55 protein-coding genes and 2 tRNA genes (2 of these 57 running past the window's edge) are annotated in these 57671 nt (G+C 39.4%); 43 read left to right on the forward strand and 14 right to left on the reverse strand.

Going from position 1 to position 57671, the window contains the following annotated elements; genetic code table 11:
• Positions 1–37, reverse strand: the 5' portion of a protein-coding gene (locus tag ACF8D3_RS00795) for a PLP-dependent aminotransferase family protein (RefSeq protein ID WP_392469566.1). The gene continues 1463 nt to the left of window position 1, outside the view; only the first 37 of its 1500 coding nucleotides appear in the window; its start codon is at positions 35–37; its stop codon lies off the left edge, out of view.
• Between the two features lie 154 nt (positions 38–191).
• On the opposite strand from ACF8D3_RS00795, the gene gabT reads away from it, so the two are divergent.
• Positions 192–1484 (forward strand): 4-aminobutyrate--2-oxoglutarate transaminase, encoded by a 1293-nt coding sequence (gene gabT, locus ACF8D3_RS00800; RefSeq protein ID WP_007482757.1) that lies wholly within the window; start codon positions 192–194, stop codon positions 1482–1484.
• Positions 1481–2929: an NAD-dependent succinate-semialdehyde dehydrogenase gene (locus tag ACF8D3_RS00805; protein WP_392469569.1), complete on the forward strand. Its 1449-nt coding sequence runs from the start codon at positions 1481–1483 to the stop codon at positions 2927–2929. Before gabT ends, ACF8D3_RS00805 begins: the two co-directional genes overlap by 4 nt.
• A gap of 73 nt (positions 2930–3002) precedes the next feature.
• Here ACF8D3_RS00805 and ACF8D3_RS00810 read toward each other — a convergent pair whose 3' ends face one another.
• Both ACF8D3_RS00810 and ycaC read right to left on the reverse strand, forming a co-directional pair.
• Positions 3003–3932, reverse strand: a complete 930-nt coding sequence (locus ACF8D3_RS00810; RefSeq protein WP_392469571.1) for a LysR substrate-binding domain-containing protein — start codon at positions 3930–3932, stop codon at positions 3003–3005.
• Between the two features lie 72 nt (positions 3933–4004).
• Complete coding sequence (gene ycaC, locus ACF8D3_RS00815) at positions 4005–4631, reverse strand: isochorismate family cysteine hydrolase YcaC (RefSeq protein ID WP_007482753.1); 627 nt, start codon at positions 4629–4631, stop codon at positions 4005–4007.
• Between the two features lie 285 nt (positions 4632–4916).
• On the opposite strand from ycaC, the gene ACF8D3_RS00820 reads away from it, so the two are divergent.
• The 4 genes from ACF8D3_RS00820 to ACF8D3_RS00835 all read left to right on the forward strand — a co-directional run bounded on the left by ACF8D3_RS00820 (position 4917) and on the right by ACF8D3_RS00835 (position 8771).
• On the forward strand, positions 4917–5780 hold the full coding sequence (locus ACF8D3_RS00820) for a pirin family protein (protein ID WP_392469573.1): 864 nt from the start codon (positions 4917–4919) through the stop codon (positions 5778–5780).
• Positions 5781–6219: 439 nt separating this feature from the next.
• On the forward strand, positions 6220–7518 hold the full coding sequence (locus tag ACF8D3_RS00825) for an FAD-dependent oxidoreductase (RefSeq protein WP_392469574.1): 1299 nt from the start codon (positions 6220–6222) through the stop codon (positions 7516–7518).
• Position 7519: 1 nt separating this feature from the next.
• Positions 7520–8347, forward strand: a complete 828-nt coding sequence (locus ACF8D3_RS00830) for an SAM-dependent methyltransferase (RefSeq protein ID WP_392469575.1) — start codon at positions 7520–7522, stop codon at positions 8345–8347.
• Positions 8348–8354: 7 nt separating this feature from the next.
• Positions 8355–8771: a GFA family protein gene (locus ACF8D3_RS00835; RefSeq protein WP_004877962.1), complete on the forward strand. Its 417-nt coding sequence runs from the start codon at positions 8355–8357 to the stop codon at positions 8769–8771.
• 4 nt (positions 8772–8775) lie between these two features.
• On the opposite strand, the gene ACF8D3_RS00840 is transcribed toward ACF8D3_RS00835, so the two are convergent.
• Positions 8776–8851: transfer RNA gene (locus ACF8D3_RS00840), tRNA-Thr, on the reverse strand.
• Between the two features lie 312 nt (positions 8852–9163).
• On the opposite strand from ACF8D3_RS00840, the gene ACF8D3_RS00845 reads away from it, so the two are divergent.
• The 4 genes from ACF8D3_RS00845 (at position 9164) to ACF8D3_RS00860 (ending at position 15531) form a co-directional block, all read left to right on the forward strand.
• Complete coding sequence (locus ACF8D3_RS00845) at positions 9164–9781, forward strand: DUF805 domain-containing protein (RefSeq protein WP_061519930.1); 618 nt, start codon at positions 9164–9166, stop codon at positions 9779–9781.
• 487 nt (positions 9782–10268) lie between these two features.
• Positions 10269–13115: a type VI secretion system Vgr family protein gene (locus ACF8D3_RS00850; RefSeq protein ID WP_392469577.1), complete on the forward strand. Its 2847-nt coding sequence runs from the start codon at positions 10269–10271 to the stop codon at positions 13113–13115.
• Positions 13116–13117: 2 nt separating this feature from the next.
• Positions 13118–14572 carry a hypothetical protein gene (locus tag ACF8D3_RS00855; RefSeq protein WP_392469579.1) on the forward strand — a complete coding sequence of 485 codons (1455 nt, stop codon included), beginning with the start codon at positions 13118–13120 and terminating at the stop codon, positions 14570–14572.
• A gap of 2 nt (positions 14573–14574) precedes the next feature.
• Positions 14575–15531 carry a hypothetical protein gene (locus ACF8D3_RS00860; RefSeq protein WP_392469580.1) on the forward strand — a complete coding sequence of 319 codons (957 nt, stop codon included), beginning with the start codon at positions 14575–14577 and terminating at the stop codon, positions 15529–15531.
• A 274-nt stretch (positions 15532–15805) separates the two neighbouring features.
• On the opposite strand, the gene xseB is transcribed toward ACF8D3_RS00860, so the two are convergent.
• Positions 15806–16000 carry an exodeoxyribonuclease VII small subunit gene (xseB, locus tag ACF8D3_RS00865; protein WP_392469581.1) on the reverse strand — a complete coding sequence of 65 codons (195 nt, stop codon included), beginning with the start codon at positions 15998–16000 and terminating at the stop codon, positions 15806–15808.
• Positions 15993–17252, reverse strand: coding sequence for an exodeoxyribonuclease VII large subunit (xseA, locus tag ACF8D3_RS00870; protein ID WP_392469582.1), 1260 nt, complete (start codon positions 17250–17252; stop codon positions 15993–15995). Before xseA ends, xseB begins: the two co-directional genes overlap by 8 nt.
• Positions 17253–17617: 365 nt before the next feature.
• Between xseA and ACF8D3_RS00875 the strand changes: the two genes are divergently transcribed.
• The 3 genes from ACF8D3_RS00875 (at position 17618) to ACF8D3_RS00885 (ending at position 22308) form a co-directional block, all read left to right on the forward strand.
• Positions 17618–19990 (forward strand): hypothetical protein, encoded by a 2373-nt coding sequence (locus ACF8D3_RS00875; protein ID WP_392469584.1) that lies wholly within the window; start codon positions 17618–17620, stop codon positions 19988–19990.
• A gap of 397 nt (positions 19991–20387) precedes the next feature.
• Positions 20388–21317: an inovirus-type Gp2 protein gene (locus tag ACF8D3_RS00880; protein ID WP_392469585.1), complete on the forward strand. Its 930-nt coding sequence runs from the start codon at positions 20388–20390 to the stop codon at positions 21315–21317.
• Between the two features lie 61 nt (positions 21318–21378).
• Positions 21379–22308: a hypothetical protein gene (locus ACF8D3_RS00885; protein WP_392469587.1), complete on the forward strand. Its 930-nt coding sequence runs from the start codon at positions 21379–21381 to the stop codon at positions 22306–22308.
• 72 nt (positions 22309–22380) lie between these two features.
• Here the strand turns inward: ACF8D3_RS00885 and ACF8D3_RS00890 are convergent, their stop codons facing one another.
• Positions 22381–22707 carry a pyrimidine/purine nucleoside phosphorylase gene (locus tag ACF8D3_RS00890; protein ID WP_374974367.1) on the reverse strand — a complete coding sequence of 109 codons (327 nt, stop codon included), beginning with the start codon at positions 22705–22707 and terminating at the stop codon, positions 22381–22383.
• A 620-nt stretch (positions 22708–23327) separates the two neighbouring features.
• Between ACF8D3_RS00890 and ACF8D3_RS00895 the strand changes: the two genes are divergently transcribed.
• From ACF8D3_RS00895 to ACF8D3_RS00960, 14 genes are all read left to right on the forward strand, one after another.
• Positions 23328–24440 carry a hypothetical protein gene (locus ACF8D3_RS00895; RefSeq protein WP_392469589.1) on the forward strand — a complete coding sequence of 371 codons (1113 nt, stop codon included), beginning with the start codon at positions 23328–23330 and terminating at the stop codon, positions 24438–24440.
• On the forward strand, positions 24433–24777 hold the full coding sequence (locus tag ACF8D3_RS00900) for a hypothetical protein (protein ID WP_392469590.1): 345 nt from the start codon (positions 24433–24435) through the stop codon (positions 24775–24777). The genes ACF8D3_RS00895 and ACF8D3_RS00900 overlap by 8 nt, the downstream gene beginning before the upstream one ends.
• 104 nt (positions 24778–24881) lie before the next feature.
• On the forward strand, positions 24882–25403 hold the full coding sequence (locus ACF8D3_RS00905) for a hypothetical protein (RefSeq protein ID WP_392469591.1): 522 nt from the start codon (positions 24882–24884) through the stop codon (positions 25401–25403).
• 8 nt (positions 25404–25411) lie between these two features.
• Positions 25412–25585: a hypothetical protein gene (locus ACF8D3_RS00910; RefSeq protein ID WP_392469593.1), complete on the forward strand. Its 174-nt coding sequence runs from the start codon at positions 25412–25414 to the stop codon at positions 25583–25585.
• Positions 25586–25681: 96 nt separating this feature from the next.
• Positions 25682–26329, forward strand: coding sequence for a hypothetical protein (locus ACF8D3_RS00915; RefSeq protein ID WP_392469594.1), 648 nt, complete (start codon positions 25682–25684; stop codon positions 26327–26329).
• Between the two features lie 36 nt (positions 26330–26365).
• Positions 26366–26722 (forward strand): hypothetical protein, encoded by a 357-nt coding sequence (locus ACF8D3_RS00920; protein ID WP_392469596.1) that lies wholly within the window; start codon positions 26366–26368, stop codon positions 26720–26722.
• Positions 26723–26731: 9 nt separating this feature from the next.
• On the forward strand, positions 26732–26887 hold the full coding sequence (locus tag ACF8D3_RS00925) for a hypothetical protein (protein WP_392469598.1): 156 nt from the start codon (positions 26732–26734) through the stop codon (positions 26885–26887).
• Positions 26888–27010: 123 nt separating this feature from the next.
• Positions 27011–27433 (forward strand): hypothetical protein, encoded by a 423-nt coding sequence (locus ACF8D3_RS00930; protein ID WP_392469600.1) that lies wholly within the window; start codon positions 27011–27013, stop codon positions 27431–27433.
• A gap of 44 nt (positions 27434–27477) precedes the next feature.
• A complete protein-coding gene (locus ACF8D3_RS00935; RefSeq protein WP_392469602.1) occupies positions 27478–28551 on the forward strand; it encodes a DUF932 domain-containing protein in 1074 nt (357 codons plus the stop codon).
• A gap of 222 nt (positions 28552–28773) precedes the next feature.
• On the forward strand, positions 28774–29913 hold the full coding sequence (locus ACF8D3_RS00940) for a YqaJ viral recombinase family protein (protein WP_392469604.1): 1140 nt from the start codon (positions 28774–28776) through the stop codon (positions 29911–29913).
• A gap of 152 nt (positions 29914–30065) precedes the next feature.
• Positions 30066–30962, forward strand: a complete 897-nt coding sequence (locus tag ACF8D3_RS00945; protein ID WP_392469606.1) for a hydrolase or metal-binding protein — start codon at positions 30066–30068, stop codon at positions 30960–30962.
• Between the two features lie 95 nt (positions 30963–31057).
• A complete protein-coding gene (locus tag ACF8D3_RS00950) occupies positions 31058–31294 on the forward strand; it encodes an AlpA family transcriptional regulator (protein WP_125318708.1) in 237 nt (78 codons plus the stop codon).
• A gap of 57 nt (positions 31295–31351) precedes the next feature.
• Positions 31352–31939, forward strand: a complete 588-nt coding sequence (locus ACF8D3_RS00955; protein WP_392469608.1) for a class I SAM-dependent methyltransferase — start codon at positions 31352–31354, stop codon at positions 31937–31939.
• Positions 31940–31946: 7 nt separating this feature from the next.
• Positions 31947–32960, forward strand: a complete 1014-nt coding sequence (locus tag ACF8D3_RS00960) for an HNH endonuclease (RefSeq protein ID WP_392469610.1) — start codon at positions 31947–31949, stop codon at positions 32958–32960.
• A 4-nt stretch (positions 32961–32964) separates the two neighbouring features.
• Here the strand turns inward: ACF8D3_RS00960 and ACF8D3_RS00965 are convergent, their stop codons facing one another.
• Entirely contained in the window at positions 32965–34875 is a 1911-nt protein-coding gene (locus ACF8D3_RS00965; protein ID WP_392469612.1) for a hypothetical protein, read from the reverse strand.
• A gap of 203 nt (positions 34876–35078) precedes the next feature.
• Between ACF8D3_RS00965 and ACF8D3_RS00970 the strand changes: the two genes are divergently transcribed.
• From ACF8D3_RS00970 to ACF8D3_RS01005, 8 genes are all read left to right on the forward strand, one after another.
• Positions 35079–36665, forward strand: coding sequence for an N-6 DNA methylase (locus ACF8D3_RS00970; RefSeq protein ID WP_392469614.1), 1587 nt, complete (start codon positions 35079–35081; stop codon positions 36663–36665).
• Positions 36666–36670: 5 nt separating this feature from the next.
• Positions 36671–38158, forward strand: a complete 1488-nt coding sequence (locus ACF8D3_RS00975; protein ID WP_392469616.1) for an N-6 DNA methylase — start codon at positions 36671–36673, stop codon at positions 38156–38158.
• Entirely contained in the window at positions 38155–39336 is a 1182-nt protein-coding gene (locus tag ACF8D3_RS00980) for a restriction endonuclease subunit S (RefSeq protein WP_392469617.1), read from the forward strand. Before ACF8D3_RS00975 ends, ACF8D3_RS00980 begins: the two co-directional genes overlap by 4 nt.
• A 17-nt stretch (positions 39337–39353) precedes the next feature.
• A complete protein-coding gene (locus tag ACF8D3_RS00985; protein ID WP_392469619.1) occupies positions 39354–42416 on the forward strand; it encodes a type I restriction endonuclease subunit R in 3063 nt (1020 codons plus the stop codon).
• 1 nt (position 42417) lies between these two features.
• The gene (locus tag ACF8D3_RS00990; RefSeq protein ID WP_392469621.1) at positions 42418–44025 is read left to right on the forward strand and encodes an ATP-dependent endonuclease; all 1608 of its coding nucleotides are present in this window, start codon (positions 42418–42420) and stop codon (positions 44023–44025) included.
• On the forward strand, positions 44022–44900 hold the full coding sequence (locus ACF8D3_RS00995) for an HNH endonuclease (protein WP_392469623.1): 879 nt from the start codon (positions 44022–44024) through the stop codon (positions 44898–44900). Before ACF8D3_RS00990 ends, ACF8D3_RS00995 begins: the two co-directional genes overlap by 4 nt.
• A gap of 85 nt (positions 44901–44985) precedes the next feature.
• Entirely contained in the window at positions 44986–45873 is an 888-nt protein-coding gene (locus ACF8D3_RS01000) for a DUF6731 family protein (RefSeq protein WP_392469624.1), read from the forward strand.
• Positions 45870–46331, forward strand: coding sequence for a hypothetical protein (locus ACF8D3_RS01005; RefSeq protein ID WP_392469625.1), 462 nt, complete (start codon positions 45870–45872; stop codon positions 46329–46331). Before ACF8D3_RS01000 ends, ACF8D3_RS01005 begins: the two co-directional genes overlap by 4 nt.
• A gap of 58 nt (positions 46332–46389) precedes the next feature.
• On the opposite strand, the gene ACF8D3_RS01010 is transcribed toward ACF8D3_RS01005, so the two are convergent.
• The gene (locus ACF8D3_RS01010; RefSeq protein ID WP_392469626.1) at positions 46390–47565 is read right to left on the reverse strand and encodes a tyrosine-type recombinase/integrase; all 1176 of its coding nucleotides are present in this window, start codon (positions 47563–47565) and stop codon (positions 46390–46392) included.
• A 182-nt stretch (positions 47566–47747) separates the two neighbouring features.
• Positions 47748–47838, reverse strand: a tRNA-Ser gene (locus tag ACF8D3_RS01015).
• A gap of 123 nt (positions 47839–47961) precedes the next feature.
• On the opposite strand from ACF8D3_RS01015, the gene ACF8D3_RS01020 reads away from it, so the two are divergent.
• From ACF8D3_RS01020 to ACF8D3_RS01030, 3 genes are all read left to right on the forward strand, one after another.
• Complete coding sequence (locus ACF8D3_RS01020) at positions 47962–49839, forward strand: potassium transporter Kup (protein ID WP_004877957.1); 1878 nt, start codon at positions 47962–47964, stop codon at positions 49837–49839.
• Positions 49840–49997: 158 nt separating this feature from the next.
• Entirely contained in the window at positions 49998–51071 is a 1074-nt protein-coding gene (locus tag ACF8D3_RS01025; RefSeq protein WP_017196878.1) for a DNA/RNA non-specific endonuclease, read from the forward strand.
• A gap of 70 nt (positions 51072–51141) precedes the next feature.
• Positions 51142–51384, forward strand: a complete 243-nt coding sequence (locus tag ACF8D3_RS01030; RefSeq protein WP_392469629.1) for a hypothetical protein — start codon at positions 51142–51144, stop codon at positions 51382–51384.
• Positions 51385–51427: 43 nt separating this feature from the next.
• Here ACF8D3_RS01030 and aqpZ read toward each other — a convergent pair whose 3' ends face one another.
• On the reverse strand, positions 51428–52117 hold the full coding sequence (gene aqpZ / locus ACF8D3_RS01035) for an aquaporin Z (protein ID WP_004877952.1): 690 nt from the start codon (positions 52115–52117) through the stop codon (positions 51428–51430).
• 175 nt (positions 52118–52292) lie between these two features.
• On the reverse strand, positions 52293–53300 hold the full coding sequence (locus ACF8D3_RS01040; RefSeq protein ID WP_392469631.1) for an AraC family transcriptional regulator ligand-binding domain-containing protein: 1008 nt from the start codon (positions 53298–53300) through the stop codon (positions 52293–52295).
• A gap of 115 nt (positions 53301–53415) precedes the next feature.
• On the opposite strand from ACF8D3_RS01040, the gene ACF8D3_RS01045 reads away from it, so the two are divergent.
• Positions 53416–54060: a hypothetical protein gene (locus ACF8D3_RS01045; RefSeq protein WP_392469632.1), complete on the forward strand. Its 645-nt coding sequence runs from the start codon at positions 53416–53418 to the stop codon at positions 54058–54060.
• Positions 54061–54382: 322 nt separating this feature from the next.
• On the opposite strand, the gene hisF is transcribed toward ACF8D3_RS01045, so the two are convergent.
• Complete coding sequence (gene hisF / locus ACF8D3_RS01050; protein ID WP_392469634.1) at positions 54383–55141, reverse strand: imidazole glycerol phosphate synthase subunit HisF; 759 nt, start codon at positions 55139–55141, stop codon at positions 54383–54385.
• Positions 55142–55253: 112 nt separating this feature from the next.
• Here hisF and ACF8D3_RS01055 point away from each other — a divergent pair, with 112 nt between their 5' ends.
• Genes ACF8D3_RS01055 through ACF8D3_RS01070 form a run of 4 tightly spaced genes read left to right on the forward strand, consistent with a single transcriptional unit; the run spans position 55254 to position 57595 of the window.
• Positions 55254–56204, forward strand: coding sequence for a homoserine kinase (locus ACF8D3_RS01055; RefSeq protein ID WP_392469636.1), 951 nt, complete (start codon positions 55254–55256; stop codon positions 56202–56204).
• A 9-nt stretch (positions 56205–56213) separates the two neighbouring features.
• Entirely contained in the window at positions 56214–56831 is a 618-nt protein-coding gene (locus tag ACF8D3_RS01060) for a DUF1294 domain-containing protein (RefSeq protein ID WP_136456769.1), read from the forward strand.
• Between the two features lie 30 nt (positions 56832–56861).
• On the forward strand, positions 56862–57254 hold the full coding sequence (locus ACF8D3_RS01065) for a membrane protein (RefSeq protein ID WP_004877943.1): 393 nt from the start codon (positions 56862–56864) through the stop codon (positions 57252–57254).
• A 23-nt stretch (positions 57255–57277) separates the two neighbouring features.
• Entirely contained in the window at positions 57278–57595 is a 318-nt protein-coding gene (locus tag ACF8D3_RS01070; protein ID WP_019385556.1) for an antibiotic biosynthesis monooxygenase, read from the forward strand.
• 18 nt (positions 57596–57613) lie between these two features.
• On the opposite strand, the gene ACF8D3_RS01075 is transcribed toward ACF8D3_RS01070, so the two are convergent.
• Positions 57614–57671, reverse strand: partial view of a DMT family transporter gene (locus ACF8D3_RS01075; RefSeq protein ID WP_392469639.1) — the end only. The gene runs 830 nt beyond the window's last position; only the last 58 of its 888 coding nucleotides appear in the window; its start codon lies off the right edge, out of view; its stop codon occupies positions 57614–57616.

The raw sequence follows: 57671 nt of genomic DNA on the forward strand, positions 1-57671 counted from the left end.
GTCTTTGTAACAAATGATCCCCAAGTAAACTGCGCAATTGGCTCTCTCCTACAGTTTAAAAATGGCTCTCGTCAGTTGTCATCAGACGAGCGAAATTACAGTTATAGGCAGTCATTGTATCGCATCCTAAAAATCGACCCCTAGGATGTACGACCAAAGCTGTAACTGATGATGAGATATGAGGGAATAAAATGGACACTCAACATTCTGCACTGAATACACGTAAACAGCAAGCAACTCCACGTGGCGTGGGTGTGATGTGTCAGTGGTATGCAGAGAAAGCTGAAAATGCAACGATCTGGGATAAAAACGGTAAGCAATATACGGACTTCGCTGGCGGTATCGCAGTGTTAAATACAGGGCATCGTCATCCTAAAGTGATTGCAGCGGTGACAGAACAATTAACCAAGTTTACGCATACGGCTTATCAAGTTACCCCATATGAGAGCTATGTGTCGCTTGCTGAACGTATCAATGAGCGTGCTCCAATTGCAGGTGCTGCAAAAACAGCATTTTTTACGACAGGCGCAGAAGCAGTTGAGAATGCCGTGAAAATTGCACGTTCTCATACAGGTCGTCATGGCATTATTACCTTTGGTAATGGTTTCCATGGTCGTTCATTTATGACTATGGCAATGACAGGTAAAACTGCGCCTTATAAACGTGATTTTGGTGTGATGCCAGCAGGTGTATTCCATGCGCGTTATCCAGTGCCAGAAAAAGGGATTTCAGTTGCAGCAGCGATTGAAAGTGTTGAGGATATTTTCAGTGAAGATATTGCTCCGCATGATGTGGCTGCGATTGTGCTTGAACCTGTACAAGGCGAGGGTGGTTTTAACGTTGTTCCTGCTGAGTTTTTAAAACGTTTAAGAGCTTTGTGTGACAAACACGGGATTTTATTGGTTGCTGATGAAGTGCAATCTGGTTTTGCACGCACAGGCAAATTATTTGCGATGAATCACTATGAAACCAAAGCAGATTTGATCACCATGGCGAAAAGCTTGGGTGGCGGTTTCCCAATCTCAGGTGTTGTTGGTCGTGCCGAAGTGATGGATGCACCAAACCCAGGCGGTTTAGGTGGAACATATGCAGGTAGCCCAATCGCAGTCGCTGCTGCTCATGCTGTGATTGACGCAATCGAAGAAGAAAACTTATGCGAACGTGCCAATGAGCTTGGGGCTGAACTGGTATCGGTTTTGAAAGATATTCAGCAGGCTTCAGGCGATGTTGTGACTGAGATTCGTGCGTTAGGTTCGATGGTTGCTGCCGAGTTAGAAACAGCGGAACAAGCAAAAGCTGTACAAACTTATGCAATGGACAATGGTTTATTGATTCTAACTTGTGGTAAATACGGTAACGTAATTCGTTTCCTTTACCCATTAACCATTCCTGCTGAGCAATTCCGCCAAGGTCTTGACATCTTGAAGCAAGGTTTTGCAACCTTAACAGCAGACAGTGTGAAAGCAGTGGAGCAATCTGCATGATTCAAGATAATTTGCAGTATTTATTAAAACATCCTGATATTTCATTCGATGCACCGACCTCGAATGACTATATCCAAGTCAATGATGCTGCGACAGGTGATACGTTAGCATGGGTAAAAACCTATGACCAAGCGGGTGTTGAAGCTGCGATTCAACGTTCAGCCGATGCCCAGTCTGCTTGGAAAAAGCAAACAGCTTTAGCTCGCGCAGATATTTTACTGGCATGGTACAACCTAATGCTTGAGCATAAGGAAAACTTGGCTCAGATTTTGACTGCTGAGCAAGGCAAACCTTTAGCTGAAGCGCGTGGTGAAATAGGGTATGCGGCATCATTTATCCGTTGGTTTGCAGAGCAAGCACGTCGTATTGATGGTGAGGTTTTAACTCCGACATTGCCAAATCAACGGTTACTGGTGATTAAGCAGGCGATTGGTGTCACTGCAGCGATTACACCGTGGAATTTCCCAGCGGCGATGATTACGCGTAAAGCAGCGCCAGCAATTGCTGCGGGTTGTTCAATGTTGGTGAAACCTGCGGAACAAACACCGTTAACGGCGTATGCATTGGAAGTATTGGCATTACAGGCAGGCTTACCTGCCGATGTACTTCTCAATATTAGTGGTGATGCGATTGAAGTGGGTCAAACGATTTGTGCGAGTGATTTTGTTCGTAAATTGAGTTTTACGGGTTCAACTCAAGTGGGTCGTATTCTGATGCAGCAATGCGCCCCAACCATCAAGAAACTTTCTCTTGAGTTGGGTGGTAATGCCCCCGTTCTAGTATTCGATGATGCCAATTTAGATCAAGCCGTTCAGGGCATCATGGCAAGCAAGTATCGTAATAGTGGGCAAACCTGTGTCTGTGCCAACCGTATTTATGTGCAAGATGGCATTTATGATGCATTGGCAGAACGATTAGTTGATGCCGTATCTAAATTACAGGTAGGTGATGGTCGTCATGAGGGTTCAACGCAAGGACCATTGATTGATGAAGATGCGATTGCCAAAGTACAGTCGCATATTGCTGATGCGACTGCTCAGGGCGCGACTGTACGAATTGGCGGTCAGCGTTCAGCATTGGGTGGTACATTCTTTGAGCCAACAGTTCTCACAGGTGTAACACAGGCAATGAAAGTAGCGAAAGAGGAAACTTTTGGGCCGCTTGCACCATTATTCCGTTTCAAATCAGAAGATGAAGCGGTTGCGATGGCAAATGACACCGAGTTCGGTCTCGCAGCTTATTTATTTACTCAAAGTACTGCGCGTCAATGGCGAGTGGGTGAAGCACTTGAGTATGGTATGGTCGGAATCAATACGGGAGCCATTTCAAATGAAGTTGCACCGTTTGGTGGTGTAAAGCAGTCTGGTTTAGGTCGTGAAGGCTCTAAATTTGGTATTGAGGAATATCTGGAAATGAAATACCTCTGTGTGGATTTATCTGAATAATCTGATGATCTAACCGCGATCATACCCCAGCTTTATTAAAACGGTCATGCCCATTCATGACCGTTTTTTTATTTTAAGTTGCGAGATAACCCTTATGACTTTCGGGTAAGCGTCGTAAGGTCTCAACCAAGGTTTCAATCATTTTTTCCACGACTAATCGCTGTCCTTTTCTTGAGCCATAAACCAGTTGTAAGGTTCCGATATTGGATTTCCATTCAGGTAGAATATGAATGAGTCGACCTTTTCGAATGTCAGCTTCTACCGTTAAAAAAGGTAGATCGGCAATCCCTAAACCATCGGCAACCGCATAGTAAACTCCTGCCAAATCATTACTTTTCACTCGAGGCTGATAGGGAATCTCCATGGTTTCACCAGTGCGTGTATTACACAGATGCCAAAGATAATTTTGCTTTTGATTGCCTAAGCTAATACTTGGATAATTTTGTAATTCTGATGCATCCAAAATGGTGTGCCCTTGTAGCAACTCAGGTGCGGCAACTAGACAATGATCGGTTTTAATTACATCACGAACAATTAAACTGGAATCTTCATTTGGCTCGAAATTGGTACGGATTGCCAGATCAATATCATCATGCAAAATATCCACACGGCGACTGGTTAATTCTAGTGAGATTTCGACTTTGGGATAGGTTTTAAGAAATTGATTTAAAATTTTTCGAATTTGAAAATGCATCATCAGCGGCGGACAACTGATTTTTACGATACCTTGTGGCTCGCTCTTTTGTTTTAATAAAACATTTTCGGCACATTCCACTTGAGCAATGACTTTGCAGCATTCTTCATAAAATTCTTGGCCTAATTCAGTCACCTTAAAATGCCGTGTTGTGCGTTGTATTAGGCTGACATTAAATTTATTTTCTAAATCAATAATTCGACGGCTGAGTTTTGATTTACTGATATTTTCAGCCTCACTTGCAGCACTAAATCCGCCATGTTTAACAACGAGATAAAAGTAATAGAAATCATCAAATGAATTAATCAAGGTCGATAAATCCTGTCGTGAGTAATCAGCTCAAAATAGCATTAACGATTTTGAGCTGATTGTGCAAGTAGTTTACTTTTGCGAGGTATTTTGATTGTAACTATTGATCAGGTTGCGATAATCAGGAATATGATTTGAGAATAATGCACCTAAACCTTCAATATCATTACGCCAATCACGATGTAGCTCACATGCCATACCAAACCATGTCATCAATTGAGCACCTGCTTTTGACATACGATCCCATGCCGCATCACGGGTGAGTTCATTGAATGTGCCTGAAGCGTCTGTGATGACAAATACTTCAAATTCTTCTGCAAGCGCTGATAACGCTGGGAAAGCAACACATACTTCGGTCACAACACCTGCGATGATGAGTTGCTTTTTGCCAGTCGCTTTAACGGCTTGAACGAAGTCTTGATTATCCCAAGCATTGATTTGACCAGGACGAGCAATGTACGGTGCATCAGGAAACATGTCTTTAAGTTCTGGGACAAGAGGGCCATTGGGACCATTCTCAAAGCTCGTGGTTAAAATGGTTGGTAGATTAAAATATTTCGCAGCATCAGCCAGTGCCAACACATTGTTTTTGAATTTATCAGGATCAATGTCTCGAACGAGGGACAATAGACCAGTTTGGTGATCAACCAATAACACCGCGGCATTATTTTTATCTAAACGAATATAGTCTTGGCTCATGATTTTATCCTCATGTTTTTGCATTTATTTCTAAAAAAGATGAGTCGGATGAAACACCTTGTAGATGCATGCTATTGAAAATTTTCATGAGCCAGAAGATCAATAAACGAGATTAACAATACTAAAAATAGGACGATCTTGATCAAATGTTTCAGTGAATAAAAGCAAAAAGTTGATTGTCCTATTTCTAGAATAATGTGTTGTGATCCTGTAGCTATAAGCTGAAACGTTGCAAGCGTAAAATGAATTTCAAGATCAAAGCTTCTACCTTATAGGAGTACATAGATGAAACAGATTGTTGGTATTTATCAAAACAAACATATGCATTGGGTTGGAGATGGTTTTCCTGTCTATAACCTGTTTTCATATGATCGTTTAGGCCAAAGCATCAGTCCATTTTTACTGTTGGATTATGCAGCGCCGTATCGCTTTGAGCCAACTCAAGCACAACATGGCGTAGGCTCACATCCACACCGTGGTTTTGAAACGGTGACAATCGCTTATCAAGGTGAAGTCACACATAAAGACTCGACAGGTGGTGGCGGAACGATCAAAGCAGGTGATGTGCAATGGATGACCGCAGGTGGTGGTATTTTGCATCAAGAATTTCATTCGCCAGAGTTTGCACAGCAAGGTGGTTTATTTGAAATGGTGCAGTTGTGGGTGAATTTGCCAACGCATTCCAAAATGACCCCAGCAAAATATCAAGCGATTGACTCCGAGCAGATACAGCGTATTGCTTTAGATGATCAGGGCAGTGAGTTACGTATTATTGCTGGTCAATATCAAGAGAAAGCGGGCGCTGCAACCACATTCAGTCCAGTCAATGTTTGGGATGGAACATTAAGTGCTGAGCAAACTCATACATTTTATGTGACAGAAGGGCATACCACTTTATTTGTACTACTGTCTGGCGAAGTCACTTTAAATGAGCAGGTGATCGGAGCGCCAAGTTTAGTTGTTTTAAGTCGTGAAGATATTGATTTTACTGTGACAGCGACGCAAAACAGTAAGTTTTTGATTTTAACAGGTCAGCCACTCAATGAGCCGATTGAAGGCTATGGTCCGTTTGTGATGAATAACAAAGCCGAGATCATTGATGCAATCAACGATTTCAATAACGGTAAGTTTGGTGTGATGGAAAGTTAATGTTCATTATTCCACTTAGTCATTGATAAATATAAGAAAGCCCATAACTCCTTTAGAGTTATGGGCTTTCGCTATAAGGTCCTCTATTGATTTTTTTAATATTAGGTCACTTATTATTGTACAGTTTATTATGTGACTGCTTTCTCATTGTTGTTTAATCAGAATAGCGCTAATTTTTTGCTTTGCAAACCCTTTCAAGCCGCAAAAATGGAAAAATAAAGAATGTTCTGTATATTTTTGTGATTAATAATCTAATAAAATTAATTTTTTCATGTGTTTAAGCTTAAAAAATGCAGTATTCTAAAATGTAACAATAAATGAACAACAGCATTACGACAAAAGTCTGACTTTAATACTGAATCTGGTATTTTTTAATACGGCGTTTGAGTTAAGGATCAGTCATAATCAAGAAAAATCATCAACTGATGGGACATAAATTTTGGATATTGCAATTATTGGCAGTGGAATGGCAGGACTCGCTGCCGCCAGAATCCTACATGATGCAGGACATAAAGTTACTATATTCGAAGCACTCGCTGGTCGGGGCATGGATAGTCATAGTATTGATTTTGATGGTGGCATAATTGATGCTCCATTGCGGGTGATGAATCCGAAACTTTGGAAAAATACCTTAAGTTTGGCAAGTTATTTGGGCATTGAAACTTTTCCAGTGCGTACATTTATGGCTTGCAGTTGGTTATTTGAAGATAAAACAGATACATGGTTGACGACTTCACGTAGCCGTATCGGTAATTTTCCAATTATCAATAACCGTAAAGGCATTCAGCAATATGGTTGGCGCTTAGTCAAAGGCATGTTGCAGTTAAAAACAGCGGTGAATCAGTTCTTTAAATCTGAAAATCAAGACATCACCCTTGCTGAATTCATGAATCAATATCATATTGAGGAAGTTTTTTGGCATGGTACGGTGATGCCTGTGCTATATACAATTTGCACATGTCACCCAAAAACCATTGGTGAGTGGCCAGCCAAGCCTTTGCTTGAGTTCATTCGTCAGCTCACTGAAGGTGAAGCACTATTACGGATGAAAGGTGGAACACCTGCACTGGTAAATCGTCTGATTGATGGTATTCATATTTTCAGTGGTTCGCCTGTAAAAAACGTTGAAGAACAAGGTGATAAAGTTTTAGTTGAAAATGGTCAAGGTGAGAAAAAGCTATTTGACCGTGTTGTGATTGCAACACCAACGCCTGTGATTGAAAATTTCTTGAAACAACCACAGTTCGCTGAGGATCTGGCTTTATTGAGAAAGTTTAGATTTGAAGAGGGTGATTTGGTGATTCATACCGATCCAGTGGTGATGCCACCACGCCGTAAAGATTGGGCTGTGTTGAGCTACATGATGGATCGTAAATTTATCCGTCAACAATTCACGGTATGGATTAATGCTATCGAACCAAGTTTGGTCGGTAAAAATGCTGTGTTCCAAACATGGTGTCCAGTGATTGATATTGATCCGAAAAAAGTTATTTCCAGAGTTAAACTTACACGTGCAGTTGTGGATTCTGAGACGGTAGCTTTAAACAAACAAATCCAGCAGCGCCATTTAGAACAGAACCGTAAAGTATTCTATTGTGGTTCGTGGTCATGTGATGGTTTGCCAATTTTAGAATCAGCCGTGACCTCAGCAATGCATATTTCTGAGATTTTAGGTGCGCCGTCTCCGTTTGTTGGTTTAAAACCCAAAGTGAAAGTTGCACCAGAACTCGGCTACTAAAATGGCCAACTTCAAGCAGGCATTGATCGAAAAAGTTATTGGGCATAAATATGCAATTGATGCTAAACGACTAGGTGATGATGCCGTGCTTGCTTGGAGTAATCTCGGATATTGGCATGATCAATATCATGATTATCCTCTCGCTTGTCAGCATTTAGCGGATCAAATCGCCAGTTCAATTCAGCTGAAAAAATCTGATCGCGTTTTAGATTTAGGTTGTGGACAAGGTGCCAGCCTATTGCATTGGTTGCAACATTATCAAATCGAAAATCTTACGGCCGTCGAGCTGCAATCCGACTGTGTAAAACGAATTCAAAAACAATTGCCGCAAGTTGCCATATATTGCGATTCATTTTTGAATTTAAAACAAATCAATTTTTTAAATTCATTTGATGCCGTGATTTGTATTGATGCTGCATATCACAGCAATTTGAATTCATTTCTTAGTTCCACACATTCTATTTTGAATTCAAAAGGACGTTTAGCTTTTCACTATTTAGTTTGGGCTGATCTTTGGCAAAGTTGTAGTTATGCACAGAAGCAACGTTATCAATATTTATTAAAAGCTGCCGATGTGAAATGGCAGCATATGATGAATGAGCAGCAACTTGACCATGCGTTAGTAGAACATGGCTTTACTGAAATTGAAATTCAGGATTTTTCAAAGCCTGTGTTTGATGGGTTCGCTCGATATATCGAAACAAGAGAAATGCAAAAAAAAGCTTTCGACTTTGCTCAATTAAAAATAGAGATGACTGCCAAGTTGTGTCGAAAACTCTATCAAGATGGTTTAGTGCGCTATATTCAAGTAAGTGCAGTTAAAAAGTGAATATAAAATGCCAAATCAATATAAAGGGTCTTGCCTATGTGGGGCTGTGACTTATTCTGCGGATGTAGAACCACGTTATCAATTTAATTGTCATTGTCGAGACTGTCAGAAAGCTACAGGTGGAGGCTATGCGCCGATTGCATTTTTTCAGCAATCTGAACTCAATATTCAAGGCGAATTACACTATTTTGAATCTTTAGGTTCATCTGGAAAATCCATACGCCGCGCTTTTTGCCCAAACTGCGGTTCACAGATGTTTGGCTTGCCGGAGCTTGTACCAGATATGATTTCTATACGTGCAGGAACACTCGATGATCCAAATATGTATCAACCGAAAGCAGAGATTTTTGTCAGTCATGCAAATGAATGGGATGTGTTAAATCCAAATATTTCGCACTTTGAAGAAATGATGAAGAAAAGGTAGGAAATGGTGCCGGCACACGGATTCGAACTGTGGACCTACTGATTACAAGTCAGTTGCTCTACCAACTGAGCTATGCCGGCAACGTGGCGAGAATTTTACAGAATCTAATTAAAAATACAAGCGAAAAAATGAGCAAACAGATAAATTTAATTTAAATGTTAGATTTTCGCCAATCTCAATTATTTTTTCATGAGTACATATACATAAGAGTCAATGAGTCCATCTGTATTTAAATAGGCTGTGATAGGAACGCCTTGATAATCAGCTCCCTCAAATTCATCTAATTCTTATAGTGCTAGACAGAACTGTCTGAAATTTCTTTTTATATATTATTGAGTCGATTAATATTCTGAATCCTAACTATAAATTTGAATATCAATAGGTAATATATAATGAAAGGTACAGTATTAACTTTTAATGCGCAGCTTGATGAGGGATCAATTTCAGGGGAGGATGGAAAACGTTATAGCTTCTTTGGTTCTGAATGGAAAGAGCAATTGGCACCTGCACGAGATTTACAAGTTGATTTTGTCGTGAATGAATTAGGGCAGGCAACGGCGATCTATTTAGTGAGTTTTTCGCAGCAGACCGCAAGAGAGAAGTTATCTTCTAAAGTGCAAACTAATAGCCAACTGGATGAAGAAGAAAATTATGGTTTTTTTGATTGGGCAATGAAATGTCTAAGAAATTATGTCAATTTTTCAGGTCGTGCGCGTAGAAAAGAATATTGGTACTTTTATCTGTTTCAAATATTAGTTGGTTTTATTCTAGGTGTTGTCTTCGGCATAATTGGAATAAGTGATAGCGGAATGGATGCGATCTCTGGGCTAGTCTCTTTGGCATTCTTTTTACCAGGTCTTGCTGTGGGTGTACGACGTTTACATGACGTTGATCGTTCAGGATGGTGGGTGTTAATTGCATTTACGATTATTGGTCTTATTCCTCTCCTTATTTGGATGGTCAGTGAAACAAAGCCAGAACGAAATCAATGGGGTCAGCCTGCAAAATAAATATAACTTATTTTTTTCAAATTTATTCTTTTACGTCACTTGTAAAAAGTTTGGGGGGATAAAAATGAGGGTAAATTATTTTACCCCCAGTTATACCCCCAACCATCTCAGGATTCAATAGTATTTATTGGAAAGCATAAGGCAATAAAAAAAGCTTAAACCCTTTAGATTTAAGCTTTTAGGACTCTATGAGATATTATAGAAAGTATATTTGGCGAGAGAGGGATTCATATTTTTTGATCAAGATATTGATATTTAATTTTTTTGTTTTAGGTTTGTTGAAAAAATCCCCCAATCGTCCCCCACAAAATGTTTGTTAGTTTTCATCATTGGTTATGAGAAGTAAGAATTTAAAATGTGGAATGCACTTGAGGCAAGCATAAAAAAAATATGTGACGTAAATTGTCATAAATAGACAGAACTGTATGGACAGAGTGGCTTTATACTTTGTAGAATGCACTAAATTTAAGCGTAAGCCTATAACAAGATGTTGAACAATATATTTCAAGCCTTAGACAGTTTAGGGCTTACAGCACAAAAACGTGCTTTGCATATTTTATTTTCAAATCCTGATTTAAACACACAAGTGTTTTTGCAACGTATCGATGGTCTACACCAAATCAACGAAGGTGTAAGAGCCGAATTAATTTGCCTATCGACCCATGCAGCGATTCCTTTAAAAAAATTTATAGGCTGTCAGGTTGCCGTAGATCAGGTGACAGATACGGGAACGCTTTTTAGAACAACAGGTATTATTACCGAAGCCCAACAAGGGCAATCTGATGGAAGCCTGACCTTATACAAACTGGTATTACAAGACCCTACAGCACTCTGGCATAAACGAAGAAATAGCCGTGTGTTTATGAATAAAAGTGTAATAGAGGTGTTTGAAGTCATTTTCAAAGAGTGGCAACAGCGTAGTCCATTATTTGCATCTAGTCTTACACTTGATTTAAGTGGTTTAACCCAAGACTATGATGTCCGACCATTTATCATGAGTCAAAATGAAACGGACTATGACTTTATTACACGCTTACTCAGAAGCGAAGGCATTAACTGGTTGATTGATGAAGACCAACTGATTGTGCCAAATAATCAGACTCCAATCCAAGCACAAAAGCTCCGTTTGATTGATGATAACAGCCAATATCAAGCTTTAGCTCGGAGAAACATTCGTTACCACCGTAGCAGTGCCACCGAACAATACGACAGTATGACCAGTCTGATTGGACAGAGAAGCTTACAGCCCACCGCGGTACACATCCAACGTTGGCAAGCCGATGCTTTAGAGCAAGTGGATGGGGCAGGCAGCGTCCAAAGTACGCACCAACACAGTGAAAGTTATGATAACAATAGCCTTAGCCTAGAAGACGCATGGCACTTTACCCCTGCATGGATGCAAGACCTCAATGAAGCAGATGGAGCCACTGCATCAGGTAATCCACAAATAGAAAAACTCAATCAAAACTTAAGCCATTACCATGACAGCCAAGCCAAACAGTTTATTGCCAACACCACTGTAAGAGATAGCCAAGTAGGGTATTGGTTTAAACTGATTGAACATCCAGAGATAGATCAACATACGGGTGTAGACCAAGAGTTTCTGATTACGGCTAAAAGCTATTACAATCAGAACAACCTACCTAAAGATTTACAACAACAAGTTCATACGCTGATCAGCCAAAGTCAATGGAAGCAGCCGAATCTTCAAACTGAAGAACGCCAAGCCAATCAACTGATTTTACAACGCCGCAATATCCCGATTGTTCCTGAATACAACCCTCAGCAACATCGCCCAATAACCTCACCACAACGTGCAAAAGTCGTTGGGCCAAGTGATGAGGAAATTCATGTCGATGAATGGGGCAGGATAAAAGTTAGATTCCTATTCACAAGAAATGAAGACCATGAGCATGATGGTGGTGCGGGTAGCAATGACAACGATACTGATTCAGCATGGATTGATGTTCTAACCCCGTGGGCGGGCGAAGGGCATGGCGCACGCTTCTTGCCAAGAATTGGTGAAATCGTGGTCATTAACTTCTTTGATGGCAACATAGACCGTCCATTTGTCACAGGACGGATACATGAGTCGCATCGCAGCCCAACCAAATTTGATAATGCGGGCAAATTACCTGATACCAAAAAGCTGGCAGGGATTAAATCCAAAGAAGTTCAAGGGGAAGGTTTTAACCAGCTGCGCTTTGATGATACCACTGGACAGATCAGCGCGCAGTTGCAAAGTAGCCATGCAGCAAGTCAACTCAATCTCGGCAAACTCAGCCATCCAAAAGACCAAGCTGAAAGTAAAGATCGAGGCGAAGGTTTTGAACTGCGAACAGATCAATGGGGCGCTGTACGTGCTGGACAAGGTTTATTGCTCAGTACCCATTCCCAAGAACAAGCACAGAGTGATCACCTTGATGCCCAACCTGCCAAGCAACAGCTTGAAAGCAATCAAGCTAATGCTAAAGCTTTAAGTGAAGTTGCCAAGAATCAGCAAACTGATGAAATTGAATCTTTAGATCAATTGAAAGATTTTGCAGATCAGATACAAGAGAAGATCGCAAGATTTGAAAAAGCCTTATTACTCTTGAATTCACCTGCGGGGATTGGTCTGAGCACCAATGAAGATATCCATCTCTCTGCGGATGGGCAGATCAATCAAATTGCTGGGGATAGCATTAACCTGAGTACACAAAAGAATCTGGTTGCCCATGTCCAGAACAGAATTAGCCTGTTTGCCGCACAGAATGGCATCAAACAGGTGGCTGCCAAAGGTAAATTTGAAGTGCATGCCCAGTCTGATGGAATGGACTTACTTGCCAAGCAGGGCATTCAGATCATTTCGACTGAAGATCGGATAGAGATTACAAGCCCTAAAGAAATTGTGATTACCGCAGGCGGTTCACAAATCAAGCTGAATGGTTCAGGTATTTTCCCGACCACGGGTGGTAAGTTTGAGGTGAAGGCGGGGCAGCATTTGTTTATGGGCGGGGCAAATGTGAATTTGAGTGTTCCTGCATTGCCACGATTTGAGAAAAAGAATTGGATTGCTTTAGAGTATGTAGATGTCGATCAAACGCCATTTGCGAATCTAGGTTATAAAATATTTTTTGAAAATAACCAAGTAATTGAAGGACGATTAGATGAACTGGGCAAGGCCCACCATGAGAATGTTCCAGATAAAGCACTAAGAGTTGAGTATGAGGGAAAAAAGTCAGAGCCTGATAAGCCATGGGAACCATTTAGTCAGCTGATTGAAAAATTGTCTACCACAGAGTCTCAAGAGAGCACTACTAATTTAACTACGAACTCTAAAAGTGATGTCTGATCATGGATAAGGAATTACAAAATGCTTTAGCATGGTATGCCGCTGCACCAAAACGTTTGGTTAATAGCGGGATGCAAAGTTTAGAGGCTACAGCTGAATGGATTTGGGTTGTTTTACAAGGGGACTTTGCTGAAGATCAAAGTACTGCACAAATTGCAGTTGGTACGGTTATTTCAATGATTCCAGTGGTGGATCAAATCTGCGACGTACGTGATATTTGTGCGAATTGTAAAAAAATCAAAGAAGATGATAGTAATGTATGGGCTTGGGTTGGTCTTATTATTACTTTAATTGGTTTATTTCCAGTACTTGGGTCATTGTTTAAAGGGATATTTAAAATCCTGTTTAAAATGGTACAAAAAAGAATATATAAACTCGCTGCAAAAGCTGGGGAAAAGATCGATTTTTACCAAATTATCAGCCCACAAATCGAGATCGGTATTGCTGAAGTTAAGAAACATATCGCTAATCCAAAAGTACAAAAAGTTCTAAAAAGTATGAACATTACGAATGTTTATAAAGAAATTGCTTTAAATTTGCGTACTGTGAAAGGACAGCTTAATACAAAGAATTTGTTGAAGCCTTTTGATGACCGTATCAAGGATTTACAGCAGTTACTTGATTATGTAAATCGTTGGGGTGGCGCTGAGATGGTCGCTAAAACTAATGCATTGATGAGGGATGTAAAAGAAGTACGTAGTAAAGCTGCGAAGATGGGTGATTTTATTACCCCTGTGCAGAATATGTTGGAGCGTACAGCAAGACGTTTTGATATCGAAGCAGACAATGCTTTTAGGGCGACAGTAGATCGAAATAATTTTACTCGAATGAATAAACCTGGTGAGCCTGCTGAAATAGCATCAATTAAGAGTAATAAGCCTAATTGGGTAGATAAAACCGATGACATACCACATGAAGCAGAAGAAGCCATCAATGTGGTGAGTAAAAAAGGTTTTCCAGACCTCAATCCAACAGTTAAAGAGGGCGAATGGCATCCACTTAAGGATGCTTATGCCACCTTTGCTACTAAGAAAATTAAAGCCGTAACAATTCCAGAGGGTGAAGTACTATATCGGGTAGTTGACCCGACTTCTGCAGATAATAGTATTTGTTGGATGCGTAAGGCTGAGTTTGACAAACTCAAGAGTAAATCTGACTGGCGACGTAAATTTGCAGTATGGGCAAACTGGAATAGTAATGGAGAATATGTGACCTATACTGTACCTAAAGGTGGTCTAAATGTCTGGGAAGGGCCCGCAGCCTCTCAGGAGCTTGATAAATTAAAAGGTTATGTCTTAGAAGGTGGAGGTAAGCAGATTGTGCTTGATCCTAAAGATTTAAATGCAGCTTATGTTAGCCAGCGGATGCCAACCAATTGGGGCTACGATAGTGGTCTGAATACTGGGCAAGGCGCTAATCTGGTCGGTATTCCAACACTCACAAATAATTGGAGATAACAATGAGCTATCCTACTCCTCTGATTGCACATGATATCTATGTGATGGAACAGTTTCTGAAACCTGAACGAATAAAAATGATTCGGGACATTTGGAAAGAGATGTTGGACTATCTGGAAAGCTTATTGGATCGTTTTATGAATGATCTCCCCCCAGACTATCGTAATCGTAGTTTACCAGAACAGCCTGATATTGTTTGGGGGGAGCGTGTGATTCCCAACTTTAGGAGTACGATGGAATGGCTGAATGAGAGCTATATTCAACGGCTCAATAATGACTTTAGTTGTTATATCGGTTTTTCTTTAAGGGCTAGCGTCAATGGACAACGAGAGTTTAGTGTCAACTGGATGGATGAGGTTGAACCTAAAGCCGCTGGAAAGTATCAATACCTATTATTTAAGGCTGCTCGACTTGCTGAAGCGATTGAACATACGGTTCAACAATGGGCACCTGGCAGTCTAACCCATTATTTTTCTCAGATTGGTTCACATGATAGTTCTTTTAAATATGACCCAGTGACCCCTCCGCCATTAAGCTATCCCATTTATCGTCTTAATGAGAATGTAAAGATGAAAACAGGTGAAGAAATTCCCCAAACAGGATTTTATTTACCTGATCTACCCGATAGTTTTCCTAGACTACAAATTAAGTCAAGACAAGCTGGTCAAACCCGTATACCTGAAAATGACCCTGAATATCCAGGTTCACGTATTTTGGCTCCCTGTACATGGACGCTGATTGAGAAAGTTGTCGATAGTGGGGGAGAATTGGGAGAAGCAATGAATCCGTTTGTACGACCTGCGAATGTTCGGGCGGGTCAGCCAGCGACGCATTCGGGCTATTGGTTTACGGTTGCGCAGGAAAACTCACGTCAATACTTTGAACAAGGTGAAATCTTACCTGAGATTAAAAATCAAGATTGGGGTGAAGTGTATTGGCAGTTTGATGGTGAACACTAAATTTAAGTCATATCGTAAAAAACAATGTGTTATGTCTTAATTTTGGAGGACACCACCTCCGATACCTATCTAAATAAGCCCTTTTTACAAGGGCTTATTCACTGTCCAATATTGTGCCTTCATAAAAATCATAGAATTTTGGCTGAAGTAGAGTGATTTAGATAAATAAAAATAGCGATGCAAAGTTAATTAACCAGTTTAAGTCTCCAATCAAAGACATTGATGGAGAAATTTGGGTGTATTGGCTGTGATCACATCATTCGATTGGGGAATGCTATTCCTTAAACGTTTCATTCAAAGCTTGTTGAACAGCATCGACTCGTGTTTTACAAGCTTTATAGGCAGACATTGATTCCTCAACAATCTTCATAAGGTTATCAATATCTGGCTCATCTTGATCTTCTAACAACGCTGCATTTTTCTTGAGTAACTCATAACCTTCTTTAAAACTTAACTCTTTATTAGTCATTGTTAGTCACCTTATTTACGTCGGCATGAATAAAGCCATCTTGCATTTCAATTGAAACGGTTGCTCCGACTTGTTGAACAGAACGAATTGCTTTGTTATCGCTTCTAATAATTCCATAACCTTTGGCAAGAACATTTCTAGGGTTTTGTAGCAGGGTTTCTCTCATCAATGTGTCGATTTGAGTAGAAGCAAGTTTAAGTTGTTGCTGAGCAAAATACTGCGTTGTTGACTTCATTAATTCAAGATTTTTTTGCGCTGTATTTATTTGATTCTGGGCATGGGTTTTGATGATATTCATCAACTGATCATTTTGACTTTGATAAGCTGAAATTTGATGTTGAGAGAGTAGTTTGATGGACTGAATAAAATCGATTGCCTCCTGAGATCGTTCTGAAATCAGATTACGTATTCCTGCAATCACTTTACTTGGGGTATCAAAAGATCGGTGTGCAATTTCATCTAAAATGGTTCGATCTTTCTCATGACCGATACCGACCCAAATGGGTACTTTTCGTTTGCAGAGTAAGGCAGCTAGATCATAGTCATTTAAATAAGCTAAATCATTGACTGCTCCACCACCTCGTATGATGACGATGAGGTCAGGTGGGGTTGTATAATTTTTTGCCCATTGGCGCAGACTTGAGCTTAAAGACTCCATAATGCTATTAGCGGCCGTATTACCTTGAAAGGTTGCAGTGTGATATATAAAGTGACAAATATTAGCTCTATTTAGTGCATCTGCATCTTTTTTGAAATCACCTAAACCAGCTGCATTTTCTGGTGCAATGACTAATACATTTTCAATGTCAAAAGGTGTGGGGAGTGATTTATTTAGATTGACCAAGTTTTCAGTCGTTAAACGGGCCAGTATCTGCTGATAACGTTTAGCAATATCACCCAGCGTAAAACTTGAGTCAATGTCTTCTATATTGACTGAAAAACCATATTGGGGATCAAAACGAGCTTTGATTTTAATCAGAACATTTAAGTCCTTTGACAGGTCAATGCCACTTTCACGCTCAAACTTCATCACTATTTTTACGGCGGTGAATTTCCAGATTGTTGCTTTGCAGTTTGCAATAACCTTGTCTGTATTTTCTTCTTTTTCTGCTAACTCAAGATAGTAATGCCCACTTTTAATGCTCAAGTTCCGAATCTCAGCTTTTACCCATACAGGCTCATCGAAGGTCATGCGAATGACTTCTTGCACTGCTGTTAGATACTCATTTAGAGAGAGTTGGGTGGTGGACATACTGCAAAATATTGGATGGAATATTCCTATAGTAGCAAAGATTAGAGCTTCTACAACTACGTAAATCGGTCAGTATATTGGGTGGATTAACTGAAAATTATAGATGGATTTATAAAATTACTGTGCATTAATTGTTCTGTTTTTTTGCTTATTTATACGTGAAAAGTAACGTAAATAAAAAGACCATGTAGCTACACATGGTCTTTTTTTTCACACTGGAAATGGTGCCTTGTTCAAAATATTTATTTCAAAGAAATAAAGTGATACCACTCTTAAATATTTTTCAGAGTTTTTTTGCTCAAATTTTGTTATTTTGAAAAAATATGCTAAAAAAATTGTAATAAGCGAATTTATTGGGTTTTAGTGTGGATTTTACGAATAAATCATATAAACAAAGAGAACGTGAGCTTATTTCTATTATTGATTTTAAACTTAACCGAATATGGTTGGATCATAGTCAAGACGGACAAGATGAATTAAAGATTTTAAAAAAAATGATTGTGACATTAGAACTAGTGATACTTCGAGTAACACATGGAGAGGAATTAAAAGGAATAAAATTAAAGAATTTTGAAGAAAAAATTTCTCAATTGATGGGGTATATGAGAAAGAATCCTACAGCCTTTTTAATTAGTGATGATGAACCATACTTAATGATCACAACTGAACTGGGCGAGAGATATCTAAAGCTTAGTCAGCATGTAAGTGAATTAATAGGCTGGGTTATTGAGAAAAACTATGCAAGTTTTAAAGATGGTATATCTTGGCGTTCTAAGTTAGTAGCATTCTTAACTGAGTTAAAATTTGATATAGGTGAATATGATCAGCGGACTCAGAAGTATCAAGTCCTGTTTGATCAAGTGTTTGTGAATAATAGTTCTGTGAAAGTATTGTATTTAGATTTTGGCTATAAAACAGAACAACTCGGATCGGGTATCGACTGGGAGTTAATGGAAAACCATTTTGCATATTATCAAGAAAAAGTTGCTGAGAATTTTCCAAATTTAGTGCTTCAATTGAGAAAGTTGGAGTTTGACTACAGCACAAATTTAAATAAATATTCCTATATTGCTGTATTTGATCAAGCAGAATCGTTACAGCCAAAAACTCTGGCTAAACGACTTGAAAAAAAATGGCTAGAAGCTTTCACACACTTAGAGGGACAAGGAAATGGAATTGAGCCTACAGCAGAATTCCTTAATCCTGAGCTAATCAGTAGAGGATTCACCATCGGTGTTGTTACCAAGGATTCGAGACGTTATAAAAATTTCATCAGTACAGTGTTAAATTATTATGTTAATGGGCATTATTATTTAAAAACAATTCAAGCTAATACAGATCAACACTTAGATGCGATTGGCTGCACTATTAGGGATAAAGTTGATAAAGATCAGAATAAAAAGGTAAATCAACGCAAATCCCGACCAATGTTACATCGTGATGTGATGATTAAATCTCAATATGATTGGGAACGCTCGTTGGGACTAAGTAAGCCTCTAATCAAACAAAAAAAAGACATTAAACTTTTTTATAGTTTTTTATTGGATAAGGATGATCCTGAAGAAAACGATTTACAGGAGCTTTTATATAAAATTGATTTGATGGTTCTATGTGCTTTGAAATGGAAGATCCCAGCTTTTGTTGTAAGTGATGGTTCCGCAGTGAAAAGTGGAACTGAAATAGGCAAAGTAATTGCTGATATAGATAAAGCCTATAAGCAAAAGCGAAGAGAGTTAATTCTAAATGCAGAATATTTAGGGCTTAGAGTTGGGCTGTTTGTCATAATATTTGAGTATTTGGAGATCTCAGCAGTAACACCAGGTCTTCTTTTGCCTTTGCTAAACCGGTACCATTTTTACAATGCTTTAGTTGATGAAATAAATTTAGTCTATTTAAAACCAATCAATGAATTAGTACCTTATCTACGTAAGAGAATTGATGAAATAAGGGCTAAACAGTCAGCAGTCTTTGAAATGTTTGGAAAAGCTGAACCTGAACCAGAATTTTTTAGTATTCTTCTAAAAAAACTCACAAAATTACTTGAACAGAAAATAAATAGGCCTGCTAAATCTAATTTAACATTGAAAGATTGGTATAGCACTCAAATAAGATCGAGGCAGAATTCGTACGAAAACTTAGTAAGCTATAGCCGCCAGTGCCGTAGTAATCAAACGAAAGATATTGTAGTTGATATTGAGTTTGCACTAACCAATGATTCCGAGCTTGAAATCGATTTAATTCATGAAGTTTTAACGAAAGGGATAGATTTATTGTCTAGGACGGATTTTGCTAAAGAAGCCATCCGTGGTTATTGGGGAGCATGGCAATCCGCATCATCTCAGGATCAGGAATGTAAGGCGTATGTGAGTCTTATGTTTTTTATGGATCAGCGTTATGTTGCAAGACAAGAAGAGCTACGTGATGAGTTGAATAAAGCTCTGGAAAAAGCCGTTGCAAGCCCGTATAAAAATTGGGATAAATCGAACGAGCTAAAGTTTAACTTTAAAGAGTATCTATGTTTTCAAGCTTTGGGTGAAGAATTGTTTTATAACCCCGTCAGTGATCGTAAGAAAATAGAAAAGGAAATAGAAAGAAGTTTACATATGGAGTTTTATTTGGCGTTACATCGAGATCTATACTGGTTACCATCCGAATTGATCTTAAAACAGCGTGTGATCAGAGGGCGGGAAAACTATAAGTCAAGAAGGAAGTCATCTAAGCCTAAAGCTTTAAAATGATCAATTGATCAATGTGAAGAGTTTATTTTTCCGCTTAACTCTCGTTTTTATTTTTTTGATTTATCATCGATGCTCAGCACGTATCAGAATTGTCTTTATACGGTGATGTGCAGACAGTTACGACATCGTTAAAGTCGGTAAATAGTATTATTAATGATATATCTATTCTCTTATACCTTAATTACTTAGTAGACATCATACATACAACAACTCAACCACTAGGTGAGTTGTTGTTATAGACTTCAAATCAACTTAAGCATTTAAATCGATGATGAACATGTGATCCTTAAGATCGCATGTGAATCTACACATATCCTGAATTCTTATTGGTAAGAACTACAATAAAAAAATACTTCTACTGCTTTGAGATATGACATACCTTCATTGGAACATACTCATGCGACTCTCTGACCACATTCATCAAGCTTCCGTATTATCCGATATACATCACTTCATTGAATTTAATCTTAACCACTATGTTGAACATGCTGTCTTCCTACACTTACTCCAAGAACTGATTGTACGCTTCAAGCAGTACCATCAGGAATCACTCAGCTATGCTGCAACCATTGAGATCTTTGTCATACTGATGCAGGCTGTTGAGCAGATGCTAGATGGACGTATTTACGATGAGATGAGTACATTGGATGCACAGCAAGTGAATCAGTTACAAAAGTTGATTTTGAGTCAACGCGAAAAGGTAAAGGAGCATTTGCAACGTTATAAAGAACAGCAACAGCGTAATCGCGAATCAATACAATCCTACATGCAAACCATCATCAACGATCATCACAAGCTACTATTGGTTCGTGTTGATCTAAGTTATACAAAAGAGAAGCATGGCCAGATTGGTTTACAGGACTTTTATCAGCATATTCAGAAATTAAGACAACTTCTTAAGGACCAGCAGGGGTGTTTTGCTGAATTAAAAGGATATGTGCTTAAACTGGAGCAAGGCAAGGACAAAGGATTCCATGCTCATCTGCTATTCATCTATAACGGTTCAAAGCGTCAGAACGATACTTTTCTAGGACAAGCAGTGATTGATAAATGGCGAGAGATTGTCGGTGATGGAGGGATAGGCAACAATTGTAATACCGTTAAATACAAGGAGCGTTACCGACAAACGAGCCGTCTCGCATTGGGTATGCTGCATCGTGAAGATAAGCAAATGACTGACAATGTGATGCTTTTGTTAAACTACTTTGCCAATGAGGACAAATATGATCAAAGCTTATTGGTTAGCTATGCAGGAATGCGTTGTTTGAGTAAAGGGGAATATCAACCGCATGGAAGACAGTATCAATTGAAGTCTGAATGCACGTGAGTCAGTAAAAAAATACATCGAGTGCCGTCTTATGATTGAATCACATAGGACGACTTTCGACATGAATTTCAAACAAGCTGAGCTCTTCGTTGCTCCAAAATTAGAGCAGGATGTACATGATTTCTATATTGCACTGAAGCGTGCAACACTGGTTGATGGCGATTTGAGAAAGACTTGGCGACGCTCATTCCTCGAGTATTGTCAGGATTGGCATTATTTGCTGTTTTCACATCGAGAATTTAAATTTGGGTTTTGGGTGACCCAATTCAGTAATGCGTACTATACATGTGTCGCGGAACAGGAAGAATTTCAGATTTGGCCTGAGAATGAGAAACAATGGGCTGACTTAGTTTCGAAGATACTCAATAAATTAGAAAAGTTATTTAAAAGCATTGGCTTTCAAGAAATGCTGAATAAGTGCAATACGGCTTATGAGAAAAAGATCCAGAAATTGATGGATCAATACTCAGATATAAATCGCCTGAGTGTCGATGCACCTGATCTTAAATTCTATTTAACTATGCACCCCCATCCAACTGCACAAGGGCTGAGTCATATTCAAAGTTTTAGTCGAGCATTGAAGAAGTTTGAGCGACGACTCATGGATAAACCATGGTGTCGAGCACAAGTGCTGTATCGTTTTTATCAGATTTATCGTGATCCAGAATTTCAACACTATGTGGTGCGCTACTTCTTAACCTTCCAAAAAGCATTCTATGCTGAAGAGACTGATTACTGTGCAAAATTGAGGGAGATCTGGTCGGATGTGACAGAGGGCATCGGGGTTTTACTGGAGCAAAAACAGTTTAAACCTGATGTTCAGGGCAATCGAACAGTGCCTCCATTTATGAATGATGACATGGAGTCCCCATTAGAAAACCTTGAGAGCTTAGATGTCAGAATGACTTCACTCAAAGAGCATGCAACTAACCTTTATGTGTGGGATCGAGGTATGGAGTCATTCAGTGGTCAGATCATTCAACATAAATAGTTGAAGTGAAACGCAGGGGTTAAGCCGCCATAAGGAGGCTTCCCTTATTTAAGCTAAAAAATAAAAACAAGCTTAATGTTGTTCAAAGTGACAAACATAATCTACAACGCCATCTGACTGGATCGTAAATTCAGTATTGGGTGGAATAATAAAAGATTCACTTGAGCTGTATGTTGAGACCTCAGTGGCAGCTCCAATTTGAACTTCGCATTTGCCTGAAATAATCTCAATACGCTCTTCGAGATGAGTCTTAAAGGTGAGGGGATGTTCTGAAGGCAGAATAACGCCGAGTGTCTTTTTAGTGCCGTCTTTTAAAATCAGCACATGGCTAATCGACGAACCATTAAAATGAATGTTGGCCTTTTTTTTAATTGAAACAAAGTTAAATTGTTCTGACACAGTGAGTGATCTCAAAAAAAAAATTATAGTCTTGTGTTTTGAGAATCATAATCAAACTGACGATCAACACTCAAGCTAAAAATGATCCATCGATTACTTAAGCAGACTCCACCATTAAATAGCTGAGAGAGATCATAGCGTTATCTGCTTTACGATTTCCTGAGCAACCATAATGCCCGTTGCTTGACCGAATGGTAAGCAGCGATTATCCTTGGCGTGCTGGCCTACATTGCCGGTGGGTTTTAGCAGACCCAGTTAAACAAAGACGAGATACGAAATTGATTTTTTGTGTGTCGTGGACCCGTTCGTCCCCCTTTCTTCTATGGTAGGGCGGAGGGGGGACGCGCTTGCGCGTGCTGGTTTCTTTGTTTACCAGTCTGCTAACCCTCTTTCGTCCTACCACCATCTTTTAGCAGGGATTCGGTAGGCTTACTTTAAACAAAGGAGTCCGCCATGCGTACTGACATTTATCTTTTGGCTTTGCCATTTCCAAACTTAAACCGATTGTACTTTTTATTTCGATTGCCCTTGGCAAGACGATCTCACGGCTGTGCTTTGCCTGATTCCACTCAATAACGTTTAGATCTGATCTATAACGACGAATAATACAAGGTGGTTCTATGGCACATGCCCCGATTTGGGTGGCGTGTCTGATGGTGCCTTTGTGCGTCACGGCATGCTCAAAAAAAGATAATCATGTTTATATCCCCGATGAAGCTGAGGCTTTATCTGAACGCATTCAAATTCAATCTAATCCTGTCCCCGTGCTAGTAACGGCTGAACAGTTACAACCCTTAGCACCGACTGATGAAGTCGATGACGGTACGCTTGAAGGCTTTCATCAACAACTCACCGACAAACAACAACAAGCAGACTGGCAAGCACTCCGTCAGCAACTCAAACTCAAACCTGATCAAATAGTTTGGTTGGGTAGTCAACGTAGACGCTTTAAGGAAGACTTCAATCCTGTTGATCTCAGAAAAGCCGAAGCCTATCCGCAAGCCAATCAGTTGATGATCAACTACTTTCGGCGTTTGAAATCTCCAAACTCGATTGAAGCACAAGGAGAACTGGAAACCACCGCAGATTACCAACAACGGCTTGAATCAGCACAGCAACAGCATCAACAACTGACGGGTAAACTGAAAGTTGATCTCAGTCATTTAGAACTGGCACTGAATGTATTACATGCCCCCGTTTGTTTTAATGCCGATGATCAAGATGCCTATAACGCGATTGAATACGATGCAGACCACGAAACTTTAAGTTTGCGCACGAGCATACCCTATGTCATTGAAAAAGAGGTATTGGCTCAAGCCTACAATCCGAACTTTGGTGGGCAACAGGTTGAGGTACTGAAAGTAGAATTGCATTACCCATTGGACCAAGCCAAACGCAACTTGGCGGATTTAAAACGCGGTACTTGTCTGGGTTATCTCTTACAACTCGATGCAGGGCAGCGTCTGACGGTCAAACAACTTATCCTGTCCGCTTATTCCTCAGATACGGCTATTCCACAACCTGTTGTCTATCGCTTCCAACCGCAGCAGTTGCGTTATGACCTTTATCAAGAACAACAGGAAGTGACTCGACGTGACGATGGCACACGCGATTACCATCCTAAGCCACGGCAGCTTATACACAGCACAGATATTCCCATTCCACAGCAGATTGATTACCGCTTTGGTTTAGCTCATACACCTGTTGAGACACAAGGAGCAGTTGATGAATAAGCTATTTTTAAATCAAAGCCGTCCTTTGTTCCTCAGCATCGGATTGATGATCGGACTAAGTGCTTGTGGAGAATCTCGTGAAGCATTTATTCCACCTACTGCCAATGATGCCTTACATGCCATGCGACAACAGGATGACAGCATCGTACAAGTCAAATTGCAGCAATGCATACGCAGTAATCCCTTTGAGGGGCAGCCAGGCAATGGTCCTAGTTATGACCAGTATGACTGTGAGGTTGTGGTGGAACGCTACGATGCGGTACTCGATCAAAGCATGACACAAGCGCAATCCGTTCTGCTCAATTTAGGCAGCAGTGGTTGGCAGGCTGAGTATTAACCAGCAGCTCACATTAAAAACGTAAATAAAAAATATTCAAATACACAACATCTAGATGAAGTAGGACGCTACCTACACCCTATCTAGTCTTTAGGATATTAACAATGACAGTACATCTAAACGCTCAACAACAAACGCTTCAAACCAATTCAAGCTTTACCCATCCTTTAAAACAACTACTTTGTACTGGCGCACTGTTCGCGAGTGCACTGCTGCTTGGACAAGCCACGCAAGCGGGTGGCTATCAAGAATACAGCTATCCCTTACAACTGGTCAGCGTTGAGGGCGGGGTGCCACTGCGCTGTACTTATGTCGGCTATGAACGTCAGCGTACTCGTCAGACATTTCGTATCACTGCCTTACGCAATCAAGGCGGTTGTCCACGTAATACCTATTACAAACCGAGTCGTATGCAATTGATTATTGCCGAGACAGGGCAAACGGTATTCGTGCGTTCTGAAGAAGTACGTCAAGCCACCCGTCAAGATTATAACGGTCCACGGATGAAAGCCCCTGACAAACCTGCCTCTGCCAAGATCAATCGCTGTCACATCATGGCGACTCAAGATGCCAATGGCAAAGTCACTCGTGGACCTGCCTTAACTGATCCAAGCTGTCAGAAATAGGCCCGACCATGAAAAAATTCATTGGCTTTTATCTGATCGTGACCATTGTCTATGCCGCGATATTGATGCAACGCACGGCAGAACTACAAGGCGGTTATGTCAGTGTCGATTACTTAAGTTGCCTGCTGTTCTTGCTAAAAGGACTGATGTGGCCGTTGGCAATTGTGCGCTGGCTGTTCTAGCAAACCCCTTAAATCTGATGGCAATCACTCTCCCTGAACCAAACAGGGAGGGTGAAGCTTTATTGAGATAAAGACAAAGACAAGAAGGATAAAAATATGAATAGAAATTCCACTGATTCAACTTCGACGAAAACCTTACAACCGATACATTGGGTATTGATTGTCTGCGGCATGATCGTGTTACTGACCGCAGCCGTGTTATTTAACCAACATCAGCAACGTCAAACCGATTTAAAACTGGCACAACTGGCGGCTGCACAATCCCAATCATCTCATTCCAGTTCATCTACAACAACTGAACCATCAATACCCGCCAATTTAGATATGGGGGAAGCTGGTCTTTCTATGAGCACAGACTCCACTGAAGCTGAACCTTCAACTTCAACGAGCAACGCCAATCTAGAAAATCTTAGTATGCAGATTGATGGCGAATACCACGACGATCAAACCCTGAGTTCCAATCCTTCCACTTATGGCTTAAAGCCGATGCAATCCGCTTCAGCAGATTTAAAAAGCATGCTGCCTGAGATTGATCAGATGTTGCGAACTCACCTGATGGAGGCGTGGGGACGTGCGGATCGTGATCAAGTACAGAAACGTGTAGAAGGCTGGAGCCAGCAAGGGGATGAACTGACTTATCGTGCGGCATGGGACTCGGATCGTTATCAATGTACGTGGTATGTGGTGCGTTGGAATCTAACCAGTCAGCAAGTACTGCAAGAAGGCTATCAACCCTGTTTCTAAGCTGGAACCAATATCAATAATGATAGGAATAAAATCATGAAGATGTTTCAAACCAAAATCACAACACGTTTAGTTTACTTAAGCTTTGCGGCATTCAGTCTATTGATCACGCATACTGCGATGGCAAAGACCGAACAGATTATTTTAAAACAGGACCTTGGCTTAGGTGAAGAAGCGATTATCTTCAATACCAAAAAGGGTGAAGTGATCTTGAACTATTATGCTTTACCTGAAAAAGTCGCGCAGCAGATTGAGCAGTTTAAAAAGGGCCAATGTCTCGAAATTCAGTCCAAACATGGTTTCTATAACGATACTGGTGATGGGCAATACATTCAAAGTATTCGCCCCTGTAAAACGAAATCAAGCTTAGCTCGACCGAAAGTCACCCAATAGACAAGGGCCATGAGCAAGCGCAGATTTATGCTGATCTGTTTATTGTGCTGTGTTTTTATCGCAACACTGCTTTGGCTAATCATGCGGGGTGATCAACATCCTGTATTACAAAAAGCGCTACAGGTCTATGTCATTAAACTCCTACAACTGCTTGCCAAGCTTTAAATCAGCTGAACTGAGTTAAAGCGAATCGCACCAATACCACAACACAAACCTAAAAAACCTGCCCATTGCGGCAGGTTTTTTTATGCCCGTTTATGACTGATGTTTTATCTCAGGAGACCCAATATGTCCAAAATTTGTTGTCCCATGTGTGGCAGTGATCAGGTGGAAATGATTGCACAACCGCAATTCCAACCACCACCGAACCCAACGCAATCAAGCTTTCCAAAACCACCCATGCATAGCTTGATGCATTACTTGGTCAACTATGCCGCGATGGGAGCCACGGGTGCTCGTATGTTGAAAGGGCAAAAGCCAATGGTGCTGATCATTGGTGCGGTGATTGGCGGAGCGGTGGGATGTGCGGCGTGTCTACTCAATCATTTACAGGATGCTGCACCGACTCAACCTCTTACACCTTCCATTCCCACCCAAGCCCGTGGGCAAACCTCGTATCAATGTTTGGAATGTGAATATTGCTTTGCTTTGGCTTTTCAATATGAGCCAGAGACCACTTATCCCATGCATCACACTCGTCCTTTCGAATAATTGCAGTTTCACAATTTTATTTAATCTCAATAGGAGAATGCTTTATGGCACATTTAGTCGACAGTATGGCCTTTGTCGGTCAAACCCCTTGGCATGGACTAGGCAATCAACTGACCCCGAATCAACCGATTGAAGTCTGGGCCAAACAAGCGGGTATGGACTGGCGTATTGAAAGCTCTGATGTTCGTTACATGGCACAGAACGTACGCGGACAACACATCATTCTACCCTTTGAAGAACAACGGGTACTGTATCGCTCGGATACTCATGCACCGTTATCCGTGGTCAGTCAACGTTTCCAAGAAGTGCAACCGATGGAGATCTTAAACTTCTATCGAGACTTAAGCGAACAATCGGGATTTGAACTGGAAACTGCTGGGGTACTGAAAGGCGGTAAGAAGTTCTGGGCATTGGCGAAGACTGGACAGAGTGCAGCTTTAAAAGGAAAGGATGTGAGTAATGGCTATATTCTTTTAGCGACCGCTTGTGATGGCACCTTAGCGACCACTGCACAATTCACCTCTATTCGTGTGGTGTGTAACAACACCTTAGCCATTGCACTCAAAGCCCATAACAACAGCTCTAGCAATACGGGCGTAGTCAAAGTTCCCCACAGTACCCGCTTTGATGCAGGGAAAGTCAAACACCAACTCGGCATTTCAGTGCGTGCATGGGATGAACACATGTATGAAATGAAGCAACTGAGTCAGCGTAAGGTGACACAGCAAGAAGCAGCCGCTTACTTTGATGCGGTGTTTAATAACAGCAATCTCAGTATGGCGGATCAGGAGGACAGCATTATTCAATACTACCGCAATGCGGCACTACCCAAAGCAACTATTCCCGTAACAGCGAGCATCAATAAATCCGACAACAAAACCGAACCGAATGGCCGCGCCATGTCAAAAGTCATGACCATGTTTAATGGACATGGCCGTGGGGCAGAACTGAGTTCAGCCAAAGATACAGCCTATGGTTTGCTATGCGCCATTACCGAGTTCACCGACCATGAACGTCGAGCGATGAGTACCGATCATCGACTGGATTCAGCATGGTTTGGGGCAGGGGCTGCGCTTAAACAAAGAGGCTTGGAACAGGCTTTACGCATGTTGGCTTAGCCCACCCGCTATCAAACTCACCCTTATTCACTTTAGAAACAACAGCCACCACAGTGACTCAAATTTCAGCTTCATTTAAGCTTTCACCATTAGCCTAAGCTAGTGGTTATAAGATAGCCGCAGTGCAAGACCCTTCGCCACACTCAGAGGTGGCTTTTTTATGCCTGAAATTTAGTGGTTGCTGTGGTGACGATACTTTATTCAAAAAGGAATCTCGCCATTATGAATAGTCATCATCATATTCAAAACGCATTAAACCAACCCCCATTACAAGCCTACTCACCGAATATCAATCCATCCACTCAACAAGTCGAAGTCGGCACCCGAACCAAACGTAATTCAGCTCAACATTCCCAAAATAAACAACCAAGAAAATCCAAAACACCCGCAGCCAAACGCCTTGCCAATACCAAGCAACTCAACTATCAACAATGGCTTGAAATCCGCAAACAGGGCATTGGCAGTAGTGATGCTGCAACTGCCTGCGGCCTCAATCCCTATATGTCGATGTTGGAACTCTGGATGATCAAAACAGATCGGATGCAACAAAACATCGAAGATGAAAGTGCAGGTTATGCACCACTTTACTGGGGCAAACAACTTGAACCTTTGGTGGCGGAATATTACAGCATGCACACCAACAACAAAGTGCGTCGTGTCAATGCAGTATTACAACACCCTGATGAAGACAAACATTTTATGCTCGCCAATTTGGACTATGCCATTGTCAGTAATGAAGAAGTTCAAATATTAGAGTGTAAAACTGTCGGAGAATATGGCGCAAAACTCTGGCGAGATGGTGTACCACTGTATGTGCTGTGCCAAGTCCAACATCAATTGGCGGTGACAGGCAAACAAGCCGCGCATATCTGTGCCTTGATCTGTGGGCATGAAACTAAAATCTATAAAGTCACCCGCAACGAAACGGTGATTCAGCACATCATCAATGCGGAGCGTCACTTCTGGCAATGTGTAGAATCGGGTATTCCACCGAGTGTCGATGCCTCGGATTCAGCAGCCAAAGCCTTACAACAACTTTATCCAGAACAAATCCCATTAACCGTAGAAGACCTCAGCCAAAATGAACAGGCCAACTACCTCTTTAACCAACTGTTAGAAGAGCGACACAGACTTGAACAGCATCAACAGTATTTCGATGAACTCAAACATCAAATACAGATGCTGATGAAAGATGCGGAACGTGCGGTATTTACAGGAGGCTCAGTGACGTGGAAGAAGGCACAAGATGCCACCACCTTAAACAGCAAAGCGTTACTGAAACAACACCCTGAATATCTACAGCAGTTCCCACAAACCAAAGCAGGAACACGACGCTTTCAAATTTATCCGAATGGTGGATAGGCCAAATACACATTCCAGCATTTATTTCCCCCAACAACGTATCAATCACCAAAGCCACATCAAATAACCCGATCCCATACCCCAAACAGGCATGGGATTTTTTATGCGCAAAATCTAAACATCACTTCAACACCTATATAGAGGACATCACCATGATTAAAGGTCTAGCAATTACACCACCTGTTTTAGGTCGGATCAGCATTGGCAAGATCGTGGAAAAGAACGGCAAACGAGTTCCTGAAAAGGATGATCAATTTACCATTACCAGCCAAATTCAAGGGAAAGACGGATGGATTAAGCATCCCTTGGATGAACAACTACGAGCAAAAGCACCCAATCAAAAACTTAGAAGCATTCCAGTACGAATGATCTTTAATGATCCAGAATTGAATCTACGCGCTGAGTACAGCTTATTTGATCGACAAACAGGACGCTTAATCTGTTCAGGCAATGGAGAAACTTGTCAGCGACTTGGACAAAACGGCATTGAACAACATCCATGCCCATCCCCTGATTTATGTCCATTGGCACAAGGTGGGCTATGTAAGCCTTATGGCAGACTGTACGTCAACTTAGATGAATCGGATGAGTTAGGCACCTTCATCTTTAGAACGACTGGATTTAATAGTATCCGTACCTTAGCAGCACGACTCCGTTATTACAGTTCAGCTTCAGGTGATTTACTTTCATGTTTGCCATTGCAACTCACTCTGCGAGGTAAAAGCACCACGCAAAGTTATAGAACTCCAATCTATTACGTGGATTTGACTTTAAAGGATGGAACCAATTTGCAGGAAGCGATTAGCAATGCCAAGCAAATCAGTGAACAAAGCAAAGCAGCAGGGTTCTATCAAGAGGCATTGGATCAAGTAGCGAGGATAGGTTATGGCAATGCCAGCTTTGAGGTGGGAGGTGAGGAAGGGATGGATATTGTTGAGGAGTTTTACTCGGATGAATCTGATCAGCAAATCCAAGACACATCGAATCAAGTTGACCGTGTTCAGGATATACAGAAAGGGTTGCGGCAGTCGGTCAAGGCTTTGAATTAGATGTCATTAGATGTCATTGGATCAAGTAATTTTTTATTCAGGAGACCTATCATTTGAGCAATTACCGCTCGCATCAATGATTAGGAGAAAACATCATGAATGCGTCGATCACAGGTCAAACTTTTCAGATGAACCAAATTATCAACATCAAGCATGTTGTTGAGTTTACAGCCCTAAGCCGATCAAAGATCTATGAGATGATTAATAAAGACTCGAAATATTATGATCCTACATTTCCTCAACCCGTGCGGTTAACTGAAATGCGAATTGGTTGGTCAGCTTGGGAAATTCATGAGTGGATTCAGGCTAAGTTAGAACAGCGAGAGGAATAGGGGGCTTTTGCTCCCTTATTTTTTTGGTAGAATTGAGAAAAATTAATTGTGATAAGAATGAAGCAAACTTTAGATTATTACGATACAAATGCATTGGGATTTTTTGAATCTACAATTAGGGTAGATATGGAGAGTTTATATCAACCATTTTTACGGTATCTACCAGACAAGGCTTTTGTACTTGATTTAGGTTGTGGGTCAGGTCGAGATACCTTGGCTTTTAAGAAAAAAGGTTATCAGGTTGCAGCAACAGATTATTCAAAAGAACTGGTTGATAAAGCATGTCAATTGACTGGAGTCGATGTGCGTTTTGAAAGTTTCTATGAGTTGTCCGAATTAAATCAGTATGATGGTATTTGGGCATGTGCCTCACTATTACATTGTGAAAGAAAACGCTTGCCTGAGGTGCTGGAAAAAATACTAAAAGCCTTAAAAGTGAATGGTATCTGCTATATGTCATTTAAATATGGTGCGGGAGATCGTTATAAGGATGGAAGACAATTTACCGATATGGATGAATCCCAAGCACAGAGTTTATTAAAAAAATTTGATAATATTTTATTGTTACAACAATCGATTACGATTGATAAGCGCCCTGATCATAATGAAGATTGGCTGAATATCATATTTAAAAAACAAAATTGAATAAATAATGTCAGTACCTATACCAACACCACAGCAGCAACTTAAGTTTCTTAAACAGATTCAGCAAATTTTACATTCAGGAAACTTTTCTTCGACGTATAAATTTGCTTTATTGATGAGCCTTTCTCGTTTGGCGATTGAACAGGGACGCGATACTGGAGAAGGCTTAACTTTAGACTATCTGGATATTGCAGAAAAATTTATAGATTTATACTGGAAGCAGACTCTCCCATTTCATTTTAATGAAAATGAACCGTTCCTATTACAACAGAATAATGGCAAGCAAGCAGGAATTATTAGCTTAATTCACACTGCCCAACAACGTTATAAATCTCTTGCCTTAGCCAGACGAGATCATGTGTACTGGCTGCAATTGAAAAAGAAAGTGGCAGATATTGTAAAGAAAATGCCTGTAACTTACCTACAGAATTTGAAAGGGCAAAATATTGAGTTTTTATATCGTTTAGAAGATTCTCGAAAACAACTTATACTTTTGCCAAATGTCATGTATTGCTTACGTCAGTTTAGCGAAATCATTGAAGAGTTATGTCAGAAAAAATGGGTTGATTTTGTCAGATTAAATAAATGTAATTTATTGGTTCTGGATGGTTTACCTGATCTGGCAACATTCATGTTTGAGCCAAGCCGAAATCAGCTTCGACAAGTAGGGAAGTTCCTAGTTGACCTACAAGCATGTAAGTGCTTTTACTGCCAAAAGCCAATTAAACAAAATAAATGGGCTGTGGATCATTTCATACCTTGGGTGATGTACCCAGCAGATACAGGACATAACTTTGTACTTGCAGATGAAAAGTGTAACTCAGCTAAAAGTGATTTTTTAGCGTCGGAAGAGTTTTTGTTGCAGTGGCAAGAACGAAACCAAAACTTTGATAGCATCATTACAGATGAGTTATCAAAGCTTGGTTTTCTGACAAATATTGAAAGATCACATAATGTTGCTAATTGGGCATATCGGCAGGCTAATGAGAATGGGTATTTGTTGTGGGTAAATAAGCCATAAGCATTTACATAAATTTAGAGTATCTATCTATGAGTAGTTGATGGTCATGAAATTCTAAAAAGGGTCTAACAGCTAAGTAAATTTCCTCTTTTAATTTGATATCTATCCATGAATCATCACGATAGATACATTCACACATGGCTCTGAGAATAAGTTCAATTTCATGATTATTCATTAAAAAAATCTCTTCTGCTACACGACCTCTGAGTGCATTAAGAAGCTCCTCAAAATTTGAAAATTCTTCATTATAAAAATCAAGCTTTGAAGAGATATAAGAAAAATAGCCTTTTGCATTTTCGACCAAAGAAATGAGACAAAGATATAGTTGTGAAATTTCATTCGTAGTGAAATAGGCACGGCTACTTTTTGGGGAAATATAGAAATCTTGCAAGGCCTCGATGGTCTTTAACACACCTAAACTTCGATAGTAATGATCCTTGAGTAACGCAAATTTACGAATATCCCTCATGTAACCAAAGTCCTTTAGATCTTTTAAGCTTTTAATTTTCTTTGAGTAACTAAAGTAGGAAAAAAAGTTCTTCTTTTTATTCCAATTAATAGCTTCTGGAATAAGTTTCTCTGTTATCCATTCAAAAGAATTTTGACAAGGCCACCATTGTTCTTCGGATACAGGAATTTTGCTAAGGGGAGGCTCCCATAATAAAGTGAGTTCATCTTCGTCGTTGATATCTTCAATGTTTTCTGCCCAAAACATACCATGATAAACATCTTCTACAGGTTTATATTTTTCTCCTGTATATAGTTGTATGAAATTTCGAGATGCTGAAAATATATGCCATTCAGTGTCTCCATTATCTACATCATGAACGTTCGTAAATCTAATCATTAGGTCCCAAATTTCTTTGGACAATGTACATAAAGCAACGTATGTTCGACCATTCCATAAAATAAAAGGAAAGTTATAAGCTTTCCATATGTCTTCAATTTTTTGTATTGCTCCGAGATAGGCAGTAGTAAGATTGTCTGCAACTTCTGTAATTTGTTGAATAACTTCAATTGGTAGATTAAAACGACAGTTTTGTAAGTCTATAACCTCAGATTGATTTGATGGGGTACCAATATAAAATGGTCTATAGCGAGAATGGATAGGTTGTCCTGAGTTCCCTAAGAAATTTTCTAACATCCATTTGTTTTCTAGAATAACACTTACCCCATGAGCATCATGAGTTTTGATCGTAATAATGGCAGAGCCGACATGGTTTTGTGTAGGTAATAAAGCCGAAATTTCAATCCACTTTTTTTTAATTTTCCAATTGCCATCCTCAAAAAAGGATTCGTCAAAATCTGAAAAATTTAATGAAGAGAAATCAAGAAATTCTTTAGCCGCTTCTCGATTATTTTTATCAGGATCAATTAACGCTTTATGTAATGTCTCAATAAAGTGAGTTCTAAGCATCCATTCATTGTAAAACTGACTTTCAGGAGCCATTGGAAAGAACTTGCTAACAATGTCTGGATAGGCTTGTGACATTGTGGTTAAAGTTACGGCTGTCCATAACTCGGACTCAATTCCTAAAGTATGTAGTTCTTGGTGTATCTCATGCCATTTCTTCGAAATATTTCTAGGTACTTCTTCTTGCGCAAGGATAATGACATATTTATTTATGTTAGGGAGTAAGTCGTTTCGTCTAAACTTTTTTATAGTTTTATCTAGTTCTTGAATTGATAAATTTCCCCAGCATTTGCATTCATAAACAGCTAGCATTTTAGGAAATTTTACAAAATTGGCGCAAATATCAAGCCCACCTTGATAGTGTCCATTACCTTTAATACGGTGAACATTGTTTAAATTTTTATCTTTAATAAGTAACCATTCGCAATATTGTTCAAATTGCTCGCTGGTAAGTCGTGTAAATGGTAATGCAGTAGCATCGAATGGAATATAATTTTTCATGAAGTAAATTTTGATCGTTAATTTAAAATTAGTTTGAAGTCGTATCTTTGTACAAGTAAAATAAATGACAGACTAACTAAAAATATCATTAAAAGTAATAGCTTATATTTATCCGTTTAAACTCAATAAATTTGCTGCTAGGCACCAAAAACTGTACTTATCAATTATACTTGTATTCTTTGAATTTGATGCTTTTTATTGTTATGACCTTGTTAGATTTGAAAGATCTCGAAACCCATTTGTGGGAAGCAGCACATATCATCACAGGTCCGATAGATGCTTCAGACTATAAGACCTATATTTTTCCTATACTTTTCTTTAAACGTATTTGTGACGTTTATGATGAAGAACTTGCAGATGCTATTAACGAAATTGGTGATGAAGAGCTTGCGCGTGGCCCAATGTTCCACCGTATTGACATTCCTGAAGGTTGTCATTGGAATAATGTAATTGCACATACAAAAGATGTTGGGAAGCATTTAAAAGAAGCGTTTAATAAAATTGAGCAAGCCAATGAAAATTTATACGGTATTTTTGGAGATGCGAGTTGGACCAATAAAGAACGTTTGTCTGATGAGCTGTTAATTACCTTATTAGGTCATTTTAATAAGTATCACCTTGGTGTAAATGAAGTTCGTAATGACGATATGGGGCGTGCATACGAGTATCTGATCAAGCGCTTTGCTGATAAAGCTAATAAAAAAGCAGGGGAATTCTATACACCACGTTCGATTGTACGCTTGTTGGTGAATATTCTCGATCCAAAAGTGGGTGAGAGTATATATGACCCAGCTTGTGGTACTGGTGGTATGTTGTTGGAAACCATTCACCACGTTACAGAGAATGGCGGTGATCCACGTTCATTAACATTAAAAGGCCAAGAGAAGAACCTGACAACGGAAGCCATTGCACGTATGAACTTGTTTTTACATGGACAAGAAGACTTCCAAATTGTACGTGGTGATACGCTACTTGAGCCTAAATTCCTGCAAAACGATCAGCTTGAGCAATTTGACTGTGTAATTGCGAATCCACCCTTTAGTTTAAAAGAATGGGGTTATAACAAGTGGTCATCAGATCCGTATGCACGAAATGTGTATATGGTTGAAGAGCCTGATGAAAGCAGTGAAGACCCAGAAAAAACTAAATTGGTACGTAAGACTTTCTTAGCACCAAAAACCAATGGCGATTTTGCTTGGATTCAACATATGTTGGCCTCAGTCAAAGGTGAGGGTCGAATGGCGGTGGTATTACCCCACGGCGTATTGTTCCGAGGTGGTTCAGAGCTTGAAATTCGTAAACAGCTTTTATTGTCAAATCAACTTGAAGCAGTGATTGGTGTTGCGCAAAACCTCTTCTATGGAACTGGTATTGCAGCCTGTATTTTAGTCCTGCGTAAAGATAGAACACCGGTTCAGAAAAAAGATGGAACAGTATTAAATGCACCTGTGTTGTTCATCAATGCTGAAGAGATCTTTACCAAAGGCCGTGCCCAAAACACGCTGAGCAATGCACAATCTGATGAAATTTATGATCTATACATCAAAGCAAAAGAAGAGCATCAAGAGCTGATTGGTCAATCTCGTTGGGTGCCATTTGTTGAAATTGAAGAAAATGAATTTAACTTAAATATTGCACGTTATGTGCAAAAGCCTTTAGAGCAAGAGACCATGACACTTGAACAGGCTTTAAGTGATTTCACCAACAAAATGGCAGATTTAGAAAAAGCTGAGCTAGAGTTAGAAACGTTGTTAAAAGCCCAAGGTTTTAAGATTAAGGATGTAGGTTAAGTCAAATGGCAAATGAAAATGCAAAATTAGAAGACCTACTGTGGGGTGCTGCTGAGTTCCTACGTGGGCAAATTGATGCTTCTGACTATAAACAGTATGTCTTTCCGCTTCTGTTCTTTAAGCGTTTGTCGGATGTGTATGATGACGAGCTTGAAGATGCCAAAAAAGAAATGGGTACAGATGACCTATTTGGCTTTTTACAATTTCATCGTTTCGAAATTCCAAGCGAAGCAAGCTGGAAAACAGTTAAAGAAACCACTCAAGACATTGGTAAAGCCATTCAAACAGCATTACGTACCATTGAAGCTAAGAATGAGCGTTTAGTGGGTGTATTTGGTGATGCACAATGGACCAATAAAGAACGTTTGCCAGACCATTTACTCAAAGACCTGATTGGGCACTTTAGTAAGATTGATTTGGGCTTACATAAGGTCAAGCAAGACGATCTTGGTCAGGCTTATGAATACTTGATTAAGAAATTCGCGGATGATTCAGGCCATACAGCAGCAGAATTCTATACCAACCGTACTGTGGTGCATTTCATGACACGGATCATGGAATTAAAACCAGGCGAAACCGCTTACGATCCAACTTGTGGCACCGGGGGGATGTTGCTCAATGCAGTCATGGATTTGCGTGAAAATGGCGAAGAATGGCGCAGTGTTAAGCTCTATGGGCAAGAGGTCAATTTACTGACGTCTGCAATTGCGCGTATGAATATGTTCCTGCACGACATTGAAGAGTTTGATATACGCCGTGGTGATACTTTAGGTGAGCCAAAGTTCATTGAAAATGATCAGCTTAAGCAGTTTGATGTGATTTTGGCTAACCCGCCGTACTCAATTAAAAAATGGGACCGTAAGAAATTTTCAGCAGATCCTTTTCATCGCAATATGTATGGTATACCGCCACAAGGCTGTGCCGATTATGGCTTCTATACACACATCATTAAGAGTTTAAAGCCAGATACAGGTCGCTGTGCGATGCTATGGCCACACGGCGTATTGTTCCGTGATTCAGAGTTTGAAATTCGTAAGCAAGTGATCGAATCAGACATTATTGATGCGGTCATTGGTTTAGGTCCAAACCTGTTCTATAACTCACCAATGGAGTCTTGTATTGTTGTTTTGGGAACCAATAAGCCAAAAGAACGTAAGAATAAGATTCTCTTCATTAATGGTGTAGAGCATGTGACACGAGAGCGCGCACATAGCCGTCTTTCTGAAAAAGATTTAGAAGTATTGGTCAATGCTTACTTTAAGCCTGAAGAAAGCGAGATTGCACGCTTGGTGGATTTAGATGAAGTCCGTCAAAACAACCATAACCTTTCTATTCCCTTATATGTCTCTTTAAAGAAAGAACAAGAAACGGTATCGATGGATCAGCTTTTGGATGATTGGGTAGATAACCGTAAACAGTTAAAAGATTTAGTTGCAGGTTTGATGAAAGATTTAAAAAGTTTAGATGTTCAGTCAGTGGAGCAAGATGTATGAGTACTGATTTGAATATGGAATATCAAGAAGTAAAGTTTGGTGAGATTGCTAAGCATATTTCTAAGCGTGTTGAGCCAAGTGAAACGACCTTAGAGGTTTATGTCGGCTTAGAACATCTTGATCCTGATAGTTTAAAGATTACTCGCCACGGTGTACCAAGTGATGTTGCTGGTCAAAAGCTATTGGTGAAAAAGGGACAGATCATTTTTGGTAAGCGCCGTGCATATCAGCGTAAGGTTGCTGTGGCAGATTGGGATTGTATTTGTTCGGCACATGCGATGGTACTTGAAGCGATTCCGGGAAAAATTTTGCCTGAGTTGCTTCCATTTTTCATGCAATCAAATTGCTTTATGGAAAGGGCTATTTCTATTTCAGAAGGTTCATTGTCGCCAACGATTAAATGGAAAACCCTAGAGAATCAAAAATTCAAAATACCCACCATTGAGCATCAATCTCAATTACTAAATATCTTAAATAAGATTGAAGAATGCCTGCACAAAACGCATTTACTAAAAAATAGTAATGATAGAAAATGTTCAATTTTATTTGATGAGGTTTTGTCTGGAAAATTAAGATTAAAGTCAAATGAGGGTGAGTTATTCAAGAGTAACTGGTCATATAAAACACTTAAAGATTTAGGTGTAACAATATCTGGTGGCACACCAAATACATCAGTAAGTGATTATTGGGATGGAGATATTGTTTGGGTTACACCTACAGATATTACAAAATTAAATTCAATGTATATTTTCGACTCTAATAGAAAAATCACAGCAAAAGGTTTAAGTAATAGTTCTGCGAAATTGGTTCCAAGCAATACTTTGCTTGTATGTACTAGGGCAACAATTGGTTATATGGCTATCACTAGTGATGAAATGTGTACAAATCAGGGCTTTAAAAATTTAATTCCATACGATGATGTGGATGTGGAATTTTTATATTACGCATTACAGTCCCAGAAGCAGCAGTTAATTTCTAAAGCTAGTGGTTCTACTTTTTTAGAGTTATCAAAGTCAGCATTTGAAAGTATTGAGCTTTTGATAACAGAGTATGAGGAACAGAAGACTGTTTCTAAGTTTTTAAAATCATTGGATGTAATTAGTGATTCAATTGATTCCAAAGTTGAAAAGCTTACAAACTTAAAAAATAAAGTACTGAATGTAAATATTAAGATATAAAACTAACGAGAGTTTATATGTTTAACGAAGCAAATGGACCAGAAGAAGCAATTGTCCAAAAACTACAAAATTTAGATGGGGTGAAGTGGGAATTTGTATCAGGGGATGCAATTCCCAAATCTCCGCAAGATGTGTTGGTGGGGACTTGGCTTAAGCAGGCGTTGATTAAACTCAACCCTGCTATCCAAGCCAATCCAGACTATGCGGATGAAGTGATCTATAAACTGCGTGCGGTATTCTTAGATGCCAAACATACTGGTTTAGTCAAAGCCAATGAAAACTTCTACGAGTGGCTAAAAGCAGAAAAGTCATTACCATTTGGCGAAAATGGTGAGCATGTCACCATTCACATGATTGACTACAACAATCTTGCAAATAACCATTATGTGGTATCTAAGCAAGTCCATTTTATTGCAACCACGGAAGCGTATTTCGATATTGTCCTATACGTAAACGGTATACCGCTAGTCGTGGGTGAAATGAAGACGGCAACCCGTCCTGCTATAAGCTGGGAAGACGGCGCTGCTGATTTCTGTGGTGGAACAAAAAATTATTGGAGTAATGTTGCTCCTTTTTTTGTGCCTAACTTACTGTGTTTTGCATCGGAAGGGAAAACATTTGCCTACGGCGCAATCAATGCACGTCTAAAAGATTGGGGACCTTGGCATAAAACCGAACAGCGAGATGAAATTTTACCGGGAATGGCATCAGTACTTGAAAGTGCAGCAGGCTTACTCAATCCAAATACTTTATTAAAGTTACTGCAATCATTCACGCTATATTCATCAGTGAAAATTGGTAAGAATTTAGCACCAACAAAAATTAAGATTCTGCCACGTTACCCACAGTTTGAAGCAGCATCACAAATTGTAGGTCGTGTGAAAGCAGGCTATCCAAAGAAAGGTTTGATCTGGCACTTCCAAGGTTCAGGTAAATCCTTACTGATGCTTTATGCAGCGCAAATGCTACGTGCCGATGCGAAGCTTAAGAATCCGACTGTATTGGTGGTGGTAGACCGTAAAGACTTAGATGGTCAGATCAATGACACCTTTGGTGGTGCGGATATTAAGAATCTTGTACCGGTGCAAAGCTGTAAAAAACTGGGTCAGCATATTGAACAGGATAGTCGTGGCATTCTCATTACCACCATCTTTAAATTCCAAGATGTTGAGATTGAGCAAGACAATGCTAAAGGCTTAAATGACCGGAGCAACATCATTGTGCTTGTGGATGAGGCACACCGTACTCAAGAAGGCTCACTGGGTGAGAAAATGCGTTGGGCTTTACCAAATGCATTCTTCTTTGGTTTAACAGGCACACCAATTTCAGGACTAGAAAAGAACACCTTTAAGCTCTTCGGTGCAGAAGAGGATGAAGGTCGCTATATGAATAAATATAGCTATAAACAGTCTATCCGTGATGCTGCAACTAATCCTGTGAAGTTTGAACCTCGCTTGGCTGAGCTACGTGTAGATCGTGAAACGATAGATGCTGAGTTTGAGAAATTAGCCAAAGAAAATGATTTAAGTGAAGAACAAAAAGCACAACTTTCACGCCGTGCGGGTAAATTAGCACTTATGCTTAAAGCACCTAAACGCATGGCACGTATTAGTGAAGATATTGTTGAGCACTTTAACTCACATGTCAGACCAAAAAAGCTTAAAGCGATGGTCGTGGTCTATGATCGTGATGCGTGTGTGCAAATGTACTACTTACTGAAAGAGAAACTCGGTAAGGAAAGTATTGAAGTCATTATGAATGTAGACCGTGCCCTAATTGAAGTGACTGATGGAAATAAGAACGGAAAGCTTAATAAAGATTGGCGCCGTTGGAAAGAAGAGCTCAAGTTACCAATTGAAAAAGATGATTTCGAACGTTGGCAAAAAATTGATGCTGATAGTCAAACGCAAAAAGATATTTTAGAAGGATACAAAGATTCAGAGAATCCTTTACAAATCATTATTGTGACAGCGAAATTGCTTACTGGTTTTGATGCACCAATCTGCTATTGCATGTATTTAGATAAACCTCTTCGAGATCATACTTTGCTTCAGGCAATGTGCCGAACAAACCGTTTGTATGAGAAAGATGGTGTTAAAAAAGAAATGGGCTTGATTGTCGATTATCTTGGTGTATTTGAAAATTTACGCACCGCACTTGCATATGATCCTGAAGATATTGATAAAGTCGTTGAAGCCATTGAGAGTTTTAAAGAGCTATTTGAGCCTGCCTTGCAAAAATGTCTAGATTTCTTTCCAGGAGTAGATCGTACAGTCGAAGGCTTTGAAGGGATTATGGCAGCACAGGAATGCCTACCAACAAATGAAAAACGAGATAACTTTGCTCGTGCATTTGGTGTGGTAAATAAACTCTGGACGGCAATTTATCCAGATAATTTTTTAAATCCATATCGACAAGATTTTAAATGGCTTGCACAGATTTATGAAAGTATTCGTCCTGCAACAGGTACAGGCTCATTAATTTGGGCTGCACTAGGACCACAAGTGATACAGATGATCCATGAAAATACGGATGTAAATCGTATTCGTGATGATATTAGCTCACTGACCATGGATGAACATGCAATCTTTACACTTACTGAAAAAGAGCAAGAACGTAAAGCAAGACAACTAGAAATCAATTTGCTTGGACGTTTACGTGGGCATGATGATCCTCGCTTTGTGAAACTCGGAGAACGTTTAGAAAAACTTCGTCAAGACTATGAGTCAGGTGTAATTAAAGCGATTGATTGGTTAAAAGGTTTGCTTGAAACCGCTAAAGAAACTGTTCAGGCTGAACGTGAGACAGGAGATACGCCAGTAACTGAGCTTGATAACAAAAAGGCTCTAACGAAGCTTTTTATTGAAACGCGACCAGAAAAGACACCAGATATTATCCGTCAGATCGTAGAGCAAATAGATGAGATTGTAAAAGTTACAAGATTTGATGGCTGGCAAACTTCGATAAGTGGTCCACGTGAGGTTCAAAAAGCATTAATCATTACATTGAATAAGTTCGGTTTAGGAAAGGATAAAGAGCTTTTTGATAAGGCTTACGGGTATATCAAGGAGCACTATTAAGATGGAATTTAAAGTTTTAAGTCGTGGTACATGGTTACCTAACGAAGGCCGGAATGCGGCATATTTGCGTATTGATAATTGGAATGATTTTTCATATTTCACATTATTCCAAGTAAAAGTCTTTGATGAAAATGGCAAAGGTTATGAGTTAGGAGATGTAAAAATTGGTTATAAGGGACAAGAGGAAGGAAGTGCTAATGCAACATCTGAAAAAATAGATAAGCATTTTAACAAGCTTTCAGAAGACTATTTCTCTTTAGGTCAAAATACAAATTACTATAAAAAATTAAGTGCTATGCCTGAGAGAACAAGAACAAGTTACTTAAAAGGGCTAAATGACTTAGTTGCTCATCCAGAATTGCTTCCAATAATTGAAGATGAAACAGTTTTTGGTAGCTCATTATTAAGGGACGTATACATAGCCTCAATTCGAGGAAAGTTTAAAAGTGTTTTAGATGGAGACAATGAATCTACGCCTTTTCAATTTCATTTCATACGTGATGAAAGTAAGAAAATGAGTGGTATCAAATTATATTTTAATGTAGAGGTCGATACTAAACCTCCAACAAATATCCATGCGCTTATAGGTCGAAATGGAGTAGGAAAAACAACTCTATTGAATGGAATCATTTCTGCAATTAGAAATTCTAATGATAGTCAAGAATGCCGAATAGAACCGCGAGACCATCGTTATAGCGTGGATGATAAAGATTATTTCAGCTCATTAATCTCAGTATCTTTTAGTGCATTTGACCCGTTTATACCTCCTACTGAACAATCTGATCCGGCAAAAGGAACATGTTATTTTTATTTAGGTCTTAAAAAACCTGGTGATGATGAACAGCTATTAGGTTTTAAAGAATTAAGGAATGAATGTATTCAATCTTTGATGAATTGTTTTGCAAAACAAGATAAAACTGAAAGATGGATGAAAGTTATTCAAAAATTATCATCAGATATAAATTTTGCTGAAATGAATTTAGAAAGTTTAAAGGAATTTTATCAAGAGTTAGCACAGCATTATAAAATTGAAAATCGTTCGAACACTGCTGAGTACCAAAATATAAAAGAGAGGATGAAACAAGAATATGAGGAACATGTTTTAAGGGTTTTAACGCGTATGAGTTCGGGACACTCTGTTGTATTCATGACAATAACAAGATTAGTCGAAAAAGTTGATGAGCGCTCTTTAGTGTTATTAGATGAGCCAGAAAGTCATTTACATCCACCTTTATTATCAGCCTTTATTCGAGCGTTGTCTGATCTTTTAATATCTAGGAATGCTATTGCAATAATAGCAACTCACTCTCCAGTTGTTTTGCAAGAAGTGCCTCGTAATTGTGTCTGGAAACTATTTAGACATGGAAAAAGTATGGTAATAGATCGACCAAAAATAGAAACATTTGGAGAAAGTGTTAGTGATTTAACTACTGAAGTTTTTGGATTAGAGGTTTCAAACTCAGGATTTCATGGTTTGCTTAAAGAATCAGTAGATGAAGGAAAAAGTTATAAAGACATTATTGATGAGTTTAATAATCAGGTCGGTTTTGAAGGTCGAGCTTTACTAAAGGTAATGATTAGTGAAAGAGATAGGGATGCTCAACAATGAAAAGGTTAACTACACCTAATTATAACTATAGTGATTTGATTGATTTATGTATTGAAGGAATTGCTGATACTCAAGCCATGAAGCCTAGAATTATTGTGAATAAACAAAATCTACTTTTAGATGCGAGTGTATACAATACTAAAATTAATCAGGGCGAAATTTATACATATACTCCATTAATTAGATTTCATGATGGAGTATGTATCAGAAGTACTAAAGACGATTATGAAAAGCTGTATACGCAATACTTTGTACCTAAAGCCAAAAAAACTAGAGTAATCTACGATGCAATATTAACATCAGCGAAAGGTGAGTGTCCTTTTTGTGGTGGTTTAGGTGATCCTTCAAATTTGGATCATTTTTTACCTAAAGCGGAGTTTCCTCAATTTAGTATTTATCCTCCAAATTTAGTACCGTCATGTCGAGATTGTAATATGGGGGAAAAGAAAGTTGGATATGCAAAATATGCTGAAGAGCAAACGATACATCCTTATTTAGATAAACAAATTTTTTTTGAGGAGCAGTGGATCACAGCTGATTACATTGCCGATTCAAATTTAGATGAGCCTGGTGAGTTTAGATATTATGTGAACACACCAAGTCATTGGGATGATGTGGATAAGAAAAGAGCAGAGAAGTATTTTAAGGATTTTAATTTATCGAGTAGAAATGCTAAACGAGCTACGTCTTCTCTGAAATCTAAATTAAGATCAATTAAACGTGAATTAGATAGAGGGATCAGCATTGAAGAAATTATTAGTGATGTGATTCAGCCTGATATTGATGATGCACCTTTTGTAAATTATTGGGAAGTTGGGATGTGTGATGGACTAATTAAATATTTAAAATTCCAACAGGTCCTTGAAGTGATATAGTTATTAATAAGTGGAAAATATAAAATTCCAATATAATTTGTTATATATTGATAGGAATTATTAAAACATAGCTTGTGGGTAGAAAATGGCAAAATACAATCCATCACTTACTATTGAGTTGTATAAAGTAAATAAGTTTGAACATAAGCAGCCTTTAGAAGAGGTTTTTAAAGTTATTGAAAAGGATTCTTTGGAGCAACGATCAAGACTTATTAAACAAGTTAGTACTCGCCTTGATAAAATAATTCAACCAACTGAAGAAAAACCTTTTTGGCTCCTCAACTTTAGTAGAATATTAAATGTTGCTCCTGGTCAGCGTGGTCGAGATGACCAAATTAGAGATATTGAATTAGAAGAAGGCCATGATTTTGCAGAAGAAACAGCTGTTTTGTACATTCCTCAAAGTGAATATATTTTAATTCAATATGCTCATCATGGACCAAGGGTAAGTGCAATTAATGATTATTTGAATAATTATATTAAAGATGTAAATGAAACGCCGAAACAATACGAATTTTTAGTGCAATTGAAACCAGATGCTGAAGCTCGGTTGGACAATAAAGACATATTAACTGAAATAGAAATTAGAATTAATCCTAATCAAATGACTTCAGCAATGAGGCAAGAGGGTAAAACGCTGGCTCAAGCTATAGATACGGTTGGAAAGTTGAATCCCAAAAATGTTTATTTAAAAATCTCAGCAAAGGCTGATGATGGTTTAGTAAAAACTGGAGTTAAAAAGTTCCTGAAAATGATTGCAAGAGATGGTGTTGCCTCTACTGTAAGGGCAACAGGTCTTGATGAGAATAGTGAAACTCTAGAAACTGTTGATTTAATAAAAGATAGAGAGAAAAAGATTTTTAAGAATGTACCTTTAAGCTCTAACAAAAGATGGTCTGAGGCAGTACGATACGAACATCTTGAAAAGGCGTATAATGGGTGGAAAAAGATACTTTTAGGTTCTAAAAAATGAGTTTACTCTCTCCCCTCAATCGTGAAAGATACGGTCCAATAACACTCGCATTAATTGCATTTATTATCTGTTTATTTATATATTTTAAATTTGATTTATCTTTAACTACATGTTTTACAGATAAAAAAGTTGAGTTTTTATCTGTTGGAATTAGTCTCGGAGCAATATGGGCTGGTTTTACTGGTGTTATTATGGGCTTATTTATGACATTAAGTAATACTGATATTTTAGAAAAATTAAAAGAATCTGGATATATCAATGATTTACATAACTATTTAATTACTTCAATTAAAGGCTCTATTTTCTTTTCTATAATTTCTTTCACAGGATTCTTCTTTCTCAAAAACTTTTTTGAATATTATTTTTGTATATGGGTTGGAAGTGTTATCTATGCGGGTATGACATTCCTAAGGGCAGCAAATATTTCATATAGTATTATGAAGAAAGTACATGCATAAATGCGTATATAACTGTTTTAATTATAAAATATAAATATAATCATAACCTTATCATTCATTAATGGATTTCTTTTTTTCTTAAATTATCAATAAAATTAGACCATTCCTGCATCATTTTTACTCGGTAATCTAAATACTGAGCATGGTTATAAGCCTGAGACACGGCATTACCAACCGTATGAGCTAATTGGATTTCAATCGCATCGTGCATATATCCTTGTTCGTGTAGTGTTGTTGAGGCAAGCCCACGGAAGCCATGACCAGTCATTTTTCCCATATATCCCATCGTTCGAATTGCACTTAAAAGAGCATTATTACTTAAGGGTTTCGCTTTACTGTGATTATAGAAAACATATTGCTTGTTACCTGTGATTGGTCTTAATCCCTCAATTAACTCAACAGCTTGTCTTGATAAAGGAACAATATGAGGTAGAGCCATTTTCATTTTGTATGCAGGAATGCGCCATAAATGATTATCAAAATCAATCTCATTCCATTCCATATTGATGAGTTCAGCAGTCCTTACGAATGTTAATGTCATTAGCTGTAAAGCTGTTTTAACCAAGATGCTGCCGTGATAACGATCCATACGCTCTAAGAATGGTGGAAACTCAGAAATATCCAAACGAGCCATATGTTTTACTTTTCGTGGCTTTAATGCCTCTTGTAGATGAGGGGTCGGATCATTCTCAATGATTCCTTTACGGATCGCATAACGGAAAATTCGACCAGTCAAAGGAATAGAGCGCTTAGCCATTTCCAATGCGCCACGTTCTTCAATTTTTTTAGCACAAGCTAACACGTCTTTACCCTTTATTTGATCAATTGGCATATCGCCTAGAGCTGGGAATAGGTCTTTTTCAAATACGGATAAATCGCGTAAGTAAGTGCCTTCGGTAATCGCATCTTTACGGTCTTGCATCCATTGCATTGCTAGTACTTTGAAAAGCTTGCTTTTATCAGTTTGCTCTAGACGTTGATTTTTTGCGGCGTTAGGGTCGATATTATTATAAAGTTGTATTCGTGCCTCATCACGGACACGTCGAGCCTGAGCGAGAGAAACTTCAGGATAGCTTCCTATTGTTAAAGTGCTTTCACGTCCATTAAATCGATATTTTAACCGCCAGAAACGTCCACCTGAAGGTGTAACTTCTAAATAAAGCCCTTTTTCATCTGAATAGCGTTTTTTCTTATCAATTGGTTTGATCTTTCTAACTTGCGCATCAGTAAGCATTTAGGATGTTATCCTTATATATTGGGGGATGATTATTGTTTATTTAAAATAGTCCCCCAATTATCCCCCACGTTATAGGGGATTACAATAGATCTCATCGAATAGTATAAGGCAATAAAAAAAGCTTAAACCCTTTAGATTTAAGCTGTTAGGACTCTATGAGACATCATAGAAATTAAATTTGGCGGTGAGAGAGGGATTCGAACCCTCGAAACGCTATGAACGTTTACACACTTTCCAGGCGTGCTCCTTCAGCCACTCGGACACCTCACCAATGGGGTGCGATAGTAACGAAAAAAAAGCAGGCTGCCAAGTTGTCGTCGAACAGATTTGCACAAAAACTTTTTGGCTAATGTTAAGATTGCGACATGTAATGTTCTGTATTGAAGACAATATATGCAAAATACTGCAAAAAAAGCAGCATTGCCTGCCACGGCATTGGCAGCATTAGGGGTGGTCTTTGGAGACATTGGAACAAGTCCCCTCTATGCGTTGAAAGAATCTTTCCATGCTGCACATGGTTTAGGGATTCAACCTGAAAATGTTTTGGGTATCTTGTCCATTATCTTCTGGTGTTTGATGCTGATCATTAGTATCAAATACATCGCAATCGTTATGCGTGCTGATAATAATGGCGAAGGTGGAATCATGGCTTTATTGGCTCTGAATCTACGAAAAGCAAAAATATCGGATAGTAAAAAGATTTATCTGATCGCAATTGGTTTTATCGGTGCATCACTCTTTTTTGGTGACGGGATCATCACCCCAGCAATCTCGGTATTGTCGGCGGTTGAAGGACTTTCGATTGCAACCAATGTGTTGGACCCGTTTATTGTACCGATTGCGATTGTTATCGTGACAACCTTGTTTTTGATGCAGAAACATGGAACTGCATTTGTTGGTAAATTCTTTGGTCCGATCACGTTATTGTGGTTTATGTCACTCGGGATTTGGGGAGTTGTCAGTGTTGTACAAACACCTTTAGTCCTTGGAATGGTGAGTCCACATTGGGCGATTCAGTTTATTTTCACTCATCCTGTCATGTCGTTCTTCATTATGGGGGCGGTGGTCTTAACAGTAACGGGCGGTGAAGCGCTTTATGCCGATATGGGACATTTTGGACCAGCGCCGATTCGACTAGGCTGGTTTAGTGTAGTGCTTCCTTGTTTAGTGCTTAATTATGCAGGGCAAGGTGCGTTATTGCTACGTGATCCGAGTGCGATTGAAAATCCGTTCTATCTACTCGTTCCAAGTTGGGCGCTTTACCCAATGATCATTTTGGCAACGATGGCGGCGGTGATTGCATCTCAAGCGGTGATTTCAGGCGTTTTCTCCTTAGCACGTCAGGCGATTCAATTAGGATATTTACCACGACTCAGTATTAAACATACTTCGGATTCAGAAGAGGGGCAGATCTATGTACCTTTCTTGAATTGGTTGTTGCTCGTGGCAATTGTTATCCTCATTTTAATTTTCCAAACCAGCTCAAACTTGGCAAGTGCCTATGGTCTCGCTGTTACGTTGACTATGCTATGTGACACGATTTTAGTCTCGATTTTTATCTACTATGCTTGGAAATGGAGCTTACCAAAAGTTCTGCTTTTGATTATTCCGTTCTTTGTTTTAGAGTCTATTTTAGTGGCTGCGGCATCCTTAAAAATGTTCTCTGGTGGTTGGGTGCCATTATTGATCGGCGGTATTGCCATCATGATTCTGATGACTTGGAAGCGCGGTCGAGAGCTTACATTTGCCAAACTTGAACAAGATACGCTTTCATTGGATCTGTTTGTCAGAAGCTTGGGTGACAATGTACTGCGTGTACCGGGCGATGCGGTCTTCTTAACAGGCACGCCGAATGTAGTTCCTCATGCGATGTTGCATAATATTAAGCACAATAAAGTGCTGCATGAACGCAATATTTTAGTCACTGTGGTGATCGAAGATGTCCCTTTTGTTCCGCAAGAAGAACGTGTCAGCGTCGAGACTTTGGACGGTGCTTTTTATCGTATAAAAATCTTTTATGGTTTTAAAGATGAGCCGAATGTACCACGCGCGTTGGTTCAAGCTTATGAATTATTGGGCTTTGAATACGATTTAATGCAAATCAGCTTCTTTATTTCGCGTGATCGTATTGTGCATAGTGTTGGTGATGGGATGTCTCCATGGCGTGAGCGTCTATTCATCTCGATGCAGCGTAATACCAGCCCTGTGAGTGACTTTTATCAAATTCCAACCAACCGTGTGGTGGAGTTGGGTAGTCAAATTGAAATTTAATAAATATTGAAGAAAAAGGCACTTTAGAGTGCCTTTTTTATTGTCTGTTGTTCAATTGAACAGTTTTGCGACATAAATTGTCGTTCTTTGTGGTAACTCAATATACAGCGTAGTTTTGAATTGCTAAGCTTCGCGTTCATATTGATTTTGATGTAATTATGGCGAAGAGACCAACGAGAAAAGGTAAATCACAAGCTACTTTTTTAAGCCAAAATGTTGGAAAAATTATGCTTGCTTTGATCGCAACAGGAAGTTTTGCGATCGCATTTGGTAGTGAAAAAATTGCTAAATTTATTCCATTACAGTCGAGTAATGGGGCTTGTTTAAAACAGTTTTATCGCGATGTGCCACCATTATTAGCAAAAGATAGCCTAAAAAAAGACAGCTATGCACTGTGCTTTAATGATTTTAATGTTATGTACTCTGGGATTTCTAAAACCCCACTTTGGTCAGCAGAGCATCTTACGCCTGAGCGTTTAAGTATCAAAATTAAGCGTGAAGATAATTTTCATGAGGAAACACGTGTACAACAGTCTCATCGTGCATTGTTATCTGATTATCGTGGTTCAGGATATGATCGCGGCCATATGGCACCGAATGCGGATATGAATAATACCGCAGCACAATATGATAGTTTTTCATTGGCAAATATGGTGCCGCAAGCACCGAAAAATAATCAGGAAGTTTGGCGTAAATTAGAAGAGGCGGTTCGAGCAGTCGTAACCAAACATCATAAAGATGCCTATGTACTCACTGGGCCAGTTTTTGAAGGTAAAAGATTAAAAACCATTGGTAGTGGAGTGATTGTACCAACGGCGGTATATAAGGCAGTTTATTTGCCAAAGCAGGGGATTATTGGTGCTTATTACGCTCCGAACAACAATTCTCAGCAAGTGAAAGTGGTGAGTATCTGTTATCTAGAAGAGAAACTGGGAATCAATTTATTTCCACAGCTGACCGAACAACAGAAGCGGAATGTTTATCATCTTCCACTCACTGCGCAAAATGTAAAAGCCAATAGAGAGATCAGTTACGCGCATTGGGATGGTCAAAGTCAGTGCGCAGATGAAGCGGATAATGCCAGTATTCAAGCACAGCAAAAACAGTTCACCTCAGGACAAACACAAGCTGTTGAAAGTAAATTTCCACAGATCGATGAGGAAACTAAACAAGCATTAATCAAGCAGTTAGTCGATGCCCTAGTTCAGTATTTCTTACAATTGTTGAGATAGTGTAGCGAAGATTGCAAAGTCTCCGCACTTCGCTCATGGTGTAAAACTGACAATAACAATGAGAGAAAAAATGTTTAAGCCTTTTCAAAACGGAAATGAGTCAGCAGCGATTTATGATCTGACACTAGAAAATGATTTAGATTGCGTGAGCTTATATGGCAATTTGCAGATCACCAAAGATCAAGAGGGTTTGAAAACAGCAAAAGCTTTACAGCAGTTTGTGAATGAGCTTGTGGTAGCATTAGAGCAGCAAGATTTGCCTGCGAAGATTGAACGTCGACCTGAACAAGAGATAGAAAACCCATTTCTATAAATAAAAAACAGCCTAATCAGGCTGTTTTTTATTGCAATATAGCTTAGTTTTTCTCGTTGCTTACCACCTTGTAGATGATTGCACCGATCACAGCACCAATAATTGGTGCAACCCAGAACAACCAAAGTTGGCTTAATGCTGCTGTTTCTGCAAAGAATGCAACGCCTGTACTACGTGCAGGGTTAACAGATGTATTGGTGACTGGAATACTGATTAAATGAATCACTGTTAAGGTTAAACCAATCGCAATCGGAGCAAAACCAGCAGGGGCATTCTTATGTGTAGACAATAAAATGATAATTAAAAAAACGGCTGTTAAAACCACTTCAATTAAAAATGCTGAAGCCAACGAAAAGTGGTTTGGAGATAACTCACCATAACCATTGGTTGCGAAGCCACCTGTGCCTGCAAAGCCTGCTTGACCTTGAACGATAATGTAAAGAATAAATGCGGCGAATGTTGCACCGAGGACTTGCGAGATAATATACGGTGCTAAATCTTTGGCTTCGATACGACCGCCCACCCATAAGCCAACACTGACAGCGGGGTTAAAGTGCGCTCCAGAAATATGACCAAAGGCATAAGCACCTGTTAAAACAGTTAAACCAAAAGCAAAAGCAACACCTAAGAAACCGATCCCAAGTTCTGGAAATGCAGCTGCAAGCACTGCACTACCACAACCACCAAAGACGAGCCAAAAGGTTCCGAGAAATTCTGCTAAATATTTGTTCATTTTTATCACCACACAATTTATAAAAAATAAAAAAGTAACCATCCAAAAATTTATTGTGGATATGTTCAACCTATGTGAAATAAATGTGAATTAATTCACGCAGGTTGTAGGCTATTGTATAAATGGTGTAAAAATAATGATCAGTTGTGAAACCGTTAGTTTGCCCCGAAATTTATTACGAATTGTAAGTTGTGTTGTCTTTCCGCCATTGCTGAGGCGTTTGTCCTGTCCAAATCTTAAAAGCACGTTGAAAAGCACTTTGTTCTGAATAGCAAAGTAGTAGGGCGATTTCTTGCAAACTCAAATGGGGATCTTTTAAATATTCGGTTGCCAGCATAAAGCGGATTTGCTGTACGCGCTCTTGGAAAGTGGTGTTTTGTTGTTGTAAATGGCGTTGTAATTGTCGTACTGAGAGTCCCAATTTCTCAGCAATAAAATCAATTTGATATTGGTTTTTTTGCAGTCCAGTCAAAATCGCATGTTGTAAACGTTGATCCAGTTGAGTTGAGTTTGGTAGTTGTTCTAATAATGCCTGTGCTTGTTTTAACAAGAGTTGTTGTAATGTATGGTCGCCAGTTCTAAGCGGTTTAAATGCTTCATTGACAGGAAGCAATAACTGAGTTTTAGGCTGTTCAAAACGAACACGACAATGAAAGTATTGCTCATAAATTGCGATGTTTTTGGGTGCTGTATTGACAAAATGCACCTCATGTAAATGAATACTTTCTCCTGACATAAAGAGCTTTAGAAACTGCACCATAAGGGCAATTGCAATTTCATCTGTCAGTTGTGTTGGATGAGGTTCAGGCGCTTCCCAGCGAATCGAGGCATAAGGTGGACTGAACTCAACAATGAGAGGGCTGCCATCATAAATCAGTCGATGAAAGTCATGATAACGAGCCAAAGCCTCACCCAAATTTTCACAAGACAATGCAAGGTAGGCAATAATCCCAAGATGTTTAGGTTGAACATATTCCGCAATTTCTAGTCCTAAACCTGTTTTAGGGTGCATGGCATTGAGGTCTTCTAGCAGGTCACGCCAAATCACATAATCAAAGCGTTCTAGGTTTTGAACTTGTTGTAATTGTTCAGGAATTTCAATATTTTTTGCTTCGCAATAGGCTTTTAATAAGTGCCCCAAACCGCCAAATACAGAGCCTGTATAATTCTTGAGTTGAGACATCCCGTCTATTCCCGATCTTGTCGTGTTTTGTCAATATAACTATATCGTATCGTCAATACTTCGCCTATAAAAATTTATATCTTTAATAAAAATAAGGAAACTTTTGGAGAAAACCATGTTGAAGGGTTTTATTACAGGTCTAGCCGTTGCAAATGCATTTGAGTGGTTTGCACATAAATACGTTTTACATGGCGTACATCGCCCAGGACAGCCACGCTATAGTCCAGTTCCAAAAAGTATGGAGTCACACTGGGCACACCATCGTGAAGTGCGCAAACAAGAATTTTCTGATGATTGTTATGTTGAGGGGCTAGATAGTTGGCGTACTCGTAATGAGTTAATGTCTCTTGCTGTGGCAGCGGGTGTAGCTAGTGTTGTGTTCTATCCTTTCTCAAAAGGGATGTCACTTGCCGCAATTTACAGTGCAGGAAATTATTATTATGTGCATCGTCGCGCACATTTAGAACCTGATTGGGCACGTCGTACAATTCCTTGGCATTATGATCATCATATGAACTCAAACCAAGATGCGAACTGGTGTGTGACACGCCCATGGTTTGATTATGTGATGGGAACACGAGTAGTTTCTTCAGCTGATCTGAAAGAGAACAATCCGCTAGGTATCAAGTTACCAGCCCCAATTTCTAAGGCACTCAGTCATGCGATTGAATCTGTATTTCCAGCAAAATGGGTTGAGCAAAAGCCAAAATTGATTAAGCCTCCTGTCGTAGAACAGGAGCAAAGTGCATCAGTCGCTTAACCTATCTGTTAAGGGTAAATAACTATGTCAAAGTTATTATTTTGATAAATCACGACAATAAAAATGAGCTTGTCGTGAATTGTCAATAAAATCGGGATTTAATGTCAATATTTATGCTGAGTTTATCGCTACCTTAGCTCAAGCCTTTTTATTGCTTAATATTTATCCAAATTTGCTGTATTTTGTTTACCCTCTAGCGTTGTATAAACGCAGTTTCCATACCTTGTTCCGCAAGGTATTTTTTTGTCTGAAAGAAATGTCAAAGAATAAAAAAACCTCTCGAAATAAAGTATTGAGAGGTTTTTTTGAGTATCTCTAAGATTTAGAGACGCATTTCAATGCCTTGATCTGCCAAGTATTGTTTGGCTTCTGGAATGGTATGTTGACCAAAGTGGAAAATCGAAGCAGCCAATACTGCATCAGCGCCACCTTTCAAAATGCCGTCCGCTAAATGCTGTAAGTTACCGACACCGCCGGAAGCGATGGTTGGGATATTGACGCGATCATTGATCTGGCGCATCAGTGCAATGTCATAACCTGATTTGGTACCATCGGCATCCATACTGGTGATGAGAAGTTCACCTGCACCATAGTCTGCCATTTTGATAGCCCACTCAATCGCATCGATTCCCGTCGGTTTACGTCCGCCATGAGTAAAGATTTCCCATTTATTATCGCCTGTTTTTTTCGCGTCGATCGCAACAACGATACATTGTGCACCAAAGCGTTGTGAGGCTTCTTGTACGAACTCAGGTGTGAAAACAGCAGCTGAGTTGATACTCACTTTGTCCGCGCCAGCATTCAGCAGTAAACGAATATCTTCAACTTTACGCACGCCACCACCCACTGTAAGTGGAACGAAAACGCTTTCAGCCATACGTTCTACAGTGCGATAAGTCGTGTCTCGTCCATGATGGGTAGCTGTAATATCTAAAAAGGTAATTTCGTCTGCGCCTTGTTCGTTATAACGACGTGCGACTTCTACAGGATCTCCTGCGTCACGGATATCTAGGAATTGAACGCCTTTGACGACTCGGCCATTATCAACATCTAAGCAAGGGATAATACGTTTTGCGAGCATAAAATTTTCCAAAAAATCGCCAATAGTGAAAGGAGACCGACTCTGGTGCTACACCTTCATGGAGGGAACGGGTATTCTATCAAACTTCACAGCTATTTTTTGCAGGTTTTCCATGTCGGTTTATACCCCGTTGAGTTTAGAAGAAGTTCAAGCATTCGCTGAGCCATATGGTTTGGCAGTGATTGACCTCATTCCAATCCAAGGCGGTATTCAAAACACCAATTATTTTTTGGTGGATCAGTCTCAGAAACACTATGTACTCACTGTTTTTGAGGAATTAGATGCTGAAGGTGCAGGTGAGCTTGTTCCTGTGCTTGATCGTTTAGGTGAGGCGGGCGTTCCAGTTGCAGTGCCGTTAAAACATCATGGACAGGCGATTCATAGCATTGCCAATAAGCCAGCACAAATTGCGCCGCGTTTAATGGGTGAACATCCAGAGCAAGCTACGATTGATCAGGTTGATGCGATTGCCCAAGCACAGGCGAAAATGCATTTAGCGTTACACGGTTTTCCTTTAGAGCGCGATTTTAATCGTAATCATCAATATTGGTCAGATGTCGCGGCACAGCTTCAACCCAAAATGAATGCTGAAGATCAAGCGTTATTGGCGCAGGTTTTCCATAAATTTTCTGAAATTGCCCAGCAGCATCCTGACCGTCCTGTCGGTTTTATTCATTCTGATCTATTTAGAGACAATACCTTATTTGAAGGTGATCAATTACGAGGAATTCTTGATTTTTATGAATTGAATCAAGATGAATGGCTCTTTGATATTGCAATTAGTATCAATGACTTTTGTACAGCTTATCCTCAAGCCCATCTTGACCATGAAAAAGCAGCGCATTATTTAGCAGCTTATCAAGCGATTCGTCCATTAACTCAAGATGAGTTGGTATGTCTCGATATTTTCTTGGCGATGGCAGCTTGTCGATTCTGGAGTATGCGTTTGCAAGTGGCACAAAAAAATGCTGAACATGGGCGCACGGGTGATGATATCTCGCAAAAAGATCCGCTTGAAATGCGTATGATGTTACAAGATCGTTTACAAAGAATAAGTGCTTAAGGAAGAGTTATGCGAGATCAAGGTCGTTTAGTCGAATGGTTTGATGAGAAAGGTTACGGCTTTATTCAACCCAATGATGTCCATAAAGATCGCGTTTTTTTGCACATTAAAGACTTTGCTCGCACAGGTCCTCGACCAATTGTCGGCTGTGCTTTGGAATACACGATTATTCTCGATGAGCGTGGTCGTTATCGCGCTCAGCAAGTCACGTATTTAAAAGCATCACAAGTCTTTGAACATAAGACAAAACCAGCTCGACCAACAGCAGCGAAGCGTTGGTCTGCGATGCAAATCGGTATCGTGATTTATATTGTATTTATGGTGATTGCGAGCTTTAGCAAATTGCTACCGCCTTATACTTTATTGTTTGTCAGTTTGATGAATGTTTTGAGCTATTGGCTATATGCACAGGACAAAGAAGCAGCACAATTAGGCAATCGCCGTATCCCTGAGCAGACTTTACATATCGTTGACTCTCTCGGGGGATGGTGTGCTGGTTGGCTTGCACAGCAAAAACTGAGACATAAAACACAAAAACAACCGTTCCGTAAGATTTATTTCTGTACCATAGGCTTTCATATATTGTTGATATGTTGGTTAATTTCTCCCCTCAATGTGTTTTATTAATATTGAGATGGAGTTTGGAGATAAATAAAAATGAACTATTCCGTAGATCAAGATCCAAACCGTACTTTAACGTTGGTTCTTTATGTACTTTATATTATTGCCATTTTTACTGGCGGTTTATTGGCGATCATTGCGCTCATCATTAACTATGTAAAACGTAGTGATGTTCAAGGCTCGATATTTGAAAGTCATTTTACTTGGCAAATTCGCACCTTCTGGTGGTATTTAGCTTGGAATATTATTGCCTTTGTTCCGTTCTTATTCTTGTTCTTTACAGGTGATAATGGAACGGCGTTTGCGGGTGTTGCGTTAACGGCAACGACTTTTGCCTTTGCTGCCGTGTTCGGTGCATGGGTGTGGATTGTCTATCGTGCAATCCGTGGTTTAATTGCTTTAAATGATAATAAACCGATGTATCAATAAACCTGACTTCATGCGGTGTGATTGTGATTATTGAGCATGTACATTTAAATATTAAGCCCAATCAAAGTGAAGCGTTTGAGTTAGCCTTTCAGCAAGCTAAACAGATTATTTACCCAATGGACGGGCTGAATGCAGTTCAACTGATTAAACATGTCGAGGACAATCACCACTACATTTTGATGATTTTTTGGGACAGTATAGAACATCATACTGAAGGTTTTAGAAAATCAGCAGCGTATCAAGAATGGAAAGCATTATTGCATCCATTCTATGATCCGATGCCAACGGTTCAATACTACCAACCGCATATGTTGCTTAAAAAGAAAGAACCTTCTCAGTGAGTTGGATGATTTTAATTTTTAGTCTTTTTTATCTTTTAATATTTTGAGTTTCAATTCACTTACGAGCACACCTACG

The organism is Acinetobacter sp. YQ_14, from assembly GCF_043102985.1.
GTDB lineage: Bacteria > Pseudomonadota > Gammaproteobacteria > Pseudomonadales > Moraxellaceae > Acinetobacter > Acinetobacter venetianus.

Coding starts and splice junctions, on each gene's coding strand:
- ACF8D3_RS00970 (WP_392469614.1), top strand. CDS start 35,079: ATGACCTTGTTAGATTTGAAAGATCTCGAAACCCATTTGTGGGAAGCA.
- ACF8D3_RS01045 (WP_392469632.1), top strand. CDS start 53,416: ATGTTGAAGGGTTTTATTACAGGTCTAGCCGTTGCAAATGCATTTGAG.
- ACF8D3_RS00895 (WP_392469589.1), top strand. CDS start 23,328: ATGGCACATGCCCCGATTTGGGTGGCGTGTCTGATGGTGCCTTTGTGC.
- ACF8D3_RS00915 (WP_392469594.1), top strand. CDS start 25,682: ATGAATAGAAATTCCACTGATTCAACTTCGACGAAAACCTTACAACCG.
- ACF8D3_RS01040 (WP_392469631.1), bottom strand. CDS start 53,300: ATGTCTCAACTCAAGAATTATACAGGCTCTGTATTTGGCGGTTTGGGG.
- ycaC (WP_007482753.1), bottom strand. CDS start 4,631: ATGAGCCAAGACTATATTCGTTTAGATAAAAATAATGCCGCGGTGTTA.
- hisF (WP_392469634.1), bottom strand. CDS start 55,141: ATGCTCGCAAAACGTATTATCCCTTGCTTAGATGTTGATAATGGCCGA.
- ACF8D3_RS01055 (WP_392469636.1), top strand. CDS start 55,254: ATGTCGGTTTATACCCCGTTGAGTTTAGAAGAAGTTCAAGCATTCGCT.
- ACF8D3_RS01005 (WP_392469625.1), top strand. CDS start 45,870: ATGAGTTTACTCTCTCCCCTCAATCGTGAAAGATACGGTCCAATAACA.
- ACF8D3_RS01030 (WP_392469629.1), top strand. CDS start 51,142: ATGTTTAAGCCTTTTCAAAACGGAAATGAGTCAGCAGCGATTTATGAT.
- ACF8D3_RS00905 (WP_392469591.1), top strand. CDS start 24,882: ATGACAGTACATCTAAACGCTCAACAACAAACGCTTCAAACCAATTCA.
- ACF8D3_RS00950 (WP_125318708.1), top strand. CDS start 31,058: ATGAATGCGTCGATCACAGGTCAAACTTTTCAGATGAACCAAATTATC.
- ACF8D3_RS00860 (WP_392469580.1), top strand. CDS start 14,575: ATGAGCTATCCTACTCCTCTGATTGCACATGATATCTATGTGATGGAA.
- ACF8D3_RS00995 (WP_392469623.1), top strand. CDS start 44,022: ATGAAAAGGTTAACTACACCTAATTATAACTATAGTGATTTGATTGAT.
- ACF8D3_RS01020 (WP_004877957.1), top strand. CDS start 47,962: ATGCAAAATACTGCAAAAAAAGCAGCATTGCCTGCCACGGCATTGGCA.
- ACF8D3_RS00885 (WP_392469587.1), top strand. CDS start 21,379: ATGAATTTCAAACAAGCTGAGCTCTTCGTTGCTCCAAAATTAGAGCAG.
- ACF8D3_RS00955 (WP_392469608.1), top strand. CDS start 31,352: ATGAAGCAAACTTTAGATTATTACGATACAAATGCATTGGGATTTTTT.
- aqpZ (WP_004877952.1), bottom strand. CDS start 52,117: ATGAACAAATATTTAGCAGAATTTCTCGGAACCTTTTGGCTCGTCTTT.
- ACF8D3_RS00910 (WP_392469593.1), top strand. CDS start 25,412: ATGAAAAAATTCATTGGCTTTTATCTGATCGTGACCATTGTCTATGCC.
- ACF8D3_RS00985 (WP_392469619.1), top strand. CDS start 39,354: ATGTTTAACGAAGCAAATGGACCAGAAGAAGCAATTGTCCAAAAACTA.
- ACF8D3_RS00940 (WP_392469604.1), top strand. CDS start 28,774: ATGAATAGTCATCATCATATTCAAAACGCATTAAACCAACCCCCATTA.
- ACF8D3_RS00805 (WP_392469569.1), top strand. CDS start 1,481: ATGATTCAAGATAATTTGCAGTATTTATTAAAACATCCTGATATTTCA.
- ACF8D3_RS00880 (WP_392469585.1), top strand. CDS start 20,388: ATGCGACTCTCTGACCACATTCATCAAGCTTCCGTATTATCCGATATA.
- xseA (WP_392469582.1), bottom strand. CDS start 17,252: ATGTCCACCACCCAACTCTCTCTAAATGAGTATCTAACAGCAGTGCAA.
- ACF8D3_RS00975 (WP_392469616.1), top strand. CDS start 36,671: ATGGCAAATGAAAATGCAAAATTAGAAGACCTACTGTGGGGTGCTGCT.
- ACF8D3_RS00935 (WP_392469602.1), top strand. CDS start 27,478: ATGGCACATTTAGTCGACAGTATGGCCTTTGTCGGTCAAACCCCTTGG.
- xseB (WP_392469581.1), bottom strand. CDS start 16,000: ATGACTAATAAAGAGTTAAGTTTTAAAGAAGGTTATGAGTTACTCAAG.
- ACF8D3_RS00930 (WP_392469600.1), top strand. CDS start 27,011: ATGTCCAAAATTTGTTGTCCCATGTGTGGCAGTGATCAGGTGGAAATG.
- ACF8D3_RS00845 (WP_061519930.1), top strand. CDS start 9,164: ATGAAAGGTACAGTATTAACTTTTAATGCGCAGCTTGATGAGGGATCA.
- ACF8D3_RS00820 (WP_392469573.1), top strand. CDS start 4,917: ATGAAACAGATTGTTGGTATTTATCAAAACAAACATATGCATTGGGTT.
- ACF8D3_RS00850 (WP_392469577.1), top strand. CDS start 10,269: ATGTTGAACAATATATTTCAAGCCTTAGACAGTTTAGGGCTTACAGCA.
- ACF8D3_RS00830 (WP_392469575.1), top strand. CDS start 7,520: ATGGCCAACTTCAAGCAGGCATTGATCGAAAAAGTTATTGGGCATAAA.
- ACF8D3_RS00835 (WP_004877962.1), top strand. CDS start 8,355: ATGCCAAATCAATATAAAGGGTCTTGCCTATGTGGGGCTGTGACTTAT.
- gabT (WP_007482757.1), top strand. CDS start 192: ATGGACACTCAACATTCTGCACTGAATACACGTAAACAGCAAGCAACT.
- ACF8D3_RS01065 (WP_004877943.1), top strand. CDS start 56,862: ATGAACTATTCCGTAGATCAAGATCCAAACCGTACTTTAACGTTGGTT.
- ACF8D3_RS01060 (WP_136456769.1), top strand. CDS start 56,214: ATGCGAGATCAAGGTCGTTTAGTCGAATGGTTTGATGAGAAAGGTTAC.
- ACF8D3_RS01000 (WP_392469624.1), top strand. CDS start 44,986: ATGGCAAAATACAATCCATCACTTACTATTGAGTTGTATAAAGTAAAT.
- ACF8D3_RS00945 (WP_392469606.1), top strand. CDS start 30,066: ATGATTAAAGGTCTAGCAATTACACCACCTGTTTTAGGTCGGATCAGC.
- ACF8D3_RS00960 (WP_392469610.1), top strand. CDS start 31,947: ATGTCAGTACCTATACCAACACCACAGCAGCAACTTAAGTTTCTTAAA.
- ACF8D3_RS01025 (WP_017196878.1), top strand. CDS start 49,998: ATGGCGAAGAGACCAACGAGAAAAGGTAAATCACAAGCTACTTTTTTA.
- ACF8D3_RS00855 (WP_392469579.1), top strand. CDS start 13,118: ATGGATAAGGAATTACAAAATGCTTTAGCATGGTATGCCGCTGCACCA.
- ACF8D3_RS00920 (WP_392469596.1), top strand. CDS start 26,366: ATGAAGATGTTTCAAACCAAAATCACAACACGTTTAGTTTACTTAAGC.
- ACF8D3_RS00965 (WP_392469612.1), bottom strand. CDS start 34,875: ATGAAAAATTATATTCCATTCGATGCTACTGCATTACCATTTACACGA.
- ACF8D3_RS00925 (WP_392469598.1), top strand. CDS start 26,732: ATGAGCAAGCGCAGATTTATGCTGATCTGTTTATTGTGCTGTGTTTTT.
- ACF8D3_RS00900 (WP_392469590.1), top strand. CDS start 24,433: ATGAATAAGCTATTTTTAAATCAAAGCCGTCCTTTGTTCCTCAGCATC.
- ACF8D3_RS00990 (WP_392469621.1), top strand. CDS start 42,418: ATGGAATTTAAAGTTTTAAGTCGTGGTACATGGTTACCTAACGAAGGC.
- ACF8D3_RS00980 (WP_392469617.1), top strand. CDS start 38,155: ATGAGTACTGATTTGAATATGGAATATCAAGAAGTAAAGTTTGGTGAG.
- ACF8D3_RS01010 (WP_392469626.1), bottom strand. CDS start 47,565: ATGCTTACTGATGCGCAAGTTAGAAAGATCAAACCAATTGATAAGAAA.